The sequence below is a fragment of the Streptomyces sp. NPDC048600 genome, assembly GCF_055587025.1.
Genome location: NZ_JBVJGZ010000046.1, coordinates 1 through 45136 on the forward strand (window position 1 = coordinate 1; position 45136 = coordinate 45136).

General features: G+C 71.5%; 38 protein-coding genes, 1 tRNA gene and 3 pseudogenes. 23 read left to right on the forward strand and 19 right to left on the reverse strand.

The window, feature by feature from the left end; all coding sequences use genetic code 11:
- The first annotated feature begins 285 nt into the window (after positions 1–285).
- Entirely contained in the window at positions 286–1659 is a 1374-nt protein-coding gene (locus ACZ6SQ_RS36165; protein WP_469569868.1) for a pyridoxal phosphate-dependent decarboxylase family protein, read from the forward strand.
- On the forward strand, positions 1656–3077 hold the full coding sequence (locus ACZ6SQ_RS36170; RefSeq protein WP_469569870.1) for a lysine N(6)-hydroxylase/L-ornithine N(5)-oxygenase family protein: 1422 nt from the start codon (positions 1656–1658) through the stop codon (positions 3075–3077). Before ACZ6SQ_RS36165 ends, ACZ6SQ_RS36170 begins: the two co-directional genes overlap by 4 nt.
- A 109-nt stretch (positions 3078–3186) precedes the next feature.
- Here the strand turns inward: ACZ6SQ_RS36170 and ACZ6SQ_RS36175 are convergent, their stop codons facing one another.
- A complete protein-coding gene (locus ACZ6SQ_RS36175) occupies positions 3187–4995 on the reverse strand; it encodes a bifunctional metallophosphatase/5'-nucleotidase (protein WP_469569873.1) in 1809 nt (602 codons plus the stop codon).
- A gap of 168 nt (positions 4996–5163) precedes the next feature.
- Between ACZ6SQ_RS36175 and ACZ6SQ_RS36180 the strand changes: the two genes are divergently transcribed.
- Positions 5164–5880: an SIMPL domain-containing protein gene (locus ACZ6SQ_RS36180; protein ID WP_469569876.1), complete on the forward strand. Its 717-nt coding sequence runs from the start codon at positions 5164–5166 to the stop codon at positions 5878–5880.
- A gap of 205 nt (positions 5881–6085) precedes the next feature.
- The gene (gene pyk / locus ACZ6SQ_RS36185) at positions 6086–7516 is read left to right on the forward strand and encodes a pyruvate kinase (protein WP_469569878.1); all 1431 of its coding nucleotides are present in this window, start codon (positions 6086–6088) and stop codon (positions 7514–7516) included.
- A 225-nt stretch (positions 7517–7741) separates the two neighbouring features.
- On the opposite strand, the gene ACZ6SQ_RS36190 is transcribed toward pyk, so the two are convergent.
- A tRNA-Leu gene (locus ACZ6SQ_RS36190) sits at positions 7742–7814 on the reverse strand.
- A 101-nt stretch (positions 7815–7915) separates the two neighbouring features.
- On the opposite strand from ACZ6SQ_RS36190, the gene ACZ6SQ_RS36195 reads away from it, so the two are divergent.
- The gene (locus ACZ6SQ_RS36195) at positions 7916–8581 is read left to right on the forward strand and encodes an ANTAR domain-containing response regulator (RefSeq protein ID WP_386380277.1); all 666 of its coding nucleotides are present in this window, start codon (positions 7916–7918) and stop codon (positions 8579–8581) included.
- A 74-nt stretch (positions 8582–8655) separates the two neighbouring features.
- On the opposite strand, the gene ACZ6SQ_RS36200 is transcribed toward ACZ6SQ_RS36195, so the two are convergent.
- The 8 genes from ACZ6SQ_RS36200 to ACZ6SQ_RS36235 form a co-directional block, all read right to left on the reverse strand.
- Entirely contained in the window at positions 8656–9372 is a 717-nt protein-coding gene (locus ACZ6SQ_RS36200; RefSeq protein ID WP_386380276.1) for an ABC transporter ATP-binding protein, read from the reverse strand.
- Positions 9369–10283 (reverse strand): ABC transporter ATP-binding protein, encoded by a 915-nt coding sequence (locus ACZ6SQ_RS36205; RefSeq protein ID WP_469569882.1) that lies wholly within the window; start codon positions 10281–10283, stop codon positions 9369–9371. The genes ACZ6SQ_RS36200 and ACZ6SQ_RS36205 overlap by 4 nt, the downstream gene beginning before the upstream one ends.
- A 4-nt stretch (positions 10284–10287) precedes the next feature.
- The gene (locus ACZ6SQ_RS36210) at positions 10288–12114 is read right to left on the reverse strand and encodes a branched-chain amino acid ABC transporter permease (protein WP_469569884.1); all 1827 of its coding nucleotides are present in this window, start codon (positions 12112–12114) and stop codon (positions 10288–10290) included.
- A 5-nt stretch (positions 12115–12119) separates the two neighbouring features.
- Entirely contained in the window at positions 12120–13052 is a 933-nt protein-coding gene (locus ACZ6SQ_RS36215; RefSeq protein ID WP_469569886.1) for a branched-chain amino acid ABC transporter permease, read from the reverse strand.
- A gap of 115 nt (positions 13053–13167) precedes the next feature.
- The gene (locus tag ACZ6SQ_RS36220) at positions 13168–14406 is read right to left on the reverse strand and encodes a branched-chain amino acid ABC transporter substrate-binding protein (protein WP_469569889.1); all 1239 of its coding nucleotides are present in this window, start codon (positions 14404–14406) and stop codon (positions 13168–13170) included.
- Between the two features lie 879 nt (positions 14407–15285).
- The gene (locus ACZ6SQ_RS36225; RefSeq protein ID WP_469569892.1) at positions 15286–15687 is read right to left on the reverse strand and encodes a hypothetical protein; all 402 of its coding nucleotides are present in this window, start codon (positions 15685–15687) and stop codon (positions 15286–15288) included.
- A gap of 326 nt (positions 15688–16013) precedes the next feature.
- Positions 16014–16502, reverse strand: coding sequence for a hotdog fold thioesterase (locus ACZ6SQ_RS36230; RefSeq protein WP_389329328.1), 489 nt, complete (start codon positions 16500–16502; stop codon positions 16014–16016).
- 52 nt (positions 16503–16554) lie between these two features.
- Positions 16555–18834 (reverse strand): FdhF/YdeP family oxidoreductase, encoded by a 2280-nt coding sequence (locus tag ACZ6SQ_RS36235; protein WP_469569895.1) that lies wholly within the window; start codon positions 18832–18834, stop codon positions 16555–16557.
- Between the two features lie 321 nt (positions 18835–19155).
- On the opposite strand from ACZ6SQ_RS36235, the gene polA reads away from it, so the two are divergent.
- Positions 19156–21879 carry a DNA polymerase I gene (gene polA, locus ACZ6SQ_RS36240; RefSeq protein ID WP_469569897.1) on the forward strand — a complete coding sequence of 908 codons (2724 nt, stop codon included), beginning with the start codon at positions 19156–19158 and terminating at the stop codon, positions 21877–21879.
- 219 nt (positions 21880–22098) lie between these two features.
- Positions 22099–22500 carry a hypothetical protein gene (locus ACZ6SQ_RS36245; protein WP_469569900.1) on the forward strand — a complete coding sequence of 134 codons (402 nt, stop codon included), beginning with the start codon at positions 22099–22101 and terminating at the stop codon, positions 22498–22500.
- Here ACZ6SQ_RS36245 and ACZ6SQ_RS36250 read toward each other — a convergent pair.
- The gene (locus tag ACZ6SQ_RS36250) at positions 22433–23275 is read right to left on the reverse strand and encodes a DUF4184 family protein (RefSeq protein ID WP_469569903.1); all 843 of its coding nucleotides are present in this window, start codon (positions 23273–23275) and stop codon (positions 22433–22435) included. The two genes, ACZ6SQ_RS36245 and ACZ6SQ_RS36250, sit on opposite strands and share 68 nt — an antisense overlap.
- A gap of 387 nt (positions 23276–23662) precedes the next feature.
- On the opposite strand from ACZ6SQ_RS36250, the gene ACZ6SQ_RS36255 reads away from it, so the two are divergent.
- From ACZ6SQ_RS36255 to pgfA, 3 genes are all read left to right on the forward strand, one after another.
- Positions 23663–25402: a lytic transglycosylase domain-containing protein gene (locus ACZ6SQ_RS36255; RefSeq protein ID WP_469569905.1), complete on the forward strand. Its 1740-nt coding sequence runs from the start codon at positions 23663–23665 to the stop codon at positions 25400–25402.
- 169 nt (positions 25403–25571) lie between these two features.
- A complete protein-coding gene (locus ACZ6SQ_RS36260) occupies positions 25572–25706 on the forward strand; it encodes an SPW_0924 family protein (RefSeq protein ID WP_469569908.1) in 135 nt (44 codons plus the stop codon).
- Positions 25707–25726: 20 nt separating this feature from the next.
- Positions 25727–26719, forward strand: coding sequence for a cell envelope lipid trafficking protein PgfA (gene pgfA, locus ACZ6SQ_RS36265; protein WP_469569910.1), 993 nt, complete (start codon positions 25727–25729; stop codon positions 26717–26719).
- Here the strand turns inward: pgfA and hrpB are convergent.
- Positions 26709–29231, reverse strand: coding sequence for an ATP-dependent helicase HrpB (hrpB, locus tag ACZ6SQ_RS36270; RefSeq protein ID WP_469569912.1), 2523 nt, complete (start codon positions 29229–29231; stop codon positions 26709–26711). The genes pgfA and hrpB overlap by 11 nt on opposite strands.
- Before the next feature lie 162 nt (positions 29232–29393).
- Positions 29394–30206, reverse strand: coding sequence for a class I SAM-dependent methyltransferase (locus ACZ6SQ_RS36275; RefSeq protein ID WP_386387115.1), 813 nt, complete (start codon positions 30204–30206; stop codon positions 29394–29396).
- Between the two features lie 385 nt (positions 30207–30591).
- Between ACZ6SQ_RS36275 and rpsA the strand changes: the two genes are divergently transcribed.
- The 4 genes from rpsA to ACZ6SQ_RS36295 all read left to right on the forward strand — a co-directional run bounded on the left by rpsA (position 30592) and on the right by ACZ6SQ_RS36295 (position 34433).
- Positions 30592–32082, forward strand: coding sequence for a 30S ribosomal protein S1 (gene rpsA / locus ACZ6SQ_RS36280; RefSeq protein ID WP_469569914.1), 1491 nt, complete (start codon positions 30592–30594; stop codon positions 32080–32082).
- 204 nt (positions 32083–32286) lie between these two features.
- Positions 32287–33225 carry a PAC2 family protein gene (locus tag ACZ6SQ_RS36285; RefSeq protein ID WP_469569916.1) on the forward strand — a complete coding sequence of 313 codons (939 nt, stop codon included), beginning with the start codon at positions 32287–32289 and terminating at the stop codon, positions 33223–33225.
- Between the two features lie 89 nt (positions 33226–33314).
- Positions 33315–33929, forward strand: a complete 615-nt coding sequence (coaE, locus tag ACZ6SQ_RS36290; protein WP_469569919.1) for a dephospho-CoA kinase — start codon at positions 33315–33317, stop codon at positions 33927–33929.
- 123 nt (positions 33930–34052) lie between these two features.
- On the forward strand, positions 34053–34433 hold the full coding sequence (locus ACZ6SQ_RS36295; protein ID WP_469569922.1) for a tetratricopeptide repeat protein: 381 nt from the start codon (positions 34053–34055) through the stop codon (positions 34431–34433).
- Positions 34434–34440: 7 nt separating this feature from the next.
- Here the strand turns inward: ACZ6SQ_RS36295 and ACZ6SQ_RS36300 are convergent, their stop codons facing one another.
- Positions 34441–34707, reverse strand: a complete 267-nt coding sequence (locus ACZ6SQ_RS36300) for a DUF6343 family protein (protein ID WP_469569924.1) — start codon at positions 34705–34707, stop codon at positions 34441–34443.
- Positions 34708–34958: 251 nt separating this feature from the next.
- Here ACZ6SQ_RS36300 and ACZ6SQ_RS36305 point away from each other — a divergent pair, with 251 nt between their 5' ends.
- On the forward strand, positions 34959–35660 hold the full coding sequence (locus ACZ6SQ_RS36305) for a class I SAM-dependent methyltransferase (protein ID WP_469569926.1): 702 nt from the start codon (positions 34959–34961) through the stop codon (positions 35658–35660).
- Between the two features lie 179 nt (positions 35661–35839).
- Positions 35840–36349 (forward strand): DoxX family protein, encoded by a 510-nt coding sequence (locus tag ACZ6SQ_RS36310; RefSeq protein WP_469569928.1) that lies wholly within the window; start codon positions 35840–35842, stop codon positions 36347–36349.
- Between the two features lie 92 nt (positions 36350–36441).
- Here the strand turns inward: ACZ6SQ_RS36310 and ACZ6SQ_RS36315 are convergent, their stop codons facing one another.
- Positions 36442–36966 carry an RNA-binding S4 domain-containing protein gene (locus ACZ6SQ_RS36315; protein WP_469569931.1) on the reverse strand — a complete coding sequence of 175 codons (525 nt, stop codon included), beginning with the start codon at positions 36964–36966 and terminating at the stop codon, positions 36442–36444.
- Positions 36967–37100: 134 nt separating this feature from the next.
- Between ACZ6SQ_RS36315 and ACZ6SQ_RS36320 the strand changes: the two genes are divergently transcribed.
- Positions 37101–37934, forward strand: coding sequence for a uracil-DNA glycosylase (locus ACZ6SQ_RS36320; RefSeq protein ID WP_469569934.1), 834 nt, complete (start codon positions 37101–37103; stop codon positions 37932–37934).
- A gap of 84 nt (positions 37935–38018) precedes the next feature.
- On the opposite strand, the gene ACZ6SQ_RS36325 is transcribed toward ACZ6SQ_RS36320, so the two are convergent.
- On the reverse strand, positions 38019–38495 hold the full coding sequence (locus ACZ6SQ_RS36325; protein WP_469569945.1) for a GNAT family N-acetyltransferase: 477 nt from the start codon (positions 38493–38495) through the stop codon (positions 38019–38021).
- Positions 38469–38867: pseudogene (locus ACZ6SQ_RS36330) on the reverse strand (RidA family protein); the annotation flags it as partial. The gene ACZ6SQ_RS36325 and the pseudogene ACZ6SQ_RS36330, both read right to left, overlap by 27 nt.
- Before the next feature lie 292 nt (positions 38868–39159).
- Between ACZ6SQ_RS36330 and ACZ6SQ_RS36335 the strand changes: the two are divergent.
- The 4 genes and pseudogenes from ACZ6SQ_RS36335 to ACZ6SQ_RS36350 all read left to right on the forward strand — a co-directional run bounded on the left by ACZ6SQ_RS36335 (position 39160) and on the right by ACZ6SQ_RS36350 (position 42024).
- Entirely contained in the window at positions 39160–39999 is an 840-nt protein-coding gene (locus ACZ6SQ_RS36335) for a nucleotidyltransferase domain-containing protein (protein WP_469569937.1), read from the forward strand.
- A 63-nt stretch (positions 40000–40062) separates the two neighbouring features.
- Positions 40063–41415 carry an amidohydrolase gene (locus ACZ6SQ_RS36340; protein ID WP_469569947.1) on the forward strand — a complete coding sequence of 451 codons (1353 nt, stop codon included), beginning with the start codon at positions 40063–40065 and terminating at the stop codon, positions 41413–41415.
- A 19-nt stretch (positions 41416–41434) separates the two neighbouring features.
- Positions 41435–41695: pseudogene (locus tag ACZ6SQ_RS36345) on the forward strand (DUF899 family protein); the annotation flags it as partial.
- A gap of 155 nt (positions 41696–41850) precedes the next feature.
- Entirely contained in the window at positions 41851–42024 is a 174-nt protein-coding gene (locus tag ACZ6SQ_RS36350; protein ID WP_356691975.1) for a hypothetical protein, read from the forward strand.
- Between the two features lie 125 nt (positions 42025–42149).
- On the opposite strand, the gene ACZ6SQ_RS36355 is transcribed toward ACZ6SQ_RS36350, so the two are convergent.
- Both ACZ6SQ_RS36355 and ACZ6SQ_RS36360 read right to left on the reverse strand, forming a co-directional pair.
- On the reverse strand, positions 42150–42542 hold the full coding sequence (locus tag ACZ6SQ_RS36355) for a hypothetical protein (protein ID WP_469569940.1): 393 nt from the start codon (positions 42540–42542) through the stop codon (positions 42150–42152).
- Between the two features lie 377 nt (positions 42543–42919).
- Positions 42920–43513, reverse strand: a pseudogene (locus ACZ6SQ_RS36360) (ATP-binding protein); the annotation flags it as partial.
- A 260-nt stretch (positions 43514–43773) separates the two neighbouring features.
- On the opposite strand from ACZ6SQ_RS36360, the gene ACZ6SQ_RS36365 reads away from it, so the two are divergent.
- On the forward strand, positions 43774–44634 hold the full coding sequence (locus ACZ6SQ_RS36365) for a helix-turn-helix domain-containing protein (protein ID WP_386387100.1): 861 nt from the start codon (positions 43774–43776) through the stop codon (positions 44632–44634).
- Positions 44635–44913 carry a DUF397 domain-containing protein gene (locus ACZ6SQ_RS36370; protein ID WP_469569943.1) on the forward strand — a complete coding sequence of 93 codons (279 nt, stop codon included), beginning with the start codon at positions 44635–44637 and terminating at the stop codon, positions 44911–44913.
- Positions 44914–45136 lie beyond the last annotated feature (223 nt).

Consider the following 45136-nt stretch of genomic DNA (forward strand, 5'->3'; position numbering starts at 1 on the left):
CCCCCCCCCCCCCCCCCCCCCCCCCCCCCCCCCCCCCCCCCCCCCCCCCCCCCCCCCCCCCCCCCCCCCCCCCCCCCCCCCCCCCCCCCCCCGCGTCGGCTGAGGCCGCCACGCCACCCGCGGCCGCCACCCCACGCCACCCGCCCCTCCCGGGCCCGCGTTGCCCCGCGGAAGTACCCCCTTTCGGGTTCCGGTCACCGGCTTTCCGGACGCGTCACGCCCTCCCCGTACAAGCTGGGGATCCCGCCGCGGCCCGTCGCCGCGACGCGCCCGAGGAGGAAGCCCGTGAGCACGCCGCCACCCCTCGCCTCTGGTCCTCAAGGCCCCGGCGCGCTGAGGCCGTTGCTCGGCACCGTTCTGGACGCCCTGGACGAGGGACGCAGGGCCCGGGGCGGTCCGATGCCCGCGGGCGGGCCCGACGCGGTCGCCGCGCGACTGGCCGACGCCGTCGGCGACGTACTGCCCGACCACGGCGACCCGGGCGCCCTGCACACGCTCGTGCGGGCCCTGGCGGAGGGCGCCGCCGACCCCGCCGAACCGCTGTGCGTCGCGCATCTGCACTGTCCGCCGCTCGCCGTCGCCACCGCGGCCGACCTCGCCGCGAGCGTCCTCAACCCGTCCCTCGACTCCTGGGACCAGGCCCCGGCCGCCTCCGCCCTCGAAGCCCTGGTCACCCGCGCCCTCGCCGCCGAGGTCCACCCGGGACGCCAGGGCGGCGACGCCCTCGTCACCACCGGCGGCACCGAGGCCAACCAGCTCGCCCTGCTGCTGGCCCGTGAGACGTGCGGCGGCGGCGTCCGGCTGGTGTGCGGCGCGAACGCCCATCACTCGCTCACCCGTGCCGCCTGGCTGCTCGGCCTGCCCGCCCCGGTCGTCGTGCCCGCCCCGGCCGGGACCCTCGACCCCGCCGCGCTCGACGACGCCCTCAAGAGCGTCACCGGCCCCCACCTCGTCGCCGCCACCGCCGGCACCACCGACGCCGGGCTCATCGACCCCCTCGGCGAGATCGCGGCGCTGTGCCGCGCCCATGGCGCCCGGCTGCACGTCGACGCCGCCTACGGCGGGCCGCTCCTGTTCAGCGACCGCCGCCGCCCCCTCCTGGACGGCCTGGCCGCTGCCCACACGGTCACCCTCGACCTGCACAAACTCGGTTGGCAGCCGGTCGCCGTCGGCCTGCTTGCCGTACGCGAACCCGGCGACCTCGCGGCCCTGCACCAGCAGGCCGACTACCTCAACGCCGACGACGACACCGAGGCGGGCCTGCCCGACCTGCTCGGCCGGTCCCTGCGCACCACACGGCGCCCCGACATCCTCAAGGTGGCGGTCACCCTCAGGACGCTCGGCCGCGCCGGACTGGGCGCGCTGGTGGACCGGGTCTGCGACCGCGCCCAGGAGTTCGCGGACCTCGTCGCCGCACACCCCGCCTTCGAGCTGTACGACCGGCCGGTCATCAGCACCGTCCTGTTCCGGCCCGCGCACGCCACCGACGAGGCCGTCGCCGCCGTACGCCGCCGTCTGCTCACCGACGGCCGTGCCGTCCTCGGCAGGGCCCGGGCCGGCGGCCGCGTCTGGCTGAAGGCGACCCTGCTCAACCCCCACACCCGGCCCGAGGACCTGGCCGCGCTGCTCAGGACCGTGGAAGGACACACCGCCCCATGAACCGCCCCCCGCACCACGACGGCGACACCCCGCGCGATCTCGTCGGCATCGGTATCGGCCCGAGCAACCTCTCCCTCGCCGCGCTCGCCCACCCGCTCGCCGAGCTCGACGCGGTCTTCTACGAGCAGCGCCCCGCCTTCCACTGGCACCCCGGTCTGCTCATCGACGGGGCCACCCTCCAGGTGCCCTTCCTCGCCGACCTGGTCACCCTCGTCGACCCCGCCAGCCCCTGGACCTTCCTCAACTACCTCAAGAGCCGCGAGCGACTCTTCCCGTTCTACTTCGCCGAGCGCTTCCGCATCCAGCGCGCCGAGTACGACGCCTACTGCCGCTGGGTCGCGGACAACCTGCCCGGACTGCGCTTCCGTCACCAGGTCGACGGCATCCGCTTCAACCCCGAGCGGGAGGTCTTCGAGGTCGACCACACCCAGCTCGACGGCGACGGGGAGGCGGAGGCCCTCGGCCGCACCGTCACCCGGAACATCGTCCTCGGCGTCGGCACCGAGCCCTACGTCCCCGACCCGCTGAAGCCGCTCGTCGACGCCCCCGGCGTACCCGTCCTGCACGCGGCCGACTACCGCGAACACCGCGAGGCCCTGCTCCAGGCCGGTCATGTCACCGTCATCGGCTCAGGGCAGTCGGGCGCCGAGATCCTCCTCGACCTGCTCCGCAACCGCCCGGCCGGCCGGGAAGGCCTCCACTGGCTCGGCCGCACCGCGGCCTTCGCGCCCATGGAGTACTCCAAGCTCGGCCTGGAGCACTTCACCCCCGACCACACCCGGTACTTCCACGCGCTCGCCGAGCCCGTCCGGGACCAGCTGGTCGGCGCCCAGTGGCAGCTGCACAAGGCCATCGACGCCGAGACCATCGCCGACATCCACGACGAGCTCTACCGCCGCACCCTGCACGGCGGCTGGCCCGACGCCGTGCTCACCCCCGGCGTCCACGTCCGCACCGCGGGCCGTATCGCCAACACGAAGATCGAACTCCACCTCGAACACCGGGTGCAGGGCACACGCAGCCGTCTCACCACCGACGCCGTCGTCCTCGCCACCGGCTACCGCGAACGCCCGCTCGGCCGCATCCTGGCCGGGCTCGACCCGTATCTGCGCCGCGACAGCGCCGGTCGCCCCCGTGTCGACGAGGACTTCCGGCTCGTCCTCGACGCCTCCGTCAGCGGCGCCGGCTGCACCGTCTATGTACAGAACGCCGAACGCCACACCCACGGCGTCGGCGCCCCCGACCTCGGTCTCGCCGCCTGGCGCAGCGCGACCATCCTCAACTCCGTGACGGGCAAGGAGCCCTACCCCCTGCCGCGCCGCACCGCCTTCACCACCTTCGGGCTGGAGGACCGAAGGTCCCAGATCCCCTCCGCGCGGACGCCCAGGGCGCTGACCCCGCTCGCGGAAGGGATCTGAGGCCGACTGGGCCCAGCCCCCGACAGGGGGCCGGGCCCGAGCCCCCGGCGGAGCCCCTGCTCCCGCCGGAGACCCCGCTCCCGGCACGGACTTCGGTCCGGCGGGGGACTCAGAACACCGGCGTGCCCTCGCGGGTCAGCTTCCAGTCCACCGACGCGAAGTCCTTCGGGTCCAGCACACCCTTGGCGGTGACCCACTCCGCGATCCGCGTACGGATCTCGGTCGACTCCGACCACAGCTCCTGCGCCGCCGCCACGTGCGGGAACGCGCCACCGCCGTTCGCACGGTAGTTGTTCACCGCGAAAACGAACTTCTGAGCATCGTCCAGCGCGGCACCGTCGTAGGTCAGGTTCCTGATCCGCGAACCCGCCGGCTGGGCGATGTCGATCTCGTAGGACAGACCCGACACGTAGTCGTAGTTGTAGTCGGGACGCCCGGCCGCGTTCGTCAGCTTCTCCACGTCCACCGCCGCGCCGGGCGCGGTCTGCGCGAAGTACTGCGCCGAGTACTCCAGGTACGCCCTGACCTGCGCGCCCGTCATCAGCTTCGCGACCAGGGTGTTGTCGTAGACGTACAGGCTGGACAGGTCGCGGATCGTCACCCGGCCCGCCGGGATCTCCGACGTGCGCGAGAACGGGGAGGCCTGCGAGATCACCGGCAGGGCTGCGTACGCGCCGCCCGCCAGTGCGGCGCGGACCACGTCCTCCTGAACCTTTGTGATCAGATCGATGATCGGAGCGTCCTTGTAGCGCGCATCGACCGTCGTGAGCGTTTCGGTCGCCGTTCCGACCACCTGGTTGACGTACTCCACGACGGCCGCGTGCTCGTCGTCGAGCAGCTGGGAGATCTTCGGGTCGTCGGCCACCGTGTTCGAGTTGCGCAGCGAGGCCGCGACCGTCTCGACCTCCCAACGGCCCTTGCGGAACACCAGACCGATGTCGAACAGGGTCAGCCGCTCCGCGTAGCACAGCGGCTCGGAGAGCACGACCGTCCGGCCCGTCTTCTCGTTGACGACCTTCAGCTCCGGGATCTCCACGTGGGCGTGGCCCACCAGGATCGCGTCGATGTCCGGCACCAGCCGCGCCACGTTCGCCGCCGCGTTCTCGACGTACGGCAGCTGGTCGCCGTAGGAGGACGTGCCCGACGAACCGCTGTGCGCGGAGACGATCACCACGTCCGCGCCCATCGACTTCAGCTTCGGCACCCACTTCGCGGCCTGCTCCTCCAGACCCGGGAACGCCAGCTTGCCCTGCACGTACGCCTTGTCCCAGATCGCGATGCCGGGGTTCGTCAGACCCAGCACCGCCACCTTCACCGGCCGCGCGCCCTTCACGTGGAAGGTCTTCATGAAGTACGGCGGGAACGCGGGCCGCAGTGTCTTGGCGTCCACCGCGTTCGCGCCCAGCAGCGGGAAGTCGCACTGCTCCTCGAACTTGCGGAGCGTCTCGATGCCGTAGTTGAACTCGTGGTTGCCGAGCGCCACCGCGTCGTACCCGATGGCGTTCATGGCCTGTGCCATCGGGTGCACCGGACCGCCCTCGGCGGTGATCGGGTCGACCTTGGCGTAGTAGTAGGTCAGCGGGGTGCCCTGGATCGTGTCACCGGCGTCGAGCAGCAGCGTGTTGCAGCGGCCCTTCTCCTCGCGCACCTGGTCGACCAGGGTCGAGATGCGCGCCAGGCCCTTGGAGTTGCCCTTGGCGTCGGTGTACTCGGCGTCCTTGAAGTAGTCCCAGTTGAAGACGTTGCCGTGCAGGTCGGTGGTGCCCATCACGGTCAGCGCGTACCGCTTCTCCCGGCCCTCGGCGGCCGGCGCGCTCTCGGCGGCCTGCGCGGCCGGAGCCGCCGCCGTGCCGGCCAGCGCCACCCCCGCCCCGGTCACGGCGGACTTCTTCAGGAACTTCCGGCGGTCCAAGGCCATGTTCGAACTCTCCTCGGCGACGAGAAACAGCAACAACGCGCGTAGACAGCGCGCGTAGATTCTGACCCGAGCATGGCGAGACGCAATAGGCCGGGCAGGTTTCGATTGGGTGACCCAACCTGTGAATCAACGGACTTGAACCGCCCGCGCGGTGACAGAGTGGGACGTATGACCACACCCGAGCCCGCGAGTCCCCAGCCGCCCGTCCCCTACGGCACACCCGGCGCGCCCCGTATCGCCGTCAGGGGCGAGGCCCACCTCGAGGTCGACCCCGAGCTCGCCCGACTCGGTATCACGGTCGGCGCACGGGGCCGCGACCGCCGCGCGGCCCTCGACGACCTCACCCGCCGCAACGCCGCCGTCCTCGACCTCGTCAGGTCCTACGGCGACGCCGTGGAACGCGTGGAGACCGGCGCCTTCTCGGTCACCCCGGAGCTCACCAAGTACGGCCGGGGCGAACGCGTGCACAGCTACCACGGCACCGTAAGGATCACCGTCGAACTCACCGACTTCACCGCCCTCGGTGAACTCACCACCCGCATCGCCGACCTGGACCTCACCCATGTCGACGGCCCCTGGTGGTCGCTGCGCCCCGACTCGCCCGCCCACCGCGAGGCCAGACAGCAGGCCGTGCGCGAGGCCGTCCAGCGGGCCCGCGAGTACGCCGAGGCGCTCGGGACCCGTCTCGTCGCCCTGCTCGAACTCGCCGACGCCGACGCCGAGAACCGTCTGGCCCACCAGGCCGGCCCCGGCCGGATGCGCTCCGCCGCCTACGCCGTGGCCGCCGAGGCCGACACCGCCGCGCCCCTCGACCTCGAACCCGAGCGCCAGCACGTGTACGCCATGGTCGACGCGCGCTTCACGATGAATCCGCCGAGCCTGTAAGGAATTCAGGCAGCCGAGCGGAATTCGAATGGAAAGGCGGGGCCGCTTCCCGGGCGGTCCGGAAGAAGCCTCCGCCCCCGGGAAAATGCTCATCGGAGCGGCCCCCTGCACAATTCAACAGTTGTCAACACTCCTTCACGCAAAGGTTGTTGAGTGGTCATGCCCGGCCAATTCTCTACCCACCGGTAAGGCATAGGCTCGAAGCATGCGCCGAGCAAAGATCGTCTGTACCCTGGGCCCCGCCACCGACTCGTACGACCAGATCAAGGCATTGGTCGAAGCCGGAATGGACGTAGCCCGCCTCAACCTCAGCCACGGCACGCACGCCGAGCACGAGGAGCGTTACCACCGCGTCCGCAAGGCCGCGGACGAGACCGGTCGCAGCGTCGGCATCCTCGCCGACCTTCAAGGTCCGAAGATCCGACTCGGCCGATTCACCGAAGGACCCGTACTCCTCGAACGCGGCGACAGCTTCACCATCACCGTCGAGGACGGCGTCGAGGGCGACCGCCATCAGTGCGGGACGACGTACGAGGGGCTCGCGGAGGACGTCACCGCCGGTGAGCGCATCCTCGTGGACGACGGCAAGGTCTGCCTGGAGGTCACGTCCGTCGACGGCCCGCGCGTGCGCACGACCGTCGTCGAGGGCGGTGTGATCTCCGACCACAAGGGGCTCAACCTCCCCGGGGTCGCCGTCTCCGTCCCCGCGCTCTCCGAGAAGGACGAGGACGACCTGCGCTGGGCCCTTCGCACCGGCTGCGACGTCATCGCCCTCTCCTTCGTCCGCAGCGGACGCGACGCCGAGGACGTGCACCGGATCATGGCCGAGGAGGGCCGCCGGCTCCCGGTCATCGCCAAGGTGGAGAAGCCGCAGGCGGTGGACGCCGTGGACGACATCGTGGCCGCCTTCGACGGCATCATGGTCGCGCGCGGCGACCTCGGCGTGGAAATGCCGCTGGAGCAGGTGCCGATGGTCCAGAAGCGGGCGATCAAGCTGGCCAAGCGCAACGCCAAGCCGGTGATCGTGGCGACCCAGATGCTCGACTCGATGATCGACAACTCACGTCCGACCAGGGCCGAGGCCAGCGACGTCGCCAACGCCGTGCTCGACGGCACCGACGCGGTGATGCTGTCCGGCGAGACGAGCGTCGGCAAGCACGCCGTCGAGACGGTCCGGACGATGGCGCGTATCGTCGCGGCGGCGGAGGAGGACATGCTCGCCAAGGGCCTGCCGCCGCTGACCGAACGCAACAAGCCCCGCACCCAGGGCGGCGCGGTGGCCCGCGCGGCGGCGGAGATGGGCGACTTCCTCGGCGCCCGGTTCCTGGTCGCCTTCACCCAGTCCGGCGACACCGCCCGCCGGCTGTCCCGCTACCGCTCCCCGATCCCCCTCCTCGCCTTCACGCCCGACCCGGCGACCCGCTCCCAACTCAGCCTCACCTGGGGCGTGGAGACGTTCCTCGGGCCGAGCGTCGACACCACCGACGCGATGGTCGCCCAGGTCGACGAGCTGCTGCTGAAATACGGCCGCTGCGAGAAGGGCGACACGGTCGTCATCACGGCCGGCTCGCCCCCCGGGGTGTCCGGCACCACCAACCTGGTCCGCGTGCACCACATCGGCGACGGTTCGGACTGACGGACTGACGGACTGACGCGGCGGCCGGGCCGGAATCGAACGGTGCGGCCGGAGCGGTGCGAACGACGGAATTGTTTGTTCGTTCGGCGATTGTTCGGATGCCGAGTTCGTTCGCTCGCATGGCTACTGCACGTGAGCGATTCCGGCGATACGACGCGAAAAACGGATGTTCACGAGAACGCGAACATCCGCCGAATGGTAGTGACCTTGGATTTAGAGGAAAAGTACCCCGGGTCGGATTCGAACCGACGCTGGATGGTGTTTGAGACCATTGCCTCTACCGCTGGGCTACCGGGGCTTCCTTGGAAACAAAGGACGACGGTCACCCGCCGTGTCCCCACCTTACCGCAGCTGGGTAGGCTCTTGTCAGCAGTACCCCGCCCTGAACAAGGAGCCCCCGTGACCGCGCCCGAGTCGCCCCAGCCCGTAGACGCGCCCGACGACGACAAGTCGCACGTGCCTCCGCTGACGACCCGTGTCGTCATCGCCGAGGACGAGGCCCTGATCCGCCTCGACCTCAAGGAGATGCTGGAGGAGGAGGGCTACACGGTCGTAGGCGAGGCGGGCGACGGCGAGCAGGCCGTCGAACTGGCCCGTGAGCACCGGCCCGACCTGGTCATCCTCGACGTGAAGATGCCCAAGCTCGACGGCATCTCCGCGGCCGAGAAGATCACCGAGGAGTCGATCGCCCCGGTGCTGATGCTCACCGCCTTCTCCCAGCGCGACCTGGTCGAGCGGGCGCGGGACGCCGGTGCCATGGCGTACCTGGTGAAGCCCTTCAGCAAGAGCGACGTCGTGCCGGCGATCGAGATGGCCGTGTCCCGGTACACGCAGCTCAAGGAGCTGGAGAAGGAGGTCGCCGACCTCACTCTGCGCCTGGAGACGCGCAAGCTGGTCGACCGCGCCAAGTCGATCCTCCAGACCGAGTACGGCCTGTCGGAGCCGGCCGCGTTCCGCTGGATCCAGAAGACGTCCATGGACCGCCGCATGTCCATGCAGCAGGTCGCCGAGGCCGTCATCCAGGACGCCGAGGAGAAGAAGGCCGCGAAGGCCGACAAGGGCTGACCCCGGCCGCGTCAAGCGTGAGGCCCGCGCCCCGGTGATCCGGGACGCGGGCCTCAGCCGTTCACGCGGGTGTCTCAGTCCTCGCCGAGGTACGCCTTGCGCACCGAGTCGTCGTGGAGCAGGTCCCGGCCCGTGCCCGACAGGACGACGCTGCCGACCTCCATCACATGGCCGTGGTCGGCCAGGGACAGCGCCGCCTGGGCGTTCTGCTCGACGAGAAGGATCGTCGTGCCCTGCGACTTGAGCTCGGCGATGGTTGCCATGATCTTCTGCATCATGATCGGGGAGAGACCCATCGAGGGCTCGTCGAGCATGAGCAGCTTCGGCTGGGACATCAGCGCCCGGCCCATGGCGAGCATCTGCTGCTCACCGCCCGAAAGGGTTCCCGCGGCCTGCTTGCGGCGTTCCCCGAGGATGGGGAAGAGGTCGTAGGCGCGCTGGATGTCCTTCTCGATGCCGGTCCTGTCGCTGCGCAGGAAGGCACCGAGACGGAGGTTGTCCTCGATCGTCATGCGGGGGAAGATGTGCCGCCCCTCGGGGGAGTGCGCGAGTCCCAGCGAGACGATCTTGTGGGCGGGGATCTTCTTGAGGGACTTGCCCTCGAAGCGGATCTGGCCGCCGACCGGCTTGAGCAGACCGGACAGCGTGCGCAGGGTCGTGGTCTTGCCCGCGCCGTTGGTGCCGATCAGGGTGACGACCTCGCCGGCCTCCACCTTGAAGGAGATGCCCTTCACGGCCTCGATCTTGCCGTAGGCGACCCGGAGGTCCTCGACTTCGAGCAGTGCGGTCATCGGTCGTTCTCCTTGCCGGGCGCGTTGTCCTTCGGTGCGTCGGCTGCTGCCTCGGCGGCCCCGTCCTCCGCGGCCGCGACCTCCGCCGCCTCCTTCGTGCCCGGGTCGCCCTCGAAGGGCTCGCCGAGGTAGGCGGCGACGACGCGCTCGTCGCCCTGGACGGTCGCGCTGTCGCCCTCGACGAGCTTCTCGCCCTGGACGAGCACGGCGACCCGGTCGCAGAGGTTGAAGATGAAGCGCATGTCGTGCTCGATGACGAGGACGGCGATGCCCATGTCGCGGATGGCGAAGACCAGTTCCTCGGTGGCCCGGGTCTCCTGGGGGTTCATACCGGCGGTGGGCTCGTCGAGGAGCAGCAGGCCGGGCTCGCTGGCCAGGGCTCGCGCGATCTCCAGCTTGCGCTGCTCGCCGTAGGGGAGGTTGCGCGCGAGGTGCTCCGCCTTGCTCGCGAGCCCGACGAACTCCAGGAGTTCCATGGCGCGTGCGCGGGAGGCGGCCTCGGCCTTGTGGAAGCCGGGACCGCGCAGCAGGGCGGACCAGAGGCCTTCCTTGGTGCGGGTGTGCCGGCCGACCAGGACGTTCTCCAGGACCGTCATGTTGGCGAACAGACGGATGTTCTGGAACGTACGGGCGACGCCGGCCGCGGTGACCTTGAAGGACTTCGGCGGCAGGACCTGGCCCTTGTAGCGGACCTCGCCCTCGGTGGGCACGTACAGACCGGTCAGGCAGTTGAAGAAGGTCGTCTTGCCGGCGCCGTTGGGGCCGATGAGTCCGACGATCTCACCGCTGTTGACCTGGAGGTCCACGCCTCGTACGGCGGTGAGGCCGCCGAAGCGCATGGTGACGCCGCGGGCGTCGAGCACCGTCGTGCTGGTGGCGGCGGTGTCCTTGGTGGTGGTTTCGGTGGTCATGTGGTCAGGCCCCTGCCTTGCCGAGGACTGTGGGAGCGGCGGCGTCCTCGTGGAACTCGAGCTGGCGGCGCCGGTTGGGGATGAGGCCCTCCGGGCGGAAGCGCATCAGCAGCACCAGCGCGAGGCCGAAGGCGAAGAGCTGGTAGTCGCCGAGGAACTGAAGCTTGGCCGGGATGAGGTAGAGCAGGGCGGCGCCGACGAGCGGGCCGCTGATGGTGCCCATGCCGCCCAGGACGACGGCCGCCAGCAGGAACGCGGAGTTCGGCGGGACGACGTGGGCGAACTGGTACTGCTCCGGCGTCACGGTGTACGTGACGTGGGCCTGCACCGTACCGGCGAGACCGGCGAGAGCGGCGCCCAGGGCGAAGGCGATGAGCTTGACCCGGAAGCCGTTGATGCCCATGGCCAGCGCGGCCGTCTCGTCCTCGCGGATGGCGATCCAGGCGCGGCCGATACGGGACTCGCTGCTGCGGCGGAAGACCACCACGACGATCAGCGTGATGAGGAGCATCAGCAGGAAGTAGTTGGCGAACCGCGCGATGGTGAAGCCGAAGATGGTGTGCTCGACGCCGAAGTCGAAGCCCAGGATGTTGAGGTTGGGGATGGCGGAGATGCCGTTGGAGCCGTTGGTGACGTCGGGGCCCGAAGTGCCGTCCAGGTTGAGGACGGTGATACGGAAGATCTCACCGAAGCCGAGGGTGACGATGGCCAGGTAGTCGCCGCGCAGACGCAGGGTCGGTGCGCCGATGATGACACCGAAGATCATGGCGACGGCCGCGCCGACCAGGGCGGAGGCCCAGAACGGCAGCTGGAGGTCGAACGGCGAGGAGGGGGACCCGGAGACCATGGCCGCGGTGTAGGCGCCGACACCGAGGAAGGCGACGTAACCGAGGTCGAGCAGGCCCGCGAGGCCGACGACGATGTTCAGACCGAGGGCCACGGTCGCGAAGATCAGGATGTAGACGCCGATCGTCGCGTACTGGTCGTCGGACTGGGTGAAGGGGAACGCGGCGGCCGCGGCGAAGGCACCGGCCATCGTGACCGTGCGGTACTTGGTGGTGAGCGCCGAGACCCGGCCCACGAGGCCGGCCTTGGCGAGAGCCGCGAAGCCGAAGGCGGCGGTGATCATGAAGCCGATGAACAGTTCGTCGTACTCGGTGCCGATGCCGTACGTGAAGACGGTCAGGCCGACGGTGAGCGCGGCGACGATGATCAGGATCTCGGCGTACGCCGGGAGCTTGCGCGCCGGAGCGGAAGTGCCGGTCGCGAGCGAGGCCTTGAGGACCGCGCCGGCTCCGCGCAGCTTGTGACGCTGATGCTCGGTCCAGCTGTCATCGGGATCGATGGGCTCGGGCCGGGGCCAGTCGAACGACAGCGAGAACGCGCCGAGCACGGCCGCGAGCGTGGCCACGCCGGCGATCCAGCCGCCGGGCTCCAGGTTCACCAGGCCGCCGAGCTGGGCGCTGATCGCGATGATCGTGTACCAGGCGGTGGCGAAGGTGCCGAACGCGGCGAGCCGCAGGGCGCTGTCGGAGCCGGCCGGGGTCAGCCAGCGCAGACCCTTGATGCCGTACGAGGAGAGGCCCAGCAGAGTGGTGAGGGCGCCGCCGATGAGGACCAGGACCTGGAGGCCGCCGGGGTAGCCGTAGACGGTGAGGTCCCCGGGGAACTCGGAGGTCCAGGTCCATGCCATGAAGGTCGAGACGACGGCGAGGGCGCCGCCGGCGGTGGCCAGGGCACGGGCGAGGGGCTGGGGGAGCCCGATCAGACCGGCGTGCTTGACGGCGTCGTCGCTGGGGGACGTCTCGGGTGCGGTTGTCTGTGTCGTCATCGGTCTCACGCCCTGTCCGCGACGCGTTCGCCGAGCAGACCCTGGGGCCTGACCAGCAGTACGAGGATGAGGAGTACGAAGGCCCAGACGTTGGCCCAGGACTGGCTGCCGAACTGCTCCATGCCGGGGATGTCGGCGATGTAGGCCGTCGACAGGGCCTCGGCGACGCCGAGGACGATGCCGCCGAGCATGGCGCCGTAGATGTTGCCGATGCCGCCGAGGACGGCCGCGGTGAAGGCCTTGAGGCCGAGGATGAAGCCCATGCGGAACTGGACCTCGCCGTACTTGAGGCCGTAGGCGACGGCTCCGACGGCGGCGAACGCGGCACCGAGGGCGAACGCGATCACGATGATGCGGTCGGTGTTGATGCCCATGAGCTTGGCGGTGTCGGGGTCCTGCGCGGTGGCCTGCATGCCGCGGCCGGTGCGGGTCTTCATCACGAAGTACGCGAGGATCGCCATGCTGATGGGAGCGGCGACGAGGAGGAAGACGTCGCCGGTCTGGATCGTGACGTTGCCGATCTCGAAGGGGCCGCCCTCGATCTGCGGGAAGGTGATCGCGGAGTTCGCGTCCGGGTACCAGGCCCAGACCGCCTGCTGCAGGGCGAGCGAGAGGCCGATGGCCGTGATCAGCGGGGCGAGGCGTGGAGCGGTACGCAGGGGACGGTAGGCGAACCGTTCCGCCCCCATGGCGACAAGCACGGCGACGATGATGCCGCCTATGAGCATGAGGGGCAGAGCCACCCACATCGACGTGCCGTCGGGCAGCACGTAGAGCCAGACTGTGAGGGCACCGAACCCGCCCACCATGAAGATCTCACCGTGGGCGAAGTTGATGAGCTGGACGATGCCATAGACCATTGTGTAGCCAATGGCGACCAGCCCGTACATGGATCCTAGTAGCAGGCCGTTGACCAGCTGCTGCGGCAGTTCGTTCACCGCATGTCCTCCGAGACGTTTCGGATGATTCGACGGATGGGACCGGATGCGAGTCCGCGCGGGGCGCCAGTGTTGCAGCGCCCCGCGCGGCTCAGGGGTGGTGCGTGAGGAGGTGTCAGCCGGTGTAGGTGCCGGACTTGACCGGGGCCCACTTGCCGTCCTTGACGGCGTACACGGTGAGCTGCTTGTTGGTCGCGTCACCGAACTCGTCGAAGGAGACCGTGCCGGTCACACCGTCGAAGGAGACGCCCTGCATGGCCTCGGTGACCTTGGCACGCGCGTCGTCCGGGAGCTTGCCGCCGTTGTCCTCGACGACCTTCTTCACGGCCTCGATGATCGCCCAGGCGGAGTCGTAGGAGTAGCCGCCGTAGGCCTCGAAGGCCTCCTTGTAGCCCGCGGCCTTGTAGTTGGCGACGAACTCCTTCGCCGAGGGCAGTTCCTCGACCGGGGCGCCGACCGAGGTGGCCAGGTCGCCGGTGCCGGCGGCGCCGGTCAGCGAGATGAAGTCGGCGCTGTAGATGCCGTCACCGCCGACGAGCGGGATCTTGGAACCGGCGGCCTTGATCTGCTTGCTGAGCGGGCCGGCCTGCGGGTACTCGCCGCCGTAGTAGACGACGTCCGCGCCGCTGCTCTTGACCTCGGTGGCCACCGCGGAGAAGTCCTTGGTGTCGGGGTCGATGTGCTCGGTGCCGACGACCTTGCCGCCGAGCTTCTTGAACTCCTCGGTGAAGGTCGACGCCAGGCCGGCGCCGTAGGTCTTCTTGTCGTCGATGACGAAGACCTTCTTCTTCTTGGCGTCGTTGTAGACGTACTGCGCGGCGAACGGGCCCTGGATGGCGTCCGTGGTCGCGGTGCGGAAGTACGACTTGTAGGTGCGCGCCTTCGTCTTCTGCCAGTCCGCGCCCTGGGTGAGGGCGGGGTTGGTGTTGGCGGGCGAGACCTCGACCAGCTTGGCGTCGTCGAAGACCTTCTGCATGGACTCGGCCACGGAGGAGTTCAGCGGGCCGACGACACCGAGGACGTCCTTGTTGGCGACGAGCTTGGTGGCGTTCTGCTGGCCGGAGGACGGCTGGGCCTGGTCGTCCAGGGCCTGGACCTCGAAGGTCACACCTTCGACGTACTTCTCCTTGTTGGCCGTCTTGGCGGCGAGGTCGACGGAGTTCTTGATGCCGAGACCCAGCGCGGAGAGGTCACCCGTCAGGGGGGCGTCGACACCGATGACGACCTTGGTGGTGCCCGAGGCGCCGCTGTTGTCCGAGCCGCCGCCGTTCTCGTCGCGCGAGCCGCAGGCGGTGAGGGTGAGAGCTCCCGCTGCCAGCGCGGCGGTAATGGCGATGAGCGAACGTTGACGCACGATCCAGTCCTTTCCCTGGCGCGGCCCTCCCTGGTGGGAGAGCCGAGTCGAGCGCTGGGGCCGAAGTGACTTCGATTCCGTTGGCGCGGTGACTGGGCGTGACTCTAAGCGTGGGTGGGGAACTGGGAGGAGTGCCTGACGAAGGCTGTGACTCTCTTGTTATGACACGAGGTAATGCAGAGCGGTACTTCCTGGGGGGAAGCGCGGAATTCTAGCCGATTCGCGAAGTCTGCATTGTGAGACGCGCAGGACGGACTCCGTCACCAACAGGAGTGATCTAGCGTTTTGGTGATGTCGCAAACTCGTTGCTGCAGGCTACTTGCAGAGCGCCCGCCAGATCCTGTGCGTAGGGGGTGCCGAGGATGAAGCTGTGCGTCTGTATTGCGCGCGCATTACGTAGAGTTACGTCGAGGAAAGGGAGCCCGGCGCTCCGGGGTACTTTCCCGCATTCCGTCACCCACATGCTGATGCGGATCTTGTAGGGGATTTGGGCCCTTGTCCGGAAAGGCGGGCGAGGATTCGATGTCATGGAAAGGCCGGAGTACGGCTGAGATATCCGCAGCACCGTAATCTGTGGACCGGATGCCACGTTCAGCGAGATTTCGAAGGCGAAACTACCCCTCGGGGCACTGGATGGTGGGGTCGCGGGGCCGACATAGTCGACTCTGACCACCTGTGAGGGGTAGGGCGGCGCTGCCTTCGGTGGCGGCTCCGGCCGGGTGGCGTAGAGGTAGCCGCCCGCGACGAGGAGGGCGGCGGCGCTCGCGCCCGCGATCAGGGCGCGGCGGGCGGGGCCGCCGCGCGGGAGCAGCGGAGGGCGCGCCTTCAACAGGGGCCGCTCCAGGGTCCCTTCGCCCGGTTCGACGGGGCCTGTGCCGCTCAACTCCACGGCCCCCCGGTCGGTTCGCCCGCGCGGTGGCGATCGGCGCAGTGCCGGTGGGCCTGACGGTCTATCAACCGCCTTGCGGCCGCGGAGCCGTGACGCTCCCGTTCGGCGCGGGCGGCATCGACGACAGCGATGAGGATCTCGTACTGCCCGTTGGAGAGGCCCATCGACTGGTAGTCCCCGTACGTGCCGCTGTCGAGGACCTCGCGCGACCAGTGGGCGACGATCCGGGCGCACAGGTCGGCAGGCGTGGTGGTGTGCGGCGACTGCGCCCCGGAGGCGGCCGCCTCGTCCGCCGGCCGGTCCGCGTCGGCGCATCCGGAGATCAGCGGGCCGGACAACAGGAGTGCCCCGCACAGCGCCGCTCCCCACGAGAGGTGCCCTCTCGTTGTCATGTACCGACGTTATGCCTCCGCGCGTACGGGATCAACGGGGTGGCGGCGCGGCGTCCTTGGACGGGCGGGGTTTGGCGTGATCGTTTCGGGTCGGGCCGGGGACCTTGCCGTCCACAGGGCGCATGCGGAACCGCGCGGGACGTGGTTGCCTCGCGGCGGGTCTGCCGGGCCGGGTGGCCCGGGGCGGGGGCAGGGCCCGCGTGGGTCGCGTACGTCGCGACCCACGCGGGCTTCGCCGGCTGACTACCGGCGGCCGTCGTCCGGTGCCGGGTGACCGCCGGTCTCCGTGCGGTGCGGGGTGTCCGTCGGTCTCCGTCCGGTGCCGGTCAGGCCTGGGCGCCCACCCGCTCCGCGTCCTTGGGGCCGACGTCGCGCAGCAGGCAGGTCAGCCGCGCGCTGCACACGCGCCGCCCCTCCTCGTCGCTGATCACGATCTCGTACGTCGCCGTGGACCGGCCCTGGTGGACGGGCGTGGCCACACCGGTGACGACGCCGGAGCGCACGCCGCGGTGGTGCGTGCAGTTCAGGTCGACACCGACGGCGATCTTCGAGACGCCGCCGTGCAGCATCGAGCCGATCGAGCCGAGGGTCTCGGCCAGCACCGCGGAAGCGCCACCGTGCAGCAGGCCGTACGGCTGGGTGTTGCCCTCGACCGGCATGGTGCCGACGACCCGCTCGGCGGAGGCCTCCACGATCTGGACGCCCATGCGCGTGCCGAGATGCCCCGCGGAGAACAGGGCGGGCAGGTCGACGCCGAGGGCCGCGTACTCGTCGAGGACCTCCTGCGGGAACTTCACGTGCTGCTGCTCGCCCATGGACCCGGCTCCGTTCGTTCGGCCAATACGTCACTCTCGGCTGAGCAAACGCTCAGTCGGTCGCCGATTGTTCCAGACGGACCACTACGGACTTGCTGGCCGGGGTGTTGCTGGTGTCCGCGGTGGCGTCCAGCGGGACGAGCACGTTGGTCTCCGGGTAGTAGGCGGCCGCGCAGCCCCGCGCGGTCGGGTAGAGCACGACCCGGAAGCCCGGCGCGCGACGCTCCACGCCGTCCCGCCACTCGCTCACCAGGTCCACGTACGCGCCGTCGGCGACCCCGAGGGCCCGCGCGTCCTCGGCGTTGACCAGGACCACGCGCCGGCCGCCCCGGATGCCCCGGTAGCGGTCGTCCAGGCCGTAGATCGTGGTGTTGTACTGGTCGTGCGAGCGCAGCGTCTGGAGCAGCAGCCGTCCCTCGGGCAGGTCGGGGAACTCCACCGGCGCGGCGGTGAAGTTGGCCTTGCCGGTCGCGGTGGGGAAGCGGCGCTCGTCGCGCGGGGCGTGCGGCAGCGTGAAGCCGCCGGGTTGCTCCACGCGCGCGTTGAAGTCCTCGAAGCCGGGGATCACGCGCGCGATGCGGTCCCGGATCGCGGCGTAGTCCTTCTCGAACTCCTCCCACGGTGTGTTCGACCCCTCGCCCAGCACCCGCCGCGCCAGCCGGCACACGATCGCCGGCTCCGACAGCAACTGCCTGCCCGCGGGCTCCAGGCGGCCCCGGGAGGCGTGCACCATGCCCATCGAGTCCTCGACGGTCACGAACTGCTCGCCGCCGCCCTGGACGTCGCGCTCGGTACGGCCCAGCGTCGGCAGGATCAGGGCACGCGCGCCCGTGACCGCGTGCGAGCGGTTCAGCTTGGTCGACACATGCACGGTCAGCCGGGCGCGCCGCATGGCCGCCTCGGTGACGTCGGTGTCGGGGGAGGCGGAGACGAAGTTGCCGCCCATGGCGAAGAAGACCTTCGCCTCGCCGTCGCGCAGCGCCTGGATCGCGCGGACGACGTCGAAGCCGTGCTCGCGCGGGGGCGCGAACCCGAACTCCTTCTCCAGGGCGTCGAGGAAGGCGGGCGCGGGCCGTTCGAAGATGCCCATCGTGCGGTCGCCCTGCACGTTGGAGTGGCCGCGCACCGGGCACACGCCCGCGCCGGGGCGGCCGATGTTGCCGCGCAGCAGCAGGAAGTTGACCACCTCGCGGATGGTCGGCACCGCGTGCTTGTGCTGGGTGAGGCCCATCGCCCAGCACACGATCGTGCGCCTGGACGCCAGCACCATCTCCAGGGCCCGCTCGATCTCCTGGCGCGACAGGCCGGTCGCCGCGAGGGTCTCGTCCCAGTCGGCGGCGCGGGCGGCCTCGGCGAACTCCTCGAAGCCATGGGTGTGCTCGCGCACGAACAGCTCGTCGACGCCGCCCTCGGTCTGAAGGATCAGCTTGTTGAGGAGACGGAACAGGGCCTGGTCGCCGCCGATGCGGATCTGGAGGAACAGATCGGTGAGCGAGGCGCCGGTGGTGAGCCCCTTGGCGGTCTGCGGGTTCTTGAAGCGCTCCAGGCCCGCCTCGGGCAGCGGGTTGACGCTGATGATCCGCGCGCCGTTCGCCTTCGCCCGCTCCAGGGCGGAGAGCATGCGCGGATGGTTGGTGCCGGGGTTCTGCCCGGCCACGACGATCAGATCGGCCTGGTAAAGGTCCTCCAGCAGGACGCTGCCCTTGCCGATGCCGATGGTCTCGTTGAGCGCCGAGCCCGACGACTCGTGGCACATGTTGGAGCAGTCCGGCAGGTTGTTGGTGCCCAGCTCGCGCGCGAACAGCTGGTAGAGGAACGCGGCCTCGTTGCTGGTCCGGCCCGAGGTGTAGAACACGGCCTCGTCGGGGGAGCCGAGCGCGGCGATCTCCTCGGCGACGATGTCGAAGGCGCGCTCCCAGGTGACCGGCTCGTAGTGCTCGCCGCCCTCGGGCAGGTACATCGGGTGCGTGAGCCGGCCCTGCTGGCCCAGCCAGTAACCGCTGCGGTTCGCCAGGTCGGCGACGGGGTGCGCGGCGAAGAACTCGGGGGTCACCCGGCGCAGCGTGGCCTCCTCGGCGACCGCCTTCGCGCCGTTCTCGCAGAACTCCATCGCGTGCCGGTGGTCCGGCTCGGGCCAGGCGCAGCCCGGGCAGTCGAAGCCGTCCTTCTGGTTGACCCGCAGCAGGGTCAGCGCGGTGCGCTTGACGCCCATCTGCTGCTGCGCGACACGCAGGGTGTGCCCGATGGCCGTGAGCCCCGCCGCCGCGTGCTGCGGCTCCGCGACCTCGGGTGCGTCCTGGACCGGATCGGCGGTGGGCGGCTTCGTTGCCATGCCACGCTCTCCTTTTACTCCTGCGTGTGTGCGGTACCTCTTCGATCCTCGCACGGGGCACCGACAGCGGGAGCCGCCGGGCTTACGGGCTGTGCGGGCATGGTGCGCGGGGGGTGACGGGTTCTTTCGGGTGCGGGTGCGGGTGCGGGTGCGGGTGCGTGTGTGGGGCTGGGCGCGGGTGCTCGCGTGGCGCTCCTCGTCCCGCAGCCGCCCCCGGCGAGGGCGTGGGCGTGGCGCGTCCCCGTCCGCCGGCCGCCCCTCGAGCGGTGTCGCCCGGGAGGTGGGGGCCGAGTGTCAGTGGGGCGTGGCAGGATCGGGGGCGTGGCAGAGACAGCATCGAAGAAGACCGACAAGACCTCCGGCGACCGTCCGCGGCTGATGCTGATGGACGGGCACTCGCTGGCCTACCGCGCGTTCTTCGCGCTGCCCGCGGAGAACTTCACCACCGCGACGGGCCAGCCGACGAACGCGATCTACGGCTTCGCGTCGATGCTGGCGAACACCCTGCGCGACGAGGCGCCCACGCACTTCGCGGTGGCCTTCGACGTCTCGCGCAAGACCTGGCGCTCGGAGGAGTTCACCGAGTACAAGGCGAACCGCTCCAAGACCCCGGACGAGTTCAAGGGCCAGGTCGAGCTGATCGGCGAGCTGCTCGACGCGATGCACGTCTCCCGGTTCGCGGTCGACGGCTTCGAGGCCGACGACGTCATCGCCACGCTCGCCACCCAGGCCGAGGCCGAGGGCTTCGAGGTGCTGATCGTCACGGGCGACCGCGACTCCTTCCAGCTGGTGTCCGAGCACACCACGGTGCTGTACCCGACCAAGGGCGTCTCCGAGCTGACCCGGTTCACCCCGGAGAAGGTGTTCGAGAAGTACGCCCTGACGCCCGCGCAGTACCCGGACTTCGCCGCCCTGCGCGGCGACCCGTCCGACAACCTCCCCGGCATCCCGGGCGTCGGCGAGAAGACGGCCGCGAAGTGGATCAACCAGTTCGGTTCGTTCGCCGAGCTGGTCGAGCGCGTCGAGGAGGTCAAGGGCAAGGCCGGGCAGAACCTCCGTGACCACCTGGAGGCCGTCAAGCTCAACCGGCGGCTCACCGAGATGGTGCGCACCGTCGAGCTGCCCAAGGGAGTCGCCGACCTCGAGCGCCTGCCGTACGACCGCAAGTCCGTCGCGATGGTCCTGGACACCCTGGAGATCCGGAACCCCTCGCTGCGCGAGCGGCTGCTCGCCGTCGACCCGGGCGCCGAGGAGGCCGAGACCACCCCCGTCGTCGCCGACGGCGTCGAGGTGGAGGGCACCGTACTGGGCACCGGCGAGCTGACCGGCTGGCTCACCGAGCACGGCACCGGAGTGCTCGGCGTCGCCACGGTCGGCACCTGGGCCCTGGGCACCGGCTCGGTCGCCGAGATCGCGCTGGCCGCGCCCGACGGGGCCGCCGCCTGGTTCGACCCGTCCCAGCTGGACGAGGCCGACGAGCGCACCTGGGCGGCCTGGCTCGCGGACGAGGCCCGGCCGAAGATCTTCCACAACGCCAAGGGCGCGATGCGCGTCTTCGCCGAGCACGGCTGGAGCGTCGCCGGCGTCGGTATGGACACCGCGCTCGCCGCCTACCTGGTCAAGCCGGGCCGCCGCACCTTCGACCTGGACGCGCTGTCCCTGGAGTACCTGGGCCGCGAACTGGCCCCGGCCGCCGCAGCCGACGGACAGCTCGCCTTCGGCGCGGACGACGGCGCCGAGGCCGAGGCGCTGATGATCCAGGCCCGCGCGGTCCTCGACCTCGGCCAGGCCTTCGAGGGCCGGCTGGAGGAGGTCGGCTCCGCCGAGCTGCTGCGCGACATGGAGCTGCCGACCTCGGCGCTGCTCGCCCGGATGGAGCGGCACGGCATCGCGGCCGACCGCGCCCACCTCGAAGCCATGGAGCAGATGTTCGCCGGTGCCGTGCAGCAGGCCGTGAAGGAGGCGCACGCGGCGGCCGGGCACGAGTTCAACCTGGGCTCGCCCAAGCAGCTCCAGGAGGTCCTCTTCGGTGAGCTGGGCCTGCCCAGGACGAAGAAGACCAAGACCGGCTACACCACCGACGCCGACGCGCTGGCCTGGCTCGCGACCCAGACGGACAACGAGCTTCCGGTGATCATGCTGCGCCACCGTGAGCAGGCGAAGCTGCGGGTCACGGTCGAGGGCCTGATCAAGACCATCGCGACGGACGGCCGTATCCACACGACGTTCAACCAGACGGTGGCCGCCACGGGCCGTCTGTCGTCCACCGACCCGAACCTGCAGAACATCCCCGTCCGCACGGACGAGGGCAGGGCGATCCGCCGCGGCTTCGTGGTCGGAGAGGGCTTCGAGTCCCTCATGACGGCCGACTACAGCCAGATCGAGCTGCGCGTGATGGCCCATCTGTCCGAGGACGAGGGCCTGATCGAGGCGTTCACATCCGGCGAGGACCTGCACACCACTGTCGCCTCGCAGGTGTTCGCCGTCGAGCGATCGGCGGTGGACGCCGAGATGCGCCGCAAGATCAAGGCCATGTCGTACGGCCTGGCCTACGGTCTGTCCGCGTTCGGCCTCTCCCAGCAGCTGAACATCGAGGCCGCCGAGGCGCGCGGTCTGATGGACACCTACTTCGAGCGCTTCGGCGGGGTGCGGGACTATCTGCGCCGGGTCGTCGACGAGGCCCGGGCGACGGGCTACACGGCCACGCTGTTCGGCCGCCGCCGCTATCTGCCCGACCTCAACAGCGACAACCGCCAGCGCCGCGAGGCGGCCGAGCGGATGGCGCTGAACGCACCGATCCAGGGCACGGCGGCGGACATCGTCAAGATCGCCATGCTGCATGTGGACAAGGCCCTCCGCGAGGCGGACCTGACCTCCCGCATGCTCCTCCAGGTCCACGACGAAATCGTCCTGGAGATCGCCCCCGGCGAGCGCGAGGCCGTCGAGGAGGTCGTCCGCCGCGAGATGGCCGGCGCCGTGCACCTCCTCGCTCCGCTGGACGTCTCGGTGGGCGTGGGGGCGGACTGGGAGTCGGCGGCGCACTAGGCATACCACGCAGCCTTGTGCGACGGCCTCCGCCGGCAGTACGCCGCCGGGGGCCGTCGGCCGTTCTCCGAGCCTTCGCGGCCCTCGTCAGCCGGCCGTTCTCAGCACTACTCACCGGCCCCCGCCCGGTCCGGCCGCGTGCCGTACCCCCGGAGAGCCGTCACCCGCGTGGCCCCCGCGGGAAAGCAGATCGGCGTCTTCGGCCGTCAGGATGCGGGCATGGGTATACGCATGCTCGACCGCCGGCCGGCCCGACAGCCGCTCGCGCCGGTCCCCGCCTTCGCCGCCGGGGCAAGCACCGCCCGTATCGTCCTCGGCCCGGCCGAGGCCGTCCGTAGCGTCGCCGCGGACCTCGCCCGCGCGCTCGCCCGGTGCCGGGCCCTCGGGCCGCTCGTCCGTTTCCGCCCCCTCGTCGTCGGCCGGCTGTCCGGTACGGCTCCGTGGCGGCAGTGGGCCGATCTGGCGGGCGGCTACCTCGCCCTCCTGCTCGCCCTGCTGCCTCGCACCCGCCCGGCCGGCACGCTGACCGTGTTCGTCGCCGCGGGGCCTGCCCTCAGCGCGCCGCCCGGCTCGGCTCCCTGCTGGTCACGTCCTGAGCCGGGGCCGGGCGCCACACCCTGACCGCGACGGCGTACAGCAGGACTCCGACGAGCAGTCCGGCGCCCACCCCGAAGCACAGGGTCGGGATCAGCTCCCACGGCTTCGCGGAGGCGCCCCGCTCGGCCCACCACTGGGCCACCCGCTGGACCGCCGCCCCGAGCGCGCAGCCGCCGATCAGCGCCCCGGCCGCCCACCGGTCCCTCGCGGACAGCGACGGCAGCCCCACCGGCTCGGCGGCGGGCACCCGTCGCAGCGCCCGTGCGAGGAACACCAGGATCACCGCAGCGGCGACCGCCGAACCGCCGTACTGGAGGTACCAGAACAGCGGTGAGCCCGCGATGTCCCGGTCGAGCACGGGGAAGACGCGCAGGCCCCAGCCGTCGAAGTGCGTGAACGCGTCCCACACGACATGCGTCAGCGCTCCGAGCGCCGCGGAGACGTACCACCACGCCGCCGCCGAGGCCCGCACACGCGCGCGTGGCGCCCCGCAGCGCAGCAGCGTCGCCGTCCGGGGCCGCCGGCGTCGGGGGAGCAGCGCGACGAGCGGTTCGCGCACGAGGAGCCAGAGTCCGACCAGGGCCCACGAGACGAGCACATCGACCGTGAACACCCCGGGGAACGAGTGCGTGAACTCGCCGAACTCCATCGCCCCGGACACCGCGCCCGCCGCGTAATAGGTCAAGTCGGGCGAGAACGAACCCGCGATCAGGGCGGCCGGCATCAACGCCCCGCGGCCGGTTCCGTCGGTGCGCACGACGGGCAGCACGGCGGCCGCATGGCTCAAGGTGAACGGCAAGTGCTCTCCCTGTGAAGGATGTTGGGCCGGACCCGCACTCCTGGGCCGCCTCCGCAGTTCAGTATGCGCGACCGACCTGCGCGGAAACGGCCTCCGATGAACATCCGAACATCGACCAACGCCACATGGCCAAACGGTGAAAACGGGGCGCGAACCGGTCCACGGGGCAGGGAAGTTGTCGTAGGGTCGCGTGGTGCGGCGCACCGGAGCGAGCACCTGATCGGACGTAACGGACCTGTCCGATCAGACGCGCGGATCCGGTCGCACGAACGAACAAAGCGCTGAAATCGGGCGCCGATGCAACCGACCCCAGGCGTCGGCAGTCACAACAGGGCGAGGGCAACAAACGGAGGCGGGCGCTCAGGCGTCCACGGGAGGGTTCATTTCATGGCGGCGCAAATCGGCAGGCGTCTGCGCAAGGGGGCGGCGACGACCGCTGTGGCCGCTGTGGCGGTCGCGGCACTGTCCGCGTCCCAGGCTCCGGGAGCGACGGTCGACGACGAGGGCAGATCGACCACCGCCGACTCCCAGCCGACGCCCGACGTCGGCGCGGACGACAGCGCGACCGGCAACTCCCCGTACTACACGGACCTGCCGCCGCTGAACAGCCCGAATCCCGCCCCCACCACGTCGTCGACGGTCGCGCCGGGCGCCGGCGGGACCGAGTCCGGTATACCCGCCACCGTCCTCGACGCCTACAAGAGGGCGGCCTCCCGGCTGAACGCGTCCAAGCCCGGCTGCAACCTGCCCTGGGAGCTCCTCGCCGCCATCGGCAAGGTCGAGTCCGGACAGGCCCGCGGCGGCCGCGTCGACGCCAACGGCACCACGATCACCCCGATCCTGGGCCCGCAGCTCGACGGCAACGGCTTCGCCCTGATCAGGGACACCGACAACGGCGCCTACGACGGCAACTCGGCCTACGACCAGGCCGTCGGCCCGATGCAGTTCATCCCCTCCACCTGGGCCTGGGCGGGCAAGGACGGCAACGACGACGGTCTCAAGGACCCGAACAACATCTACGACGCCGCGCTCGCCTCCGCCCACTACCTGTGCCGCTTCGGCTGGGACCTGTCGAGCCAGGACGACCTCGACCGCGCCATCCTCAGCTACAACAACTCCACCGACTACCTCAACACGGTCCTGTCGTGGCTGGAGTACTACCGCGAGGGCGCCCACGAGATCCCGGACGGCACCGGATCGCTCCCCGGCAACCGCAGCGACACCCCGCGCGGCGAGCAGCGCCCGCCGCGCAAGCCGTCGACCCCGAGCCCGAGGCCGTCCGAGACCAAGCCGGGCCGCGAACCGCAGCTCCCGATCCCCGGCCGTCCGACGACCCCGCCCACCGGCACGCCGAGCACGCCCACCGACACCGTCCACCACTTGGAGGACGCGGGCACCGCCGAGCTCACCGCCACGGCGGGCGACGCCTTCGCCGAGACGATCAGCACCAGGGCGGAGACCCGAACCGGCAAGGCCGTCGGCAAGGTCCGCATCCGGTTCACCATCACCGGTGACACCGACGCCACCTTCACCGGCGGCGAGAACGTCGCCACGGTGCTCACCGACGCCTCGGGTGTCGCCGTGACGCCCGCGCTGCGCGCCGGGGAGAAGACCGGCACCTTCACCGTCCGCGCCGCCGTGGTCGGCCGCTCGGTCACCGGCGTCGACTACACCGCCACCGTCACCGCGCGCACCGCCGACGCCCTCGCCCGGGTCGGTGACGGCGCGCTGGTCTGCCCGGCGGGCGGCGAGTTCGCCGAGCAGGTGCAGGTGCAGGCGACCCGCCAGGGCGCGGCCGCGGGCGGCGTCGCCGCCACGGCGACCCTGATCGTGTCGGCCGACGACCCGAGTCAGAACGACAAGGGCCCCTACTTCAAGGACGCCGCCGGCAACGCCGTCCGTACGCTCGGCGGCCTCCGGACGGACGCGAACGGCCGGCTGGTGCTGCCGAAGCTGTACGCGGACGACACCGCGGGCACCTACCTCCTGCGCGTCGCCACCGACGGCGGTGCCACACTCACCGTCGAACTGACCGTGGAGGCGGCCGCGTCGCCGACGCCGACGCCGACCACCCCGGCGACCGAGACGCCCACCACGCCGACCCCCTCGGCATCGCCTTCCGCCTGACCCCGCGCATACGCACGAGGGCGCCCTCTCCGTCATGACGGCCAGGGCGCCCTCGTGCGCTGCCCCGCGCCCGTATGCGCAACGTGTTCTCTTCTCGCCTCCACGTTGCTACGGTGCCCGGATCTGACGGTCAGTCAGTCACGGTTCCGTCGCCGCCGGGAGGCCCCGCATGCGCGCCCTGATCGCCGCCGCGACCGGTCTCGCCCTCGCGTTCGCCCTCGTCCTCACGATCACGGCCCTCGGCTCGCCCAGGGGCGGGACGTCCCCGAAGCCCCTGCTGACGACGGTTCCCGCCCACCCCTGACCGCCCCGAGGGAGGCCGCGATGCGCCGTACGTCCGGACTGGTCCTGCTCGCCCTCGCCGTGTTCTTCGCGGCCCTGTCCCCCCTGCTGCGCTGGTACGCCTTCCCGCGCCTCGCCAAGGTCCCGGCGAACCAGTACCAGGACATGGTCCTGGAGGCGAAGAACGCCACCCTGCTCGACTACGGCACCATGCGCGCCCGCACGGTCCCGAAGGTGACCATCGTGCAGACGCTCAGGGGCAACGTGGAGGCGTCCGAACGGATCGAGCGCTCGGCCGGCCGCGACGTCGTCGTCTGGGACACCCTCTCCTACGTCCAGGGCCCCGACGGCCGCATGGTCTCCCGCATCCCCGAGCGGTACATCTTCGACGCCCACACCCAGGAACCCGTCCACGCCACCGGCGAGATGGTCGACGGCGATCCGGTCCGACGCGAGGGCATCGAGTTCAAATGGCCGTTCCTGACCGAAAAACGGAACTACGAGTACTTCGACGCCCAGACGCGCACCTCCGCGCCCATCCACTACAAGGGCACCCGCAGCTTCCGCGGCCTCGAGGTCTACTTCTTCGAGCAGACCGTGCCCTGGACCGAGGTGGCGTTCCCCAAGGCCATGCCCGTCAAGGGCGTCACCCCCGAGTCCGTCGCCGCCACCGGCACGACCCGCTGGTACACCACCGTCCGCAGGTTCTGGGTCGAGCCCGTCACCGGAGCGCCCGTCTACGGCGAGGAGATCCACAAGGAGGAGCTGCGCGGCGGCACCCTGCTCGGCGACCGGGACAAGGTGACGGCGTTCGCCGGGCACGTGAAGATACGCGAGGACTACATCGAGCACACCGTGGACCTGGTCGAGTCCAACCGCACCCTGGTCCTGCTCCTCACCTCCCGCCTGCCCTGGGGCTTCCTCACCCTGGGCGCCGTGCTGCTCGCCCTGGCCCTCTGGCTGGAGGCACGCGGCAGACGCCCGTCCGGACCCGCGCCGGACACGTCCTCGGCGGCCGAGCCGGTCAGCGCCTGAGCGCGGCGTTGGTGCGCCGCGTCGGCTCCGCCGTCGCCGGGTCCTCGGGCCACGGGTGCTTCGGATAGCGGCCGCGCAGTTCCGCGCGCACGCCCTTGTAGCCGTCCCGCCAGAAGGAGGCCAGATCGGCCGTCACGGCGGCCGGGCGCCCGGCGGGCGAGAGCAGATGCACCAGCACCGGCACCCCGGCGAGCCTCGGTGACTCCTGCGACCCGAACATCTCCTGGAGCTTCACCGCCAGCACCGGCCGCTCCGGATCCCCGTAGTCGATCCGGATCCTGGACCCGCTCGGCACCGTGATCCGCTCCGGTGCCAGCTCCTCCAGCCGCGCCGCGTCCCCCGAGGCCCACGGCAGCAGCCTGCCCAGCGCCTCGCCGGCGTCGATGCGGGCCAGGTCCGCCCGCCGCCGGGCGCGGCCGAGCTCCGGCTCCAGCCACTCGGCCACGCGCGTGTACAGCGCGTCGTCCGAGACATCCGGCCACGGCTCGCCCAGCCGCATGCGCAGGAAGGCCAGCCGCTGCCGCAGCACCTCGGCGTCGGCGGACCAGCGCAGCAGCCCGAACCCCTCCTGCCGCAGCCCGGTCAGCAGAGCCTCCCGGACCAGGGCGGGGTCGGCGTCCCGCAGCGGCCGCGCCGCCAGCTCGATCGCCCCCAGCCGCTCCACCCGGCGTGCCACGACGTCCCCCTCGGCCCAGTGGACCTCCTCCCGCGCGTCGAGCAGCGAGCCCGCGGCGAGCCGGGCGAGGTCCTCGTCGATGACGGCGCCGAGCTGCACACGCGCGTGCCCCCGGCCCACGGGACGGTCCGCCACGGCGACCGCGATCCAGGAGGAGCCGCGCATCGCCGAGGCCTCGGAGAGGTCGGCCCGAGTGCCGGAGGCCATGAGGTACGACCCGCCGTCGAGCCTCGCCACCCGCTCAGGAAAGGCGAGCGCGGCGACCAGACCGGCCACCCGGTCGTCACCACCGGGGGAACCCGCCGCGCCGGCCGCCCGCACGGCGTCCCGGCTGTCTGCACCCGCGATCTCCCCGGCCACGCCCTTCAGTCGCCGCACCTCACGACGCCAGCGTTCCGCGTAGGCGTCACCCCCGCGTCGGGAACTCCGCAGCGCGCCCGCTAGATCGTCCCCGTACTCGCGCGGCGCCTCCTCCGACAGCAGGGCCACGACCTCGGCGCCGGGGCCCGCCGTGTCCAGCAGGGCCCGTCCGAGCCGGGGATGCAGCCCCAGCCGCGCGAGCCGAAGCCCCCGCTCCGTGGCCCGCCCCGCGGCGTCCACCGCCCCCACCGCCGTGAGCGCCGCCCGCGCCGCCGCCATCGCCCCGGCCGGGGGCGGATCGAGGAGCGCCAGCCCCGAGGCGTCCGGATCGCCCCAGCAGGCCGCCTGAAGCGCGAACGCCGTCAGGTCGGCCACCTTGATCTCGGGAGAGGGGAACCGGGGCAGACGCGCGTCCTCGGCCTCCGCCCAGCAGCGGTACACCGCGCCGGGAGCCTGACGCCCGGCCCGGCCCGCCCGCTGCCGGCCGGCCGCCTGCGAGGCCCGCACCGTCGTCAGCGCGCTCAGCCCGCGCGCGTGGTCCACCCGCGGCTCACGCGCCAGCCCCGCGTCCACCACCACCCGCACCCCGGGCACCGTCAGAGAGGACTCCGCCACCGCCGTGGCCAGCACGACCCGGCGTCGCGCACCGGGCGACAGCACCGCGTCCTGCACGGCCGCCGGAGCCCGGCCGTGCACCTGGAGCACCTCGACATCCCCCAGGCCGCCCAGCTGCCCGGCGACCCGCGCGATCTCGCCCACCCCGGGCAGGAAGCACAGCACGTCCCCGTCGCGCTCGGCCAGCGCCCGCCGTACCGTCGCCGCCACATGGGTCAGCAGGACCGGGTCGACACGCATGCCGTGCGGGGGCCGAACCGCCCGCGCGGGCGGTGCCCAGACCACGTCCACCGGATGCGCGACCCCCCGGGCCTCGACGACCGGCGCACCGCCCAGCAACCGTGCCCAGCCCTCCGCGTCGGTCGTCGCCGACGCCGCCACGAGCCGCAGCTCGGGCCGCAGCGTCTCGCGCACGTCCCAGAGGAACGCCGCCGCCGTGTCCGCGTCGAGGTGGCGTTCGTGGCACTCGTCGAGCACCACCGCGTCCACGCCCGTCAGCTCCTGGTCCCGCTGGAGCCGCTGCAGCAGCACACCGGTCGTCACGACCTCCACACGCGCGCGTGGCCCCACGACCCGCTCGCCGCGCACGGTGTACCCGACGCTCTCGCCGAGCTTCTCGCCCAGCAGCCACGCCATCCGCCGGGCCGCCGCGCGCGCGGCGATCCGGCGCGGCTCGGCGACGACCACGCGCCGCGCGGGGCCCTCACCGAGGAGCCCCGCCAGGGCGAGCGGCACGAGCGTCGTCTTGCCCGTGCCCGGCGGCGCGACCAGGACGGCCGTACCCCGCGTGTCCAGGGCGTCGACCAGTTCGGGCAGGGCCGCGCGTACGGGCAGGGCGTCCAGGGCGTCGTAACGGATCACCCGATCAGTGTCGTACGTCGTCGTACGTCCCGGAACGCTCGGTCGATCGGTCTCCCATGCTCATTCGGCCCGGAACGGTCCTCCGGCCGCGAGTGCGAGCCTGCAGGCGTACACTCGCGGCCGGTCCCGCGGTTCTGTTCGTTTCCGCTTGGTAAGCGCCCGTCAGTCCCGTTCGCACACGAAGATGGCCGTGCCCGGGATCAGATGGCCGCGCAGCGGGGACCAGCCGCCCCACTCGGACGTGTTCCAGGCCGGCCACTCCGGCTCCACCAGGTCCACCAGCCTGAGCCCGGCGGCGACGATGTCCCGCACCCGGTCGCCGACCGTCCGGTGGTGCTCGACATAGACCGCGCTGCCGTCCTCTTCCTGCTCTACGTACGGCGTGCGGTCGAAGTAGGAGGCGGACACGCTCAGCCCCTCGGGGCCGGGCTCGTCGGGGAACGCCCAGCGGATCGGGTGGGTCACCGAGAAGACGAACCGGCCGCCGGGACGCAGCACACGACGCACCTCCCGCAGCACCTGGACCGGGTCGGCGACGAAGGGCAGCGCCCCGTACGCCGAGCACGCCAGGTCGAAGGAGGCGTCGGCGAAGGGCAGGGCACCGGCGTCGGCACACACCAGAGGGAACGTTCCGCCGATACGCAGCGCGTGCTGGAGCTGGCGGTGGGAGAGATCCAGGGCGACCGGGCGGGCGCCCTGCTCGGCCAGCCAGCGTGAGCACTGCGCCGCGCCGGCGCCGATCTCCAGGACGTCCTTGCCCTTCAGCTCCTCGGGCGGGCCGAGCAGCTCCGCCTCGACCTCGTCGAGGCCCTCGGGACCCCAGACGAAGCGGTCGTCCCCGAGGAACGTGCCGTGCTCGATCTGGTACTCGTCGGCGTTGCGGTCCCACCAGCCACGGTTCGCGCGGGAACTCTCCGCAGCCCCGGCCTCACGCCGGGTGGCCTCCGGCTCGGCGGCCGCGGACTCGGCAGACACGGACTCTTGGATGATCGGCTCCCTCGTCGTACTCTTCCGTCCAACCCGTTCCGGGGAGGGCCCTCACGACAGGCGTGCCCCGGGCTCCGCGTGGCCTCGGAAGACTGAATTTGTGCCGGATATGCGGTGTTCCGCCCCGGGTGTGCGCCTTCGCGCATTGACCCTGCCCGGCTGCCCCCGTATGCTACAAGTTGCGCTGCGGGCCTGCGCACCTCAGACGTAGCAGGCTGCGCTTGCATCTGTTGTATGTCCCCTCGGTTGTCGAGGCGTGCCACCGTTTTTCCAGGTGGGGCGCTTCCTAAGCTGTCCGGCTTCTGCAGAGCGAAACGGGCTCCGGCGTAGCAGTACCTACGACTTCAATGTCCGTACCGGAGCCCTTTCCCACATGACGAGCAGCACCGAGACCACCGCCACCACCCCGCAGGTTGCGGTCAACGACATCGGTAACGAGGAAGCCTTCCTCGCCGCTATCGACGAGACGATCAAGTACTTCAACGATGGCGACATCGTCGACGGCGTCATCGTCAAGGTTGACCGGGACGAGGTTCTCCTCGACATCGGTTACAAGACCGAAGGTGTCATCCCGAGCCGCGAGCTCTCGATCAAGCACGACGTCGACCCGAACGAGGTCGTGGCCGTCGGCGACGAGATCGAGGCCCTGGTCCTCCAGAAGGAGGACAAGGAAGGCCGCCTGATCCTCTCGAAGAAGCGCGCCCAGTACGAGCGTGCCTGGGGCACCATCGAGAAGATCAAGGAAGAGGACGGCATCGTCACCGGTACCGTCATCGAGGTCGTCAAGGGTGGTCTCATCCTCGACATCGGCCTCCGCGGCTTCCTCCCGGCCTCCCTGGTCGAGATGCGCCGTGTTCGCGACCTCCAGCCGTACGTCGGCAAGGAGCTCGAGGCGAAGATCATCGAGCTGGACAAGAACCGCAACAACGTGGTCCTGTCCCGCCGTGCCTGGCTGGAGCAGACCCAGTCCGAGGTCCGCCAGACGTTCCTCACGACCCTCCAGAAGGGTCAGGTCCGTTCCGGCGTCGTCTCCTCGATCGTCAACTTCGGTGCCTTCGTGGACCTGGGTGGCGTCGACGGTCTGGTCCACGTCTCCGAGCTGTCCTGGAAGCACATCGACCACCCGTCCGAGGTTGTCGAGGTCGGCCAGGAAGTCACCGTCGAGGTCCTCGACGTCGACATGGACCGCGAGCGCGTCTCCCTGTCGCTGAAGGCGACCCAGGAAGACCCGTGGCAGCAGTTCGCCCGCACCCACCAGATCGGCCAGGTCGTGCCCGGCAAGGTCACGAAGCTGGTTCCGTTCGGTGCGTTCGTCCGCGTCGACGAGGGCATCGAGGGTCTGGTCCACATCTCCGAGCTGGCCGAGCGCCACGTGGAGATCCCGGAGCAGGTCGTCCAGGTCAACGACGAGATCTTCGTCAAGGTCATCGACATCGACCTCGAGCGTCGCCGCATCAGCCTCTCGCTGAAGCAGGCCAACGAGGCCTTCGGTGCCGACCCGGCCACGGTCGAGTTCGACCCGACCCTGTACGGCATGGCCGCGTCCTACGACGACCAGGGCAACTACATCTACCCCGAGGGCTTCGACCCCGAGACCAACGACTGGCTCGAGGGCTACGAGACCCAGCGGGAGACGTGGGAGCACCAGTACGCCGAGGCGCAGACCCGCTTCGAGCAGCACCAGAAGCAGGTCATCAAGTCCCGTGAGGCCGACGAGGCTGCTGCCGCCGAGGGCGGCGAGGCTGCGGCTCCGGCCGCGACCGGTGGCTCGTACTCCTCCGAGGGTGGCGACAACTCCGGCGCTCTGGCGTCGGACGAGGCGCTGGCTGCCCTGCGCGAGAAGCTGGCGGGCGGCCAGAGCTGAACCGCTCGCCGCTGACGTCTAGCAGTTGATCCGAGAGGCCGCACCTTCCAGGTGCGGCCTCTTGGTCTTTCTTCGCCCGTGGTGAGTGTGTGTCTGCGGGGCGGTCATGGTTGATCGCGCAGTTCCCCGCGTCCCTTGCGGGGCGGGGGAATGCGCACGCGCTGTGCCTTGTTGTTCACGAGGACACGAGGAGGAGCGGTCACTGTGCTTGATCCGCAGGGTTTGTACACGTGGGAGCCGAAGGGCCTGGCCGTCGTCGACATGGCGCTCGCCCAGGAGTCCGCCGGCCTTGTCATGCTCTACCACTTCGACGGATACATCGACGCGGGCGAGACCGGCGACCAGATCGTCGACCGGCTCCTCGACACGCTGCCCCACCAGGTCGTCGCGCGCTTCGACCACGACCGGCTCGTGGACTACCGGGCCCGTCGCCCGCTGCTCACCTTCCGGCGCGACCGCTGGACCGCGTACGACGAACCGAGCATCGTGGTCCGCCTTGTCCAGGACGCCACCGGGGCGCCCTTCCTGCTGCTGTCCGGCCCCGAGCCGGACGTCGAGTGGGAGCGTTTCGCGGCAGCCGTCGCGCAGATCGTCGAGCGGCTGGGCGTCCGTCTCGCCGTGAACTTCCACGGCATTCCGATGGGCGTGCCGCACACCCGCCCCGTCGGCCTCACGCCGCACGGCAACCGGACCGACCTGGTCCCCGGCCATCGCAGCCCCTTCGACGAGGCGCAGGTGCCGGGCAGCGCCGAGGCGCTGGTCGAGTACCGCCTCATGGAGGCCGGCCACGACGTCCTCGGCGTCGCCGCCCATGTCCCGCACTACATCGCCCGCTCCGCCTACCCCGACGCGGCCCTGACCGTGCTGGAGGCCATCACGGCCGCCACCGGGCTGGTCCTGCCGGGTATCGCGCACGCCCTGCGCACGGAGGCCCAGGTCACCCAGACCGAGATCGACCGGCAGATCAGGGAGGGCGACGAGGAGCTGACCGCGCTCGTCCAGGGCCTCGAGCACCAGTACGACGCGGTCGCGGGCGCGGAGACCCGGGGCAACATGCTCGCCGAACCGGCCGACATCCCGTCGGCGGACGAGATCGGCCGCGAGTTCGAGCGGTTCCTGGCGGAGCGGGAGGGCGACGCCTGAGCTCGGCCGGGCCCGGTGGGCCCGGCGGAACCGCCGTCTGCGTCGGACCCGGCACGGGCCCTGTCGGTGCCAGGCCCTAAGCTCGGCCCATGTTGACAGTGGGCCTGACCGGCGGCATCGGTGCCGGCAAGAGCGAGGTGTCCCGGCTGCTCGTGGAGTGCGGGGCGGTGCTGATCGACGCGGACCGCATCGCGCGCGAGGTCGTCGAGCCCGGGACTCCGGGGCTCGCCGCGGTGGTCGACGCCTTCGGCGAAGAGGTGCTCGCCGAGGACGGCAGCCTCGACCGGCCCAGGCTCGGCGCGATCGTGTTCGGCGACCCGGAGAAGCTCGCGCTGCTCAACTCCCTCGTCCACCCCCTCGTCGGCGCGCGCTCCCGCGAGCTGGAGGACGCCGCACCCGAGGACGCCGTCGTCGTCCACGACGTGCCCCTGCTGACCGAGAACGGCTTGGCCGGGATGTACGACCTGGTGATCGTCGTCGACGCCGCTCCCGGGACACAGCTCGACCGGCTCGTACGGCTGCGCGGCATGACCGAGGAGGACGCACGCGCGCGAATGGCCGCGCAGGCCACCCGCGACCAGCGCCGGGAGATCGCCGACGTCCTCATCGACAACGACGTGCCGCTTCCCGAGCTCCGTCGCCGGGTACACGAAGTGTGGGAGGACCTCGCGGAGCGTGCCCGCGACCGCGTCGGCCGCTCCTGAGCCGTCCGAGGGGCGTGTGCGAGCCGTCCCGAGGGGCCCGTGGCGGTGAGGCGGAGAGAAGGGCGGGGAATAGCGTTGTCCGCTGCGGGCGTTGGAACGATCCAGCGTGGGAAGGACTGTGCCGTGCCCGAGACCAGCGGTTCGACCGGACGTACTCCGGAGACGCATGTCATCGACTTCCGTGCCGCGGAGCAACTGCTCGCCGCGCGGGACCCCGGCGGCGCGGTGAAGCTGCTCGACCGGGTCATCGCCGAGCATCCGGAGAACACCGCCGCCCGGCTGCTGAGGGCCCGTGCCTTCTTCGCCCGGGCACAACTGCGGGCCGCCGAACTGGAGTTCACCATCGTCCTGGAGCGCGAGCCCGACAACGCCTTCGCCCACTTCGCGCTCGCCCGCACCTACGAGCGCCAGGCGCGCCCCGACGTGGCCAAGCGCCACTTCCGGCTGGCGGCCGCGCTCGACCCGAACCCCGAGTACGTGAAGGCGGCACGCTTCGACACATGACCGCCGCTCACCGGCCACCGCCCTCGGGCGGCCGGTACGGCGGAACATCAGGGCCCGGCTGATAGTGCGGGCCCTGTCGTATGTGCCGCAGCACGACGGCCAGGTCGACGGTGGCCACCAGCCACAGCGCGGCGCACGCCGCCGCCCACCCGATCCGGTCCGCCAGCGCGAACGCGGCCGTGCCGAAGATCGCCCAGGCCACACCCCACAGGCTCAGCCAGAACCGCATCCGCAGGGCACTGCGCGCGGTCATCGGTTCACTGCCCGTACGCATCGCTGTCGTCACTCCCTGTTTGAAACGTACTCCCGCCCGGGGTGTTCTCCAAGGCGTGCGGAGAGGGGACGGAGGGAGAGGGAGCGGCGGGCTGCGCGGATCCGGCGCGGCCGGTCGCGCCGGAGCTCGGGCGGACCCCGCCGATGCCGGAAGGGTTGCCTCGGGCAGCCTCGCTCACACGAAGGAGTGAAAGTGTGCGAGCGGGGAACGGCCGTGCGGACGCGGGCCGTTGGACGGGCATGAGGCTGGAAATGCGAGAAGGGTACGAAGGTACGGGACCGGGTGCGATCACCCCCGACGGCTGTGCGGTCGAGCTCTACTCCCGGCTGCCGGCCGGCGACGAGCCGGACGTCGTCACCGCGGCCGTCCCGGCGGGCGCGAGCATCCTGGAGCTGGGCAGCGGTGTGGGACGCATGACGCATCCCCTGCTGGAGCGCGGCTTCACGGTCACCGCGGTGGACGAGTCACCGGACATGCTCGCCCGTGTCCGCGGCGCCCGCACGATATGCGGTGCCATCGAGGACCTCGACCTCGGCGAGACCTTCGACGTCGTGATGCTCGCCTCGTTCCTCGTCCACGCCGGGGACGCCGACGTGCGGCGGGGCATGCTGCGCACCTGCGCCCGGCATGTCGCCGACGGCGGCTGTGTGCTCATCCAGCGGGAAGGGGCGGACTATCACACCGATCTGCCGCGCGAGCGGGTCGATCCCAGCGGCTTCACCGTACGGATCGTGTCCGCGGACCCGGTCGGCGACGGCGTGCACTCGGTCCGCGCCGAGTACGAGTTCCCGGACGCCGTGTGGACCCAGACCTTTCTGTCCCGGCCCCTGACGACGGAGCAGTTCGAGGACGCGCTGGGGGAGGCGGGGCTGAGAGCGGACAAGTACCTGACGCCGGACGGGATATGGGTGCGCGCGGTGCGGGACCCGGCGAGAGGGGGCCAGGGCGACTGAGCGGGGCTGTCGGCAAGTGGGGCGAGCGCCCCAGGGGCAAGTCGAGCGACCCCGGGGCGAGTCGAGCGACCCAGGGGCGAGAGAGGCGGAGAAAGCCGCCTGGAGAGCGATGAGTTCGGGCAGGCGTGCGGGTCTAGCCCTGTGACAACACCACAGACCCTCGCGCACAGGAGGACCTCATGTCCGAGACCACCGCTCGTGTCACCGCTGCTGCTTCCGCCACCTCCGTAGTCGGCGGTCCCTCCGTCATCGGCGGTTCCTCCGTCACCCGTGGCACGAGCGTCGCCGAGTCCGCCACTGCACGCGGCCGACGGGCCCGGATCGCGCTGCGGGGTCTTCAGATCGTGCTCGCGCTGTTCTTCGGGATCGCGAGCGCATTGCCCAAGCTGGTCGGTCACTCCTCCGCGACCGAGATCTTCGACCAGATGGGCTGGAGCAGTGAGGGCATGTACACCGTGGGCGCGCTGGAACTGGCCGGTGCGATTGCTCTGCTGCTGCCGGTGCTCCAGTCCGTGGCGGCCATGGCGCTCAGCGGTCTGATGGTCGGGGCGTTCTACTTCCAGATGGCCGCGTTCGACGGGGAGAACGCGGCCACCCCGCTCATCCTGATCGTGCCGCTCGCCCTGATCGCCTGGGCCCGGCGTGGTCACAACACCGAGCTGCTGCGTCTGGTGCGGAAGGGCGGATGACGGGAGGGGAGCCGGGTTCGGCGCGGCTCCGGCGGGCTCACCCCGAGGGGAGCCGGGGCGGGCACGGTTCCGGTGGGCTCACCCCGAGGACGTCACTCCTCTCGGGGCGAGCGGCCTCCCGGGAGGAAGCCCAGTCCGCCGTTTCCGCGCAGCCTTTCCAGCTCGCGGCGGTCCCGCTTGGTGGGTCGGCCCGCGCCGCGGTCGCGGATGCCGGCCGGGGCAACTGCCTCGCGGGGCGGCGGGGGCGGGCTGTTGTCCACGTAGCACTGGACCGCGATCGGGGCGCCGACCCGCTTGCGGATCAGCCGCTTCACGATGACGACCCGCTCCCGGCCCTCCTGCAGGACGCGCACCTCGTCGCCCACGCGCAGGGAGTGCGCGGGCTTGACCCGCTCGCCGTTCACCCTGACGTGGCCGCCTTTGCAGGCCGTGGCTCCGACGGACCGGGTCTTGACCAGGCGGACGGACCAGATCCAGCTGTCGACGCGCACGCTCTCGCCACCGGCGGGCCCTGCCGCCTCGGCCGCGGCAACCGCCGCCGCGGTCTTCGGGTCGGGCTGCGGGGCAGCGTCGTCGGCGCCGGGGGGCTGGATGTCGTCCGGGTCCTGGGAAGCCATGACATCGACCTTAGCTCTAAGAGAGGAAGGAGCTGGACTCGTTTTCCCCAGGCTGTCGGACAGCGTGGGAGGGGTGGCCGAAGGGTCGGGCGCGGTTCTCGGGGCCCTGCTCCCGCCCGCCCTACCGTGGAGACATGTCCCCTGACCCCGAAGCCACCGTTCCCTCCGACCCGGCCACGGCACCCTCCGGTCCCACCACGCCATCGGCGCTCCCGCTCCCCGGTCTCGGTGCCCTCCGGGATCTCGCTGCCCTGGACCGGCGCATCGCGGACTGCCGGGCCTGTCCGAGGCTCGTGGAATGGCGGGAGGAGGTGGCACGGGAGAAGCGGGCGGCGTTCGCGGACTGGACCTACTGGGGGCGTCCGGTGCCGGGGTTCGGGCCGGATGACGCGGCGCTGCTGATCGTGGGGCTGGCTCCGGCGGCGCACGGGGGCAATCGCACCGGGCGGATGTTCACGGGGGACCGGTCGGGGGACGTGTTGTACCAGGCGCTGTACGACGTGGGGCTGGCGTCCCAGCCGACCTCGGTCGCGGTCGGGGACGGACTGGAGCTCCACGGGGTACGGGTGACGGCGCCCGTGCACTGCGCGCCGCCCGCCAACCGGCCCACGCCGGGGGAGCGGGACATGTGCCGGGCGTGGCTGGTGCGGGAGCTGCGGCTGCTCCGGCCGACACTGCGGGCCGTGGTCGTGCTGGGGGCGTTCGGCTGGCAGGCCGCGCTGCCGGCGCTGGCGGAGGCGGGCTGGACGGTGCCGAGGCCGCGGCCGGTGTTCGGGCACGGAGCGTGGGTGAGCCTCCGGGACGGCGAGGGCGGTGACGACCTCACGGTCTTCGGCTGCTTCCATGTCAGCCAGCGCAACACGTTCACCGGCCGACTGACCCCGGCGATGCTGCGGCAGGTGCTGAGGGCGGCTGCCGGGGCGGCGGGGCTGGCGACAGTCGGCGACGGGCCGGGTGAGGGGCTCTGAGCGGCACGGCGTGAGGAGGAAGGGAACCACCTTCGCCCGGGGCATCCCGGACTCGGTGGCCTGCCCTGCCCCGGGTCGGGTGCCTCAGGGCCGCCACTCGTACCGTACGTCCGGCTCCCGCTCCTCGTTGCCGCTGCCGTCGGTGTGCTCGACGGCGCGGAAGCCGTGGCGTTCGTAGAAGCGGTGGGCGGGCTGGTTGACCTGGAAGGTCCACAGGCCGAGGCCTCGCGGGCTGCGTTCCTTGGCGAGGGCGAGGAGCCGGTCGCCGATGCCGCGGCCGCGCCAGTCGGGGGCGAGGTAGAGCTGCGAGACCGTCTCGCCGTCGAGCACCATCATGCCGACGACCGTGCCCCGCGCCTCCGCGACCCAGGTCTCCCGCCGGGGCACCACCACATCGCGTATGTAGGCGCGGACCTCGTCGTCGGTGTGGGGGCGTACGACGGTCGGCAGGGCGGTGTCGAAGGACCGGAGGTAGACCTCGGCCACGGCCTCCGCGTCGGCGCCGCCCGCCCGCCGCAGGGTGACGGCCTCCGCCTCGGGGACGACGGCCGTGGCCGTGATCTCCACCAACTGTCCGGTGTAGCCGAGGCAGGCCACGCCGAGCAGCGTCGACGAGTGGGGCCCCGTGCTCAGCCCGGACGCCTCGACGACTTCCCAAACCGCGTGCAGCGCCGAGGGGTCACCGGCCACGACGTACACCTCGGTCGACACGACATGGGCGAAGTCGCTGCCCACGGAACGCAGTTGCTCACCGAGGTTGGCGAGCACCTGCTCCGCCTGCCGCACCGGGTCTCCCGGCCCGACCAGCTTGCCTTCGGCGTCCAGAGGCACCGAACCGGCGAGAAAGGCCAGCTTCGTACCGGCCTCGACCACGGACGCGTGGGAGTAGACGGGCGGCGGGAAGAGGGTGGGGACGGTGACGCGCCGGATCATACGGAGGGGCTCCTCGACGATGTTGGAAGGGGAAGGCCGGTCGCCCGTCGGGGGCGGCGCGGACCGGGGCATCCCCAGATCATCCGGCTCGCGCCCGCTCCCCGCACCCGCTTTACGGCGCGGCGGTCGAGCACGGCAATCGACCGAGCCCCGGCACGGGATCCGCGCCGTCCCCTCGCTCGACGGACCGGGCCCGCTCCCGCCCGGCGCGGAATCTGTGTCGCCCCAGCCGGGCCGGCCCGCATACGCTGCCGACGCCCCGCAGGACGCCCGGACCCACACAGGAGCCGCCGTGCAACTCCACACCTCCGACCGCGGCTTCCTCGACACGACCGCCGACCGGCTGGCCGCGCTCCCCACCGTCCGGGCCGTCGCCCTGGGTGGGTCCCGTGCTCAGGGCACCCACCGTCCCGACAGCGACTGGGACCTCGCCGTCTACTACCGCGGCGCCTTCGACCCGGCCCACCTGCGTGCCCTCGGCTGGCAGGGCGAGGTGTCCGAGGTCGGCGGTTGGGGCGGCGGGGTGTTCAACGGGGGAGCCTGGCTGTCGATCGAGGACCGGCGGGTGGATGTGCACTACCGGGATCTCGACGTGGTCGAGCGTGAACTCGCTGAGGCGGAGCGGGGCCGGTTCCATGTGGAGCCGCTGATGTTCCACCTGGCGGGCATCCCGAGCTACCTGCTCGTGGCGGAACTCGCGATCAACCAGGTGCTCCGGGGCGACCTGCCGCGTCCGGCCGCGTATCCGGCGGAACTGCGCCGGACCGCGCCCGGCCGCTGGTACGGCGTGGCCACCGCCACCCTCGCGTACGCCAAGGCCGGCCATGCCCCCAAGGGCGCCCTCACCCAGGTCGCCGGCACGATCGCCCTCGCCGCCACCCAGACGGCCCACGCCGTACTGGCGGCGCGAGGGGAGTGGGTCACCAACGACAAGCACCTCCTCACCCGCGCCGGCCTGCACGAGGTCGACCGGCTTCTGACCGGGCTCACCCCCGAACCGGCTGCCCTGGTCCGGGCGATCGCCGACGCCGAGGCACTCTTCGCCCGGGCGGTCGAGGCGGCCGAGGGGAGCCTTCGCGTGCCCCGTGGGGACGAGCGCGCTCGTCCCGCCGCAGGGGCTGCGGAGGCGTGACCGGATACGCGGTTCGGCTCACGCCCGACGACGACCCGGGCGTACGTTGGCGTGATGAGCGTGATGAGTGAGTCCCGTGCCGATCTCGTCATCACCGGATGCACGGTCCTCGTGCATGACGCTCAGGAGCGGATCGGGTTCCGGGAGGAGGCCGCGATCGTCGTACGGGACGGAGCCGTTCGGGCCGTCACCGGGGCGGCCGAGGCCGTGGACCTGCCGGCGGCCGAGCGTATCGAGGCGAGCGGCCAGGTGGCCCTGCCCGGCCTGGTCAACTGTCACACGCACGCCCCGATGGTCGCCCTGCGCGGCCTTGCCGAGGACCTGCCGACCGAGGAGTGGTTCAACGACGTCGTCTGGCCGGTCGAGGTCAACCTCACCGCGAAGGACGTGGAACTCGGGGCGCTGCTCGCCTGTGCCGAGATGATCCGCGGCGGCGTGACCTGTTTCGCCGACCACTACTTCGCGATGGACGCGGTGGCGGCCGTCGTCGCCGAGTCCGGGATGCGTGCCCATCTGGGGCAGGCGTACTTCTCCTCGCAGGGACCCCGGGGCCGTGAGGAGTCACTGGAGTTCGCGCTGCGCCATCGGGGCGGCGCGGGCGGCCGTATCACCACCACCCTTGCCCCGCACGCCCCTTACACCGTGACCGACGACGACCTCGCCGCCACCGCCGGCCTCGCGCGCGAGCACGGACTGCCCGTGCATCTGCACGCCGCCGAGAACCGCGACCAGGCCGAGACCAGCCTCGCCCGGGACGGCGTCACGCCCATCGAGGTGCTCGAACGCACCGGACTGCTCGACACCGACCTGCTCATCGCGCACGGCACCGGCATCCTCGACCGCGATCTGCCTGTCCTGGAACGCGCCGGGGGCCGGATCGCCGTGGCGAGCGCGCCGCGCGGCTATCTGAAGTTCGCCTGGCCCACCACCACACCCGTCCGCGCGCTGCGGGCCCTCGGTATCCCCGTCGGCCTCGCCACCGACGGCGCCGCCTCCAACAACTCCCTGGACGTCTGGGAGTCGATGGCGCTCACCGCGCTCGTCCAGAAGTCCACCGAGGGCGATCCGCGCTGGCTGACCTCCCGTCAGGCCCTGCACCACGCGACGGTGCAGAGCGCGGCGGCCGTCGGGCTGGGCGACCGGGTGGGCCGCATCGCGCCGGGGCGGCGCGCCGACATCGTGCTGGTCGACCTCACGGGACCGCACACCCAGCCCGTCCACGACCTCGCCGCCACGCTCGTGCACAGTGCCCGCGCGGCGGACGTCCGGACGACGATCGTCGACGGCCGCGTCCTGATGCGCGACCGTGAGCTGCTGACGATCGACGTCCCGGCGGTGGCGGCGGAATTGGCGGCCAGGCTCCCCGCCCTCGTCGACCGCGGCCACGGCAGGCGCCTCCAGGACTACGACACCTGAGGAAATCCTCGCGCGGGGCTTCGACGTCACCCTGGAGGAGGACGGGGAGCTCGCCGAGCGGTCTGGGATCAGCTGCTTCCTGCGCGACCTCGACCGGGTGTTCCACACCTACCCGGTCTTCGGACGCGGCCTGGACCGCCTCGGCTCGACCACCAGCCTCCTCGACCTCACCGCACTGGGCCGACGGGAGGAGTGGGAGCAACCCGAGGGGCGCGCGGCGGCGTTCGGGGCGCCCGTGGGCGGTGGGGCGGTTCGCCATCACGACGAGTACGAGGACTGATGCACACGGTAGTCAAAGCGGTGAACTGGCGGAGACGCAGCTCACACAGGGCGGTGGACGAGTGTCAACTACGTCTCAGTACCGTCACCGAGCGAGGTCTTTCCCCCTCTGCGGGCGTTAACTCGTACCAGGACGACGCTTTGTGGAGGTGCTGGATGGTGAACGGGCGAAGGGTGCTCGAACGCTTTCCCGCAGGCGGGCCGCGCGGATCGTGGCCTGCGGAGGAGTTCGCGCAGGCGCGCCGCATGGAAGGGCTGCCCGCCGAGGTGGTCATGGACCTGGCGACGGACACGTTCCTCGTGATCGTCCGCTGCGACAGCACGGAGTGAGACCGTCGGCCCGCCCTGGTGCGGGCCGTCGTACCGGGACGGTGTCGGGGGCTGGGCCGATGAAGCCGACGCGGCCGTGCGCCTGACGACGGGGGCCCGGCGGGCCGGTCCCGGGAGGCCGTGTCCTACGCGCTGATCGGGCTCGACCAGGTCGGCGTGGCGCCCGTGAGGCGGCACAGGGCGAGGTAGAGGGGGATCGGCGGGGTGTACGGAAGTCTGCCCTCGGGCCGGTGGATCAGACGCGGGGCACCCGGGGCCAGCGCGCCACGGGCGTAGTGGGCGGGCCCGGGCCAGTCGAGGGCGTAGTCCGAGTCGGACGGGACCAGCCACCACCAGTGCGCGTCGTCGGAGTAGACACAGCCGACGCGCGGGAGGCGCGGCGTGAGCAGCGGCCCCAGCCGGGCGGGAATCGCCACCGCGTCGCAGCCCAACGGGGCGATCATGCCGGGCGGGACCGGCAGGGGGCGGGGCGAATGCGAGAGACGTGCGCTGCGGCCCAGCCGGACCAGCGTGTCCATGCTGAGCACCCGGTCGGGATGCCGGGAGGGGCTCACCCGTGCCTCCGGCGCGATCCGGGGTGGCGGACCTCGCCGAAGTCCTGGGACGTGTGGTGATGTCCCTCGCCGAAGTGCGCGGGAGTGGGGCGGTGGCCTTCGCCGGGCTGTGGCGACCCATGACGGGCCTCGCCGGCGTGGTGGGCCTCGCCCGTGCGGTGCCCCGGGTGAGCGTGGGCGTCACCGGAGTGCGGGGCCGGGTGACGGTGGGCGTCGCCCGGATGGTGGCCCGTGTGGTGATGGGGCTCGCCGGTGCCGGGTCCGCCCCGCGCGGGGGAGTGGTGCCCCGTGCTCTCGTCGCCGCGGGAGCCGCCCTGGCCCGGACAGTGCCGGGACTCGGTCTCGCCGTCCTCCTCCGAGCCCTCCTGGGAGGACCCGGGCTTGGGGCGGGCGACCCAGCCCAGGTCGTCGCGCGGCTCGTCGGCGTCGGCCCCGCGGGCGAGTTCCGCCCAGACCAGGAGCCCGGTGCCGTTCTCCATGGCACCCCAGGAGCGGCACAGCGCCTGGACGAGAAGCAGCCCCCTCCCCTGCTCCTCCTCCGTCCGCTGCGAGCAGGGATGCGGCTCGGTGGGCGCGCAGCCCTCGTCGCGCACGGCTATCCGCACGGTGTCGTCGCCGTCCTGGAGCTCACAGGCGACGACCGTGCTCGCGGTGTGCACGATCGCGTTGGTGACCAGCTCGGATATGACCAGAGCCGCCGTGTCGACGGTGTCCTCGCACACCGCCCACCCGGTCAGCCGTGCCCGCGCCAGCCGTCTGGCCTGGGCGGGGGAACCCGGATGAGCGGCCAGTTCGAAACGGAACCGGCGCTCGAGCCCGGCCCCGTGGGGACCGGTGGCGGCGCCGAGGCCGAGAGGACCTGCGGCGGCGTCTGTTCCTAAGGGCGCGGACGGAATCACGCTTGCCACTATCTCCCCGCCGTGAACACTTGGCAAGTGTCACTCTGAAAAATGCAGAGTGCTGTGTGACGCGGTGGACGGCCGTGGCACACTGCTCGCAACAGCACGTCGAGCGGCGCCACTTGGGATCGCCGAGACCTCGCCGGACATGTCCGGCCCGGCCTGATATGTACGGAAACTGTCTGGATCAGGCTGTATGACGGACCTCCAGGACGTCACCAAGGTTTCGAACGGGTCTTCGGATGGCGCCGCAGGGCTGTCGGCATTCCTAGGGTTTCGGTCGGTGGAGGTGGAGCGTGAGCGAACCGCGGTCCGCGCCGACGGTGGGACAGGTCGTCCTCGGTCGGCGCCTGCTGGACCTGCGGGAACGCGCGGGACTCAAGCGCGAGGAGGCGGCGCGCGTCCTGCGTGTCGCCCCTGCCACCGTCCGCCGCATGGAGATGGCCGAGGTCGCCCTCAAGATCCCGTACCTCCAGCTGCTGCTGAAGGCCTACGGCGTCCCCGACGACGAGGCGGAATCCTTCGTGCGGCTGGCCGAGGAGGCCAATCGGCCCGGCTGGTGGCAGCGGTTCCACGACATCCTGCCGGGCTGGTTCTCCATGCACGTCAGCCTGGAGGGAGCCGCCAGTCTCATCCGCAGCTACGAACCGCACTTCGTCCCCGGCCTGCTCCAGACCGAGGACTACGCGCGCGGGGTGCTGCTCTCCGGTGCCGTCGGCCAGACCCGGCCGGACGACATCGAGCGGTATGTCGCCCTGCGCATGCAACGCCAGGACCTGCTCACCCGTGAGGGCGCGCCCCGGTTCTGGGTCGTGATGGACGAGACCGTGCTGCGCCGGCGGGTCGGCGGGCCGGAGGTGATGCGTGCCCAGATCGACAGGCTGCTCGAGGCCACGAAGCTGCCGAATGTGACGTTGCAGGTCGTCCCGTTCGCCACGGGGCCGCATCCCGGCACGTACGGGCCCTTCGTGCTGTTCCGATTCGCCGTGCCCGAACTGCCGGACATGGTCTACAGCGAGTACCTGACCGGCGCGGTCTACCTCGACGCGCGATCCGAGGTGGCGACCCACCTGGAGGTCATGGACCGCATGGCGGCGCAGGCCGCTACGGCACATCGCACGAAGGAGATCCTCCGGGATCTCCGCAAGGAGCTGTGAATGGATCGCATCGACGCCCAGCCCAAAGCACCACGATTCCGCGGCCCGCGGATCTACAACGGCATGCCCGCCCGGGAGCTGGGCAGCGAGGGCTGGCACAAGCCGTGGAGCGGCGGCAACGGCGGCAACTGCCTGGAGGCCATGAAACTCGCCGACGGCCGTATCGCCGTGCGGCAGTCCACCGACCCCGACGGGCCCGCGCTGATCTACACCTCCGCCGAGATGACGGCGTTCATCGAGGGCGCCAAGGCGGGGGTGGCCGACTTCCTCCTGTCCTGAACGGCCTTGTGCCAGATGTTTTTACCGCCAGTTCCGCGGCCGGCCTCTCCAGCCGGACGATCTTGAACGTGCGCACCACACGCTGAACACTGTGCGCACCACATGCTGAACGCACATGACGAAACCGCTGCGGGGGGGGGGGGGGGGGGGGGGGGGGGGGGGGGGGGGGGGGGGGGGGGGGGGGGGGGGGGGGGGGGGGGGGGGGGGGGGGGGGGGGGGGGGG

Excerpts from the sequence above, each read along its gene's own strand:
- ACZ6SQ_RS36170 (WP_469569870.1), top strand. The coding sequence starts at position 1,656 with ATGAACCGCCCCCCGCACCACGACGGCGACACCCCGCGCGATCTCGTC.
- ACZ6SQ_RS36175 (WP_469569873.1), bottom strand. The coding sequence starts at position 4,995 with ATGGCCTTGGACCGCCGGAAGTTCCTGAAGAAGTCCGCCGTGACCGGG.
- ACZ6SQ_RS36180 (WP_469569876.1), top strand. The coding sequence starts at position 5,164 with ATGACCACACCCGAGCCCGCGAGTCCCCAGCCGCCCGTCCCCTACGGC.
- pyk (WP_469569878.1), top strand. The coding sequence starts at position 6,086 with ATGCGCCGAGCAAAGATCGTCTGTACCCTGGGCCCCGCCACCGACTCG.
- ACZ6SQ_RS36200 (WP_386380276.1), bottom strand. The coding sequence starts at position 9,372 with ATGACCGCACTGCTCGAAGTCGAGGACCTCCGGGTCGCCTACGGCAAG.
- ACZ6SQ_RS36205 (WP_469569882.1), bottom strand. The coding sequence starts at position 10,283 with ATGACCACCGAAACCACCACCAAGGACACCGCCGCCACCAGCACGACG.
- ACZ6SQ_RS36210 (WP_469569884.1), bottom strand. The coding sequence starts at position 12,114 with ATGACGACACAGACAACCGCACCCGAGACGTCCCCCAGCGACGACGCC.
- ACZ6SQ_RS36225 (WP_469569892.1), bottom strand. The coding sequence starts at position 15,687 with ATGACAACGAGAGGGCACCTCTCGTGGGGAGCGGCGCTGTGCGGGGCA.
- ACZ6SQ_RS36230 (WP_389329328.1), bottom strand. The coding sequence starts at position 16,502 with ATGGGCGAGCAGCAGCACGTGAAGTTCCCGCAGGAGGTCCTCGACGAG.
- ACZ6SQ_RS36235 (WP_469569895.1), bottom strand. The coding sequence starts at position 18,834 with ATGGCAACGAAGCCGCCCACCGCCGATCCGGTCCAGGACGCACCCGAG.
- ACZ6SQ_RS36245 (WP_469569900.1), top strand. The coding sequence starts at position 22,099 with ATGGGTATACGCATGCTCGACCGCCGGCCGGCCCGACAGCCGCTCGCG.
- ACZ6SQ_RS36255 (WP_469569905.1), top strand. The coding sequence starts at position 23,663 with ATGGCGGCGCAAATCGGCAGGCGTCTGCGCAAGGGGGCGGCGACGACC.
- ACZ6SQ_RS36260 (WP_469569908.1), top strand. The coding sequence starts at position 25,572 with ATGCGCGCCCTGATCGCCGCCGCGACCGGTCTCGCCCTCGCGTTCGCC.
- pgfA (WP_469569910.1), top strand. The coding sequence starts at position 25,727 with ATGCGCCGTACGTCCGGACTGGTCCTGCTCGCCCTCGCCGTGTTCTTC.
- rpsA (WP_469569914.1), top strand. The coding sequence starts at position 30,592 with ATGACGAGCAGCACCGAGACCACCGCCACCACCCCGCAGGTTGCGGTC.
- coaE (WP_469569919.1), top strand. The coding sequence starts at position 33,315 with ATGTTGACAGTGGGCCTGACCGGCGGCATCGGTGCCGGCAAGAGCGAG.
- ACZ6SQ_RS36300 (WP_469569924.1), bottom strand. The coding sequence starts at position 34,707 with ATGCGTACGGGCAGTGAACCGATGACCGCGCGCAGTGCCCTGCGGATG.
- ACZ6SQ_RS36305 (WP_469569926.1), top strand. The coding sequence starts at position 34,959 with ATGCGAGAAGGGTACGAAGGTACGGGACCGGGTGCGATCACCCCCGAC.
- ACZ6SQ_RS36310 (WP_469569928.1), top strand. The coding sequence starts at position 35,840 with ATGTCCGAGACCACCGCTCGTGTCACCGCTGCTGCTTCCGCCACCTCC.
- ACZ6SQ_RS36315 (WP_469569931.1), bottom strand. The coding sequence starts at position 36,966 with ATGGCTTCCCAGGACCCGGACGACATCCAGCCCCCCGGCGCCGACGAC.
- ACZ6SQ_RS36320 (WP_469569934.1), top strand. The coding sequence starts at position 37,101 with ATGTCCCCTGACCCCGAAGCCACCGTTCCCTCCGACCCGGCCACGGCA.
- ACZ6SQ_RS36340 (WP_469569947.1), top strand. The coding sequence starts at position 40,063 with ATGAGTGAGTCCCGTGCCGATCTCGTCATCACCGGATGCACGGTCCTC.
- ACZ6SQ_RS36350 (WP_356691975.1), top strand. The coding sequence starts at position 41,851 with ATGGTGAACGGGCGAAGGGTGCTCGAACGCTTTCCCGCAGGCGGGCCG.
- ACZ6SQ_RS36355 (WP_469569940.1), bottom strand. The coding sequence starts at position 42,542 with ATGGACACGCTGGTCCGGCTGGGCCGCAGCGCACGTCTCTCGCATTCG.
- ACZ6SQ_RS36370 (WP_469569943.1), top strand. The coding sequence starts at position 44,635 with ATGGATCGCATCGACGCCCAGCCCAAAGCACCACGATTCCGCGGCCCG.